Origin of the sequence: Streptomyces sp. NPDC002889, assembly GCF_042888425.1 — a bacterium.
Classification (GTDB): Bacteria; Actinomycetota; Actinomycetes; order Streptomycetales; family Streptomycetaceae; genus Streptomyces.
The window spans coordinates 1-57,671 of the sequence record NZ_JBIAPT010000017.1 but is presented as its reverse complement, the minus strand read 5'-3'; the positions used below and the strand labels follow the sequence as shown (position 1 = coordinate 57,671).

The window sequence follows — 57,671 nt, the reverse complement described above, 5'->3', positions numbered from 1 at the left end:
GTGGGCGGTCGCGATGCGGGCCTCCGGCACGATCTCGCGCAGCCGGGCCGCGGCCCGGTCGATCGATTCCACACGGTTGTGGATGTAGAAGACCTGGCCCTCACGCAGCAGTTCACGTCGGACGGCCGCGCCGAGCTGCTTCTCCTCGTACGGACCGACGAAGGTGAGGACCGGGTGCCGCTCCTCCGGGGGCGTCGTGATCGTGGACATCTCGCGGATGCCGGTGACCGCCATTTCGAGCGTACGCGGAATGGGGGTGGCGGACATGGTGAGGACGTCGACGTTCGCGCGGAGCTTCTTCAGCTGCTCCTTGTGCTCGACGCCGAAGCGCTGCTCCTCGTCGACGACGACCAGTCCCAGGTCCTTGAACTTCGTCTCCGAGGAGAAGAGGCGGTGGGTGCCGATGACGATGTCGACCGAGCCGTCCTTCAGGCCCTCCAGTGTCGCCTTCGCCTCCGCGTCCGACTGGAAGCGGGACAACGCCCGCACGTTCACCGGGAATTGGGAGTACCGCTCGGAGAACGTGCCGAAGTGCTGCTGGACCAGGAGCGTGGTGGGGACGAGGACCGCGACCTGCTTGCCGTCCTGGACCGCCTTGAAGGCGGCGCGTACCGCGATCTCCGTCTTGCCGTAGCCGACGTCGCCGCAGATCAGCCGGTCCATCGGAACCGTCTTCTCCATGTCCTCCTTGACCTCGGCGATCGTGGACAGCTGGTCGGGCGTCTCCACGTACGGGAACGCGTCCTCCAGCTCACGCTGCCAGGGCGTGTCCGCGCCGAAGGCATGGCCGGGCGCCGCCATCCGGGCGCTGTACAGCTTGATCAGGTCCGCGGCGATCTCCTTGACCGCCTTCTTCGCCCGCGCCTTGGTCTTCGTCCAGTCCGCGCCGCCGAGACGGTGCAGCGTCGGCGCCTCGCCACCCACGTACTTGGTGACCTGCTCCAGCTGGTCCGTGGGGATGTAGAGCCGGTCGCCGGGCTGGCCCCGCTTGGCCGGGGCGTACTCGACGAGCAGGTACTCGCGGGTCGCGGCCTGCACGGTGCGCTGCACCATCTCGATGTAGCGTCCCACGCCGTGCTGCTCGTGAACGATGTAGTCGCCGACCTCGAGGGTCAGCGGGTCGATGGTCTTGCGGCGCCGGGTCGGCATCCGCTGGCCGTCCTTGCCGGCGGCCTTCTGGCCGGACAGGTCGGTCTCGGTGAGCACCGCCAGTTTGAGCGCCGGGTCGACGAGGCCGTGGTCGATCGAGCCGGTGGCGACATGGACGACCGAGGGGGAGATGTCGCCGAGGTCGGCGTCGAGGCGGGCCGCGATGCCCTCGCCGCCGAGGACCTCGACCGTACGGGCCGCGGGGCCGTGTGCCTCGGTCACGAACACCGTGCGCCAGCCGTCCGCCAGCCAGCCCTTGGTGTCGGCGAGCGCGCGGGCGGTGTCGCCGCGGTACGTCTCCGGGGCGTGCATCCCGAGCTTCAGCGTGTCGTCGTCGAGATCGACGTCGGCCGCGAACGGGGACACCGACCACCACATCATGCCGAGCTCGCGGGCCCGGTCCCGTACGTCCGCGATGCCCCACAGCGAGGCCGCGTCGAGATCGATCGGGGCCTCGCCTCCGCCCGCGGTCGCCGCCCACGACGCCTGCAGGAACTCCTGTGACGTCGCCACCAGGTCTGCGGCCCGCGTACGCACCCGCTCCGGGTCGCAGACCACGGCCATCGAGCCCTTGGGGAGCACGTCCAGCAGCAGTTCCATGTCGTCGACGAGGACCGGGGCCAGCGACTCCATGCCCTCCACCGCGATGCCCTCGGCGATCTTGCCGAGCAGTTCGCCGAGCTCCGGGTGCGCCTGGGCGAGGGCGGCTGCCCGCTGCCGTACGTCGTCGGTGAGCAGCAGCTCACGGCACGGCGGCGCCCACAGCCCGTGCTCGGCGACTTCCAGGGAGCGCTGGTCGGCAACCTTGAAGTAGCGGACCTCCTCGACGTCGTCGCCCCAGAACTCCACCCGCAGGGGGTGTTCCTCGGTCGGCGGGAAGACATCCAGGATGCCGCCGCGCACCGCGAACTCGCCGCGCTTCTCGACCAGCTCGACCCGGGAGTACGCGGCGGCGGCGAGCCCGTCCACGACCTCGTTCAGATCGGCCTGCTGCCCGGTGCGCAGCGCCACCGGCTCCAGGTCCCCGAGCCCCTTGACCTGCGGCTGCAGCACGGACCGTACGGGCGCGACGACGACGCTCACGGGCCCCGCGGCCGGGTCGTCGTGGGACGGGTGCGCGAGGCGGCGCAGCACGGCGAGCCGGCGGCCGACGGTGTCGGAGCGGGGTGAGAGCCGCTCGTGCGGCAGGGTCTCCCACGCCGGGTACTCGACGATGCCCTCTTCCGGCAGCAGCGAGCGCAGCGCGGCGGCCAGGTCCTCGGCCTCCCGTCCGGTCGCCGTGACGGCGAGCACCGGACGGTCGCTCTCGCGGGCGAGTGCGGCGATCGCGAAGGGCCGGGCGGCGGGCGGGCCCACCAGGTCGACGTGCATGCGGTGGCCGTCGCCGGCCGCCTTCACCGCTTCGGCGAGCGCCGGGTCACGTACGACGGCATCGAGCAGACCGTGCAGGCTCATGAAGGGCTTCCATCCGAGAAACTGGGGGTGTGCAACGCGAACGACCCGACACGTCGAACGGGCCGGGGGTCTCCAGCCTACGACGGTGGTGTGACAGCCGCGTCCGCAATCGGGTGGCGGGCTCCCGGCGGCGGGCGTTCCGCGAGGGACCCGGCCCCGGTGCGCGCTCCGGGCGGACCGGCCCGGGTACGTGTTCCGCGACGGACGCGCGAGGCCTCGATGCCGCGGAAGGACACGCGACGGCCCCGGGTGTTCGCCAGGAACACCCGGGGCCGTCCCCCGTACGCGGCGGGACTCCCGTCACCGCGGCGGACCCCCGTACCGCCGTCGTCGGCCGCCGCGTCCGCCGTCGCCGCTACTCGGAGGCGATGGCGTTCAGCACGTTCATCCGGCCCGCGCGGAACGCCGGCACCAGTGCCGCGAACAGGCCCACGAACGCCGAGCCCACGAACACCGTCGCGATCGTCGGCCACGGGATCTGAAGCACCCCCAGCCCCTCGAGCGCCAGCAGCTTCTGGGCCGCCGTGCCCCAGCCCATGCCCAGGCCCAGGCCGAGCAGCGCGCCGAACAGGGCGATGACCACCGACTCCAGGCGGATCATGCGGCGCAGCTGGCGGCGCGAGAGGCCGATCGCCCGCATCAGACCGATCTCCCGGGTCCGCTCGACCACCGACAGGGCGAGGGTGTTCACCACACCCAGCACGGCGACGATGATCGCGAGCGCGAGCAGGCCGTAGACGATGTTCAGCAGCTGGCCGATCTGGTCCTTCAGGTCCGCCTTGAAGTCGGTCTGGTTCTGCACCTTGTACTGCGGGTACTTGGCGAGCGACTTCTTGAGGGCGGCGTACGCCTCCTTCTCCTTGCCGTCCTCCGCCGCCGCGAACATGATCATGTTCTTGGGCATCTTGTCGGCGGGCAGATACCGCGCGGCGGTCGTGATGTTCATGTACATCGCGGCCTTGTCGACGCTCGTGTCGTCGGACGTGATGGCCGCGACCTTCAGATCCGCCGTCTCGCCGTTCTCGAACGCGACCTCGATGCTGTCGCCGACCTCGACGCCGTGCTTGTCGGCGTACGAATCGCCGACCGACATCGCGTTCTTCCCGTACGCGGCCGAGAGCTCGCCCGCCACGGTCTCGCGGCGCAGGTCCTGCGCGTAGGTCGGGTCGGCGGCGATCAGGCCCTCGTCCTCGGTCTTGCCGTCGGCGGTGGTGAGCTTGGCCTGCACCTGCTTGTACTCGGTGACGTGGGCGATGCCCGGCGTCCGCTCCAGCGCCCGCTGGGCCTGCGGCACGATCGCCTGGCCGTCGTTGCTCGTGGACTGCACGATGAAGTCCGCGCCGACCGACTTGTCGAGCTGCTCCGTCGCCGAGGCGACCATGGACGAGCCGACGACCGACAGGCACGCCACCAGGGCGAGGCCGATCATCAGGGCGGCGCCGGTCGCTCCCGTACGGCGGGGGTTGCGCAGTGCGTTGCGCTCGGCCATGCGGCCGACCGGGCCGAAGATCCGCAGCAGCAGCGTGCTGATGACCTTGACCACGACGCCCGCCAGCAGTGGGCCGATGACCACGAAGCCGATGAGGGTCAGGACCACGCCGAGGCCGAGGAACATCGAGCCCTCGCTCGCCTTGTCGGCCTGCGTGGCGACCAGCAGTGCCGCGGCGCCGCCGCCGGTGAGGACGAGGCCGATGACGGCACGGATCCAGCCCGCCTTGCCGTCGGCCGGGGTCCCCGCATCACGCAGCGCTGCCATCGGGGAGACCTTGCCGCCCCGGCGGGCCGGGATGTACGCGGCGAAGACGGTGACGACGACACCGAGCACCATGCCGACGAGAGGGGTCGTCCACTTCACGGTCAGGTCGGCGGTGGAGAGGTTCATGCCCGTCGCCGACATCAGCTTCATCAGGCCGACGGCGAGGCCGACGCCGGCGGCGACGCCCGCGACGGATCCGACGAAGCCGAGCAGCAGCGCCTCGACGAGCACGGAACGGTTGATCTGGCTGCGGCTGGAGCCGATCGCCCGCATCAGGCCGATCTCCCGGGTGCGCTGGGCGACCAGCATCGAGAAGGTGTTGACGATCAGGAAGATGCCGACGAGGAAGGCGATCCCGGCGAAGCCGAGCATCGCGTACTTCATCACGTCGAGGAACGAGCCGACCTCCTCACGGCCGGCGTCCGCGGCTTCCTTCGCCGTCTGCAGTTTGTACGGGGTCTCCAGCGCCGCGTCCACGTTCCGCTTGAGCACGTCGTCGCTGACGCCTGGCCCGGCAGTGACCGCGACGTGGGTGAACAGGCCCTTCTTGCCGAGCAGTTGACGCTGGGCGGTGGCGGTGTCGAAGTAGACGACGGCCGCGCCCGGATTGGTGACCTTGAAGGAGGCGATACCGGAGATCTTCGCGGTGAAGTCACCGGTGACGGCGATGGTGCGCAGTTCGTCGCCGATCTTCAGGCCGTGCTTGTCCGCGGTGTCGGCGTCGACCATCACCTCGGTGGGGCCGCGCGGGCCGTGGCCGGAGGTGATCTCCATCGCCTTGAGGTCGTTCTGCGTCCAGTTGCCGGCGATCGTCGGGGCGCCGTTGGTGGAACCCATGTTCTTGTTCTCGGAGTTGACGACCGTCACGCTCATGGAGACGACGGCACCCTCGGCGGACTTCACCCCCTCGACGGCCGCGACCTGCTCGACGAGCGAGGCGGGCAACGACTCGGGCTTGCCGGTCGCCGGCCGCCCCTCGTCGTCGCCGGAGCCCTTGGGACTGACGGTGACGTCGGAGGCGGTCGCGGCGAAGAGCTTGTCGAAGGTGGTGTTCATCGTGTCGCTGAACACCAGGGTCCCGGACACGAAGGCCACGGAGAGCAGCACGGCCACCGCGGACAGGGCCATTCGGCCCTTGTGGGCGAAGAAGTTGCGCAGGGAGGTCTTGAGCACGGTCATGACGTCCGCCCGCGCGCGTCGAAGTCCTTCATGCGGTCCAGGACGGCGTCGGCGGTGGGCCGGAGCATCTCGTCGACGATCCGGCCGTCGGCGAGGTACAGGACCCGGTCCGCGTAGGAGGCGGCGACCGGGTCGTGCGTGACCATCACGATGGTCTGCCCGAGTTCGTCGACGGAGCGGCGCAGAAAGCCGAGCACCTCCGCACCCGCACGGGAGTCGAGGTTTCCGGTCGGCTCGTCACCGAAGATGATCTCGGGCCGGGCGGCGAGCGCACGGGCAACGGCGACGCGCTGCTGCTGGCCGCCGGAGAGCTGGGTGGGCCGGTGCTTCAGCCGGTCGGACAGCCCCACCGTTTCCACGACCCGGTTCAGCCAGGCGGTGTCCGGCTTGCGGCCGGCGATGTCCATCGGGAGCGTGATGTTCTCCAGGGCGTTCAGCGTCGGCAGCAGGTTGAACGCCTGGAATATGAAGCCGATCCGGTCCCGGCGCAGCTGGGTGAGCTTCTTGTCCTTGAGGCCGGTGATCTCGGTCTCGTCGAGGTAGATCTGGCCGGAGGTGACGGTGTCGAGGCCGGCCAGACAGTGCATCAGCGTCGACTTGCCGGAGCCGGACGGCCCCATGATCGCGGTGAACTGCCCGCGGGCGATGTCCACGTCGACCTGATCGAGCGCGACGACGCGGGTCTCCCCGGTGCCGTACGCCTTGAGGACCTGCCGCCCCCGTGCGGCGACGGCCGTCCGCCCTCCGGTCTCCCCGGATGCGGGGGTGGTTACAGCCGTAGTCACGGTAGGTCTCCTAGCTTTGGGATCGGACGAATGTCGTCACCGCGTCGTCGTACGGATGTCGTACGGGTCGAGTCTCGCGGCGGAAGCGCTCCGGCGCGCTGGTGCGCAGCGCAGTCTTGCACCGGGGGTTTTCCCCACCCCCGGCTGGTGCGGGCCTCAGCTGCGGCCGTAAGAACAAGCTAAGGAATCAACCCCTGCCTGCTCGTCGTCCCCCGGGACGAACGTCCCCTGGCCAGAAGTAAGGAGTAGCCCCTAGGGGTCGTCCACCTCTGGGTGGACCGGAACAGCTCGAGACTGCACCCTCCCGCTGCGTGAGGGTCAAGTGAGAAGGTGTCCCGGGGAAATAGATGCATGACGAAAGGATCTGACGGTGGGCGTCGGCGGAAGCACGGGCAGCACGGAGGGCACGCCCGGGGCATCCGGCGGTTCCGGGACCACGGCCCTCGGCCGGATGCCGGCCTCCCACAGGCGCGGGCCCGTCGTCGCCGCGCTCATGCTCGGGATGGCGCTCGCATCACTCGACGGGACCGTCGTGTCCACCGCCGTGCCACAGATCGTCGGCGACCTCGGGGGCTTCTCCGTCTTCTCCTGGCTCTTCTCCGGCTATCTGCTCGCCGTCACCGTCACCCTGCCGGTGTACGGAAAGCTCTCCGACACCTTCGGCCGCAAGCCTGTCCTGATCGCCGGCATCGTCCTCTTCCTCCTCGGCTCCCTGCTGTGCGCGGCCGCCTGGAGCATGCCGTCGCTGATCGCCTTCCGCGTGGTGCAGGGACTGGGCGGCGGCGCCCTCCAGGGCACCGTGCAGACCATCGCCGCCGACCTCTACCCCCTCAAGGAACGCCCCAGGATCCAGGCCCGGCTGTCCACGGTGTGGGCGACGTCGGCGGTCGCGGGCCCCGCGATCGGCGGGTTGCTCGCCGCGTACGCCGACTGGCGCTGGATCTTCCTGATCAATCTGCCCATCGGCGCGATCGCCCTGTGGCTGGTGGTCCGCCACTTCGCCGAACCGGCACGCACCGCACCGGCTGCCCGCCCACGCATCGACTGGGCCGGTGCGCTGCTGGTGTTCGCGGCGGGCACCCTGCTGCTGACCGCCCTGGTCCAGGGCGGCGTCGCCTGGCCCTGGCTGTCGGCGCCCTCGCTCACGCTGCTCGGCGGCAGCGCATTCCTGATCGCCGCGACCGTCGTCGTCGAACGGCGCGCCGCGGAGCCGATCATCCCGGGGTGGGTGTGGCGCCGGCGCACCATCGCGGCCGTCAACCTCGCCCTGGGAGCCCTGGGGCTGCTGATGGTGGCGCCGACGGTCTTCCTGCCGACCTACGCCCAGTCCGTCCTCGGTCTCGGCCCGATCGCCGCGGGATTCGTCCTGTCGATCATGACGCTCAGCTGGCCGGTCAGCGCGGCCCTGTCCAACCGCGTCTACACGCGCATCGGCTTCCGGCGGACCGCGATGGTCGGCATCTGCCTGGCCGGCCTGTTCCTCGCGTCCTTCCCGCTGCTCCCCTATCCCGCCGAGCCCTGGCAGCCGGCCCTGATCATGCTGCTGCTCGGCGGCGCGCTCGGCCTGTTCCAGCTCCCGTTGATCGTGGGCGTCCAGTCCACGGTGGGCTGGTCGGAGCGGGGCACCACCACGGCGTCGGTCCTGTTCTGCCGCCAGGTCGGCCAGTCCCTGGGGGCGGCGCTGTTCGGGGCGCTCGCCAACGCGGTCATCGCGGCCCGGCTCGGTGGCTCCGACGATCTGGACTCGGTGGCGCACGCCCTGGCCGGCGGGGGATCGGTGCCTGCCGAGCATCTGCGGCGGGCCGTGGCGACGGCGGTGGACTACGTGTACACGGGGGCCGCGGTCGCGGCGGCGCTCGCCCTGCTGGCGCTCGTCTTCGTGGCCCCGCGCCGCTTCCCGATCATCACGGACAAGACGGACATCTGACGGGGGTCCGCAGAGGGGCGGTGCCCGCCCGCCCCGGATCGTCACCGAAACGACATACCGTCCAGTCGGTGGACCCCTTACGCCATCGGCCTACCCGCAAGTAACGTACCCGCACCACCCGCACCGCCAGCGCCACCCGCCCCACCCCCCGGGCGGCAAGGAGCAAGACGATGTCGTACCACCAGCACTTTCCCGACCCACCCCCCTCCCGCCGGCCCTGGGACGCCGAGCCGCAGCACTGGGGTCCCGAGCCACAGGCGTGGAACGAGCCGCAGCACTGGGGCGGAGCCCCGCAGCCCTGGGACACCGCACCGCCGCCGGTGCAGCCCGGCCACACCGCCCACCTCGGCACCGACCACGGCGGCATGAACCGGCTCCGCGGGGCCTACCGCCGACTGCGCCGCGTCGCGACGCTCACCGCACTCGGCTACTTCGTCCTCTTCCTCCTGCTCTCCGGCTTTGCCCCCGGGCTGATGACCAGCCAGATCACCGGCGGTCTCACCATCGGCGTGCTGCTGGGGCTCCTGACGCTGCCCGTCGCCCTGGCCGCGATCGCGGTGTACGAGCGGATCGCGCGTCGCCGCGTCGACCCGCTCGCGGCGTCGATCCGGGAACAGGCCGAGCACGCGGCACAGACAGCCGCGCCCCGACAGGACCGTCAGGGCCGCCCCGCGCGCCCCGGCCGCCAGTACCCCGCGGGAGGTGCGCACGCATGACCGGCTTCAGCTCCGAAGCGCAGACCATGTCCCTGATCGCGTTCATCACCGTCATCACGGTCACGCTGCTGCTGTGCGTGATGACCGGACCCGACCGCGACGACCTGGGCGAGTTCTACACCGGCTACCGCTCCCTGTCCCCCGTGCAGAGCGGCCTCGCCATCGCCGGCGACTACATCTCCGCGGGCACCGTGCTCGGCACCATCGGCGTCATCTCGCTCGTCGGCTACGACGGACTGACCCTCGCCCTGAGCACCGTGCTCTCACTGGTCCTGATGATGTTCCTGCTCGCCGAACCGCTGCGGAACGCGGGCCGGTTCACCATGGGCGACATCTTCACCCGCCGCACCCCCGGCCCGGCCGTGCGCATCACCGTCAGCGCGGTCACCCTGGCCGCACTGCTGCCGCTGGTGATCTTCCAGCTCGCCGGTGCCGGCGATCTGCTCGCCGTCGTCCTCGGATTCGACGCTGACGGATTCAAGACCGGGGCCATCGTGTTCCTCGGCGTGCTGATGATCGCGTACGCGGCGATCGGCGGAATGAAGGGCACCGCCTTCATCCAGATCGTCAAGACCGTCGTCCTGCTCGGCGCGGCCACCGCCATCTCCATCCTCATCATGAACAAGTTCGACTTCAGCGTCCCCACCCTCCTGGACGCGGCCAAGCGCGGCAGCGGGCTCGGCGACGCCTATCTCACCTCCGGGGTGCAGTTCGGCGGCAACGAGGTCGACATGATCAGCGCACAGTTGACGGTGGTCCTCGGCGCGGCCGTGCTGCCGCACATCACGATGCGCATGTTCACCTCGCGCAGTGCGAGCGCCGTGCGGCGCTCGATGTCCTGGGCCGTGTCGACCGTCGTCGTGACCTGCGTACTGCTCACCGTGATCGGCTTCGGCGCGGCCGCGATCGTCGGACGCCAGGGGCTCATGGCCGGCGACCCGCAGGGCAAGACCGCGTTCCTGATGGTCAGCCGGGCCGTCATGGGTGCGGAGGCGACCACGTTCGAGACGCTGCTGTTCACCGGGGTGACCACGGCGGTCTTCCTCACCCTGCTGGCGTCGGTCGCGGGAATCACCCTCGCCTGCGCCAACACCCTGGCGCACGACCTCGTCGCGCACGGGCTGCGCAAGTCGACAGTGCAGCCCACCACGGAGATGGCCATCGCCCGGGCCGCCGCGGCAGGTGTCGGCCTTGTCGCACTCGTCCTCGCGGCCTCCGCCCGGCACTGGAACCTCCAGGCGCTGGTGACCCTGTCCTTCTGCGTCGGCGCCTCGGCGGTCGCCCCGGCGCTCGTCTACAGCCTGTTCTGGCGCCGCTACACCCGCACGGGTCTGCTCTGCACCCTCATCGTGGGCAGCGTCTCGGCGATCGTCCTGATGACCGGCAGCAAGCTGGTGTCGGGATCACCGCACTCCGTCTTCCCCGACTACGACTTCAACTGGTTCCCGTTCACCACGACGGGCCTCGTCTCGGTCCCGCTGGGCTTCCTCGCGGGCTGGCTCGGCACGATCCGCTCCCCGCGCGAGGCGTCCGCCCAGGACGAACGGTACGAGTCGGTCGAACCGACGATCCTCGCGGGCGTGCCGGGGCCGTAGCCAGGCCCCTGGCAGAACCGCGCGAACGCAAGGGCGCCCGGCCGGTACTCGTACCGGCCGGGCGCCCTTTCCTGTGCCGCGTGCGCTTACAGCAGCCCGTCCCACATCTGCTCCAGCAGCACCGACCACCAGCTCTCCGGCGACCCCAGCGCCGCCGGGTCCAGGGCCGCAAGCTGGGCTTGGAAGTCGACCGTCCAGCGGCCCGCCTGTTCCGGGTTGAGGCCGAAGCGCAGTCGCCACATCCGGCCGAGCAGCGCCAGGCAGCGTACGAACTCCGGCAGGCCCGTGTTCACGAACTGCGGCGCCACCGGGTGGCCGCCGGGGCCGGACTCGACGGGGACAGCGACGATGTGCGCCGTGCCGTACTGGACGCAGAGCGCCCGGCCGAAGTCGCTGCCGATCACCAGGTACGAGCCCGCGTCGGATGCGGGCTGGACCTGTCGCTGGGCCGCGAGCTCCGCGAGCGTCGGGACCACCGGCTGGGCCGGCTGCGCCCAGAAGAACGGGTTGAAGTCGCCCGGCAGACCCGCCCACACCAAGGTGGCCGCCACGATCTCCGGCACACCCTGACGCGACACGGCCCGCTGGTCGAACCGGCACAGACCCTGCGGCCCGAACGCTCCCACCAGCTCCTGGGCGATCCCCTCCGGAGGGATCGGGGGGGCCGGCGGCACCTGCGGCAGCGGGGCCCGTACCGGCGCGGGCCGCGCCGGGCCGTCCGCGACCTGATGCAGCTCGCCCTGATGGGTGAGCAGTTGCTGCATACCGCCCTGCCGGCTCGCATGGTCCTTGCCGTACGGGGCGATGTTCGTGATCCGCGCCTGCGGCCAGGTCTCCCGGATCATCCGGGCGCAGTAGCCGCCGGGCAGGTCGCACGACTCCAGTTCGGTGTGCAGTTCCAGCACCTGGTCGGAGGGAACGTTCATCCCGCGCAGCTCATGGAAGATCTGCCACTCCGGGTGCGGGGTGCCGGGCGCCGAGCGGCGGATGAGCTGCTGCTCGGAACCGTCGGGCGCGCGGTAGCGCAGCACCGCCTGGTAGCCGGGCCCGACCGTCGGCAAGCCGCTCGGCTGCTGCGGATATCCGTACGCCGGCGGTGGGCCACCCATCGGCGCCTGCGGCGACTGCGGTACGCCACCGGGGGCGCCGGGCGGGCCGGGGGGCTGCGGAGCGCCCGGACCCATCGGGTTCGGGCCGGCCAGCATCGTCGCGGCATGGTGCACACCGCCACCGGGAGGGCCGGGGGGCTGCTGAGCCCCGGGCCCACCAGGGGCACCGGGAGGGCCGGGAGGCTGGGGCGCACCCGGAGCACCCGGGCCCATCGGGTTCGGGCCGGCCAGCATCGTCGCCGCGTGGTGCACACCGCCACCGGGAGGCGGCGTCGCGCCAGGCGCAGGCGGCGGCCCCGGCGGACCGGGCGGCTGCGGGACGGGCGCACCGGGCGGGCCCGGCGGCTGGGGCGCACCCGGAGCACCCGGGCCCATCTGGCTCGGGTCGGCCAGCATCGTCGCGGCGTGGTGCACACCGCCACCGGGAGGCGGCGTCGAACCGGGCGCGGGCGGCGGCCCGGGCGGCTGCGGCCCCTCCGGGCCGAGCTGGGAGACGAGTTGCGTCGGCAGATAGCCGGCCGCCGGGGCGCCGGGAGCCCCCGGACCCGACGACGGAGGAGGCGTGGCGCCGGGACGCGCACCCGGGACGCCCGGAGCACCGGGCGGCGGCGGGGGCGTCGCACCGCCGCGCGCACGGCGCGGCGGAAGCATCGCCTTGCTCGTCGCCGCATCGGCGATGTCGGCGGCGCCGGCACTCGGGCGGGGCGGCGTCGCACCAGGAGGCGCCGGCGGCGCGGACGTCCCGGGAGCCGGGGGCGCAGCGCCGGGTGCCGGGGCGGACTGCTGCGGGTTCAGACCCGGCACGATTGCCGTTCTCGGCAGCTGGCTGCCGCCCGACATCAGCGCCGTCGGTGCGTCCGCGCCCACGACCGGAGGCGGCGTGGGCCCCCTGTCCTCGCCCGAGACCGGCGGCGCGAACACCGTTGCGGGCAGCGGCACGGACGCATCGTCCGACCCCGCCGCGCTGACGTCCGACCAGCCGGACGCCCCGGACTGCGCCGCGGCGACTCCCGGCAGCGCCGTCGGCTCGTGGCCGTCGCCGGCGGCGCTGGGCCAGACGGACCCACCCTGCGAGGCGTTGCCGCCCGTGGACGAACCGGCCTCGGGCCACGGCGAGGCGGAGGAGGAGGACGAACTCCCGCCCGCCTGAGAGGCGTTGGGCGCATCAGGGGCGGACGGCACCGCATCGGCGACTCCCGCGACGGCGGGTGACGGCATGTCAGCGCCGCCCCCGGCGGGCGCGGGCGCGGACGAGCCGGTCGCCCCCCACGAAGCCGACGAATCCGAGGGAGCCGGGGCGGCAGCCGCCGCGTCACCCGCCTGCCCACCCGAACGCCGCTCCCCGATACCCAGCTTGTCCGCCGCGTCCTGGAGCCACTCCGGCGGGCTCAGCAGGAACGACGTCTGGTTCAGGTCGATACGCTGCGGGGGCTCCGGCGCGGACGCCGCCGCGGCCTCCTGCACCCCGTACTCCTCCTCGTACCGGCGGATCACCTCGCCCACCGGCAGCCCGGGCCACAGCGTCGCCTCACCGCTGTCCCTGGCGATCACCAGCCGCTGCCGCCCGCCGTCCGAACGCACACCGCCCTCGCGGTCCTCCGCCCACACCACGAAGCCCAGCTCGAACTCCCGCACCCGCACCTCGCGGTGCTGATACGCGGGCACATCGCCGTTGACCCACTCCTCGGCGCGCTCCTGCGCCTGTGCAAAGGTCACCATCGGACCGTCACCCCTCGTCCGGAACCGGAACGGCGCGCGCGAAGCCGCCGTCCACCATCAGGTTCGCCACGGTCTCCAGCTCCGGCGGATTGCCGGCGAGCCGCTGCAGGAACGCGTCGAAGTCCGCGCCACAGGGCAGCAACAGCCGCTCCACACGCTCCTGCACACTCCACCCGTCCTGGTCACGGGCGTCGTCGTACGCGCAGAACCACACCGAACCGACGTCCGAGCCCCTGACCTTCACCGCCAGGATGCCGCCCTGGACGAAGCCGGCACCGAGGTAGTCCTTGGTCAGATGGTCCCGCAGACATTTGTTCATGTACACCAGGTCGTTGACCGCAGCCTCGTCGCGCACCGTGAAGAACGGCTGGTCGACCAGCAGCCCCAGCTCCGCGTCGAGCGCCACCCCCACGGGGGCGCAGCCGCCCGCCGCCTTGAGGAAGGAGCGGTAGGAACCGGGAAGCCGGTAGCCCAGGTCCTCCTCCACGCTCAGCAGTTGCTGCTCGCTCACCGACACCGCGCCCTTCGGCAGACCGAAGTGCACGGGCCGTGTCTCCTGCAGCGGACGCGTACCGCGCTTGTCCTGGTCCACCACGGTCGTCGCCAGACCACCGTGATGGCGCAGCAGCGCCTTCACCTCCACGGGGACCAGCTCCAGCCGGCGGGTGCCCGGTACGTGGTGCCAGGTCCAGCCGTGCGGAGTGGCGACCGCGGGGATCGTGTCCCAGAGCTCATGGCCCTCGGCGGACAGCGCGGCGTTCGCCGACACGTAGTCGGTGAGCCGCAGCTCGTCCACGCCGAAGCCCTCCGGGGGCTCGGCGATCTCCGCGGCCGCGCGCGCGTACGGCGAGAAGACCGGGTAGCCGTTGTCGTCCACGCGCACACCCCTCGGGTGGCGGGAGGCCCGGACCGGGTCCGGGAAGTTCACGACCTGCCCGGCGTAGGCCGCGTTCGGTGGCGCGGCGTGCCCGAGCCGACCTGTCGTCATGGCGGTTGCCCCCTGATGGATCTGGCTGGTTCAGCACAGCCTAAGCGGTGAGGCAACAAGGGGACCCGGCGCTCCGCTTCCGTAACGAACAGTCACTTTCGAGTGACCCGACGGCGACGCGTGGACACGTTTCAGCGCCCCAGCTTCCACACCACCCGTCCCATTTGGCAGGCTGTCCCCGCAACTCGGGGGAGTGCACGGGAGGGACGAACAGACCATGCACACAGCACAACCAAGCACTTCAGGTGATCCACGCCTCAGTTGGAGCACCGAGGAGACCGGACAGCCGCCCGGGCTCCAGCACCGGCGGGACGGCATTCTGCCCGCCGTCGCGGCCGCACTCTCCGTGCGCGGCCAGACCCTCACCTGCACCGCCGGCAAGGGCGACCACCCGCCCGCGCTCCATCCCCTCGTACAGGATTTTCTGGACACCCTCACCAGCGGGCAGCGAGAACGGTTCACCGGACGCTGCCCGGAGGCCATCCTGCTGTCCCGGCATCTGGCCGCCGCCGAGACCCAGCGCTCGAAACGCGCCCAGCGCAAGCCGCTGACGCACGGGGAGGCCCGGCGCGCGTTCAAGCAGGCCAAACTGACCACCCGGCGCATCCGCGAGGACGGCGACCCGCTGCACGGCAGCTACGCCCCGCCCTGCCGGTCCTGCACCGCCATGCTCGACCATTTCGGGGTCCACCCCGTCGACCCGACCGCACCCGAGAACGGCTGAACACCCACAGATGCCCGACCACCTCAGCACCACCCGGTTCCCCGTCGCCGTCGACGCCGCCCTGCGTGACGCCGGCTGGCAGCCCGGCCGCTGGGACATCAAGCAGGCCGAGCACTGGGCCGACACCCTGCGCGCCCACGTCTCCCCGGCCGGCCACCGGCACACCGTCTTCCCCTCGGTCGTCGAGGCCTGGGCCGAGTTCGGCGGGCTGCACATCACCGCCTCGGGACCCGGCCGGCAGCACGCGCCCGCACCGGTGTACGTGGATCCGCTCAGCGGGCTCCACCTGGCCCGTACGCTCGCCGACCTGGGCCGCGCCCTGGACACCGAGATCTCGCCGCTGGGTATGGAGGGCAACCACCAGGCGGTGCTGGCCATGGACGTCGAAGGACGCGTCTACAGCATCGACCACACCGGCGACTGGTACCTCGGCCAGGACATCGACCAGGCGCTCGGCACCCTCGTCACGGGCGTACAGCCCGCCCGCCTCACCATGGCCTGACCGGGGCGCGGCCCCGGCCCGTCACGCAGGGGCCGGGGCCGCTCCGTGACGGCCTGGGCCGTACCCATGGGGCCGGGGCCCCACTCCGGAACGGCCTGGGCCGTCACGCCTGGGCAGGGGTGAGGCCTCACCCCTGGGACGGCCGGAGCCGGAACCCCGCCCGGAACCCGGCTCCGGGCGGCGCCGCGTCACTCCGCGACGGCCTGGTCGGCAACCCGGTCCGGTACCCCGTCCCGGCCGTCCACCCGGTCGGGCAGCACGGCCGACACCCGGAAGCCCCCCGCGTCCGTCGGGCCGGACACGAACACGCCGCCCAGCGCCGTCACCCGCTCGCGCATGCCCACGAGACCGTTGCCCCCGCTCGGCAGGCCCGCGGCCGCGGAGCCGCCCGACGCATCCGGAGCACCGTTCTCCACCTGCATCGCGACCTCGGCCTCACGATGCGCGAGCCGCACCATGACCTTCGCGCCGGCCGCATGCTTGTGGACGTTCGTCAACGCCTCCTGGACGACCCGGTACGCGGTCTGCTCCACGTCCGGCGCGTAAGGCCGCGCCGCCCCCTGCAGCGCGAGCTCCACCACCATGCCCGCCTGCCGCGACTGCTCCACCAGCGCCTCGATGTCCGCAAGAGCGGGACCGTCCTGTGCTGCGGCCTTCGCGGCCGCCGCAGCCGCCGCGCCCACCGCCGCCAGCGGGACCGGGTCGACAGTCGCCCGCTTCTCGCTCTCCCCCGCCCGCAGCACCCCGAGCATCTCCCGCAGCTCGGTCAGCGCCTGCCGGCCCATGTCCCCCACCAACGCCGCGTTCTTCACGGCCTTCTGCGGATCCTTGAGCGCCACCGCCTGCAACGCAGCGGCATGCACCACCATCAGACTCACCCGGTGCGCCACGACGTCGTGCATCTCCCGCGCGATCCGCGTCCGCTCCTCCGTACGCGCCCACTGCGCACGCTGTTCGGCCCGGTCGGCCAGCAGCGACAGCTCCTGCTCCAGGCTGTCCGCCCGCTCCCGCAGGCTCTCCATCAGCCGCCGCCTGGCCCCTATGTACAGCCCCAGCAGCACCGGCGGCGCCGTCAGACCCAGCGACATGAACCCGGCCATCACCGGCACGTACCAGGCACCCGGATCGAAGTCCGCGGAGGACACGTCCTGGCCCACCCGCACAAAGGTCACGATGAACGTCGCGGCCAGTGACATGCCGGCGAGCGTCACCGTGATCCGCCGCGGCACGTCCGACGCGGCGAGCGTGTACAGCCCGACCAGGCCCATCAGATAGCCCATCTCGGCCGGTGTGGTCGCGATCGACACCAGCACCACGGCGATCGGCCACCGCCGCCGCAACACCAGCACCGCGCCGACAACCAGCCCGAACAGCACCCCGAAGGGCACGGGCAACGCGGCAGCCTCCGCGAACCCGACACCCTCCAGCGCGCACTCGATGGCAGAGACGGCCCCCAGCCCCAGATCCAGCGCTGCACTGCGCCGCCGTCCCCACCACAGCGGGCCACGGGCGGTCGAACCCGTGGCGTCCTGCTGCGCCCCCGTTGTGGTCATGTGTGCCAGCCTACGGGCGGGGTCGACTCATTTTTCTACCGTCGCACCGAGGGCACTTGGTACGGCATAGTGAGGGGTGCCGATCCGGCGAGCGGGGCCAAATGTCCTGTTCAGTCGGGTTTTATCCCCCGTGGTGTAATTGGCAGCACTGTGGCTTTTGGTGCCATCTGTTCGGGTTCGAGTCCTGACGGGGGAGCTTCTTCGAGAGTTCCGTCGCGTCGCATCCTGACCCCTCCGGTCAGGACCCACCCTCGTATCGCGCCTGAAACCCCCCGGTATCCTTCGGATGTCCACCACCCGAAGCCGAAGGGCATTCCTGTGAGCGCCAACCGCCCGGCAGCCGTCGTCGTCCTCGCAGCGGGTGAGGGCACCCGTATGAAGTCGAGGACTCCCAAGGTTCTGCACGAGATCTGCGGGCGCTCGCTCGTCGGACATGTCGTATCCGCCGCCCAGGAGCTCGACCCCGAGCAGCTCGTCGTCGTCGTCGGGCATGCGAGCGAGCAGGTCGAGGCCCATCTCGGCGCGCACTACGCCGGAACCCGCACCGCCTTCCAGGCCGAGCAGAACGGCACCGGGCACGCCGTGCGCATGGGACTCGAGGAGCTCGGGGGACGGCTGGACGGCACCGTTGTCGTCGTGTGCGGTGACACCCCCCTGCTGTCCGGCGAGACCCTGGCCGCGCTCGCCGGGACCCACGCCGCCGACGGCAACGCGGTGACCGTGCTCACCGCCGAGGTGCCGGACGCCACCGGGTACGGACGGATCGTGCGCGACGCCGCCACGGGAGCCGTCACGGCGATCGTGGAGCACAAGGACGCCACCGACGAGCAGCGCGCGATCCGGGAGATCAACTCCGGGGTGTTCGCTTTCGACGGGCAGCTGCTCGTCGACGCGCTCGGCAAGGTCCGTACGGACAACAGCCAGGGCGAGGAGTACCTCACGGACGTGCTCGGGATCCTCCGGGAGGCCGGGCACCGCGTCGGCGCGTCGGTGGCCGGCGACCACCGGGAGATCCTCGGCATCAACAACCGCGTGCAGCTGGCCGAAGCGCGCCGGCTGCTGAACGAGCGGCTGCTCGAGCGGGCCATGCTCGCCGGGGTGACCGTGGTGGATCCGGCCTCGGTGCTGCTGGATGTGACGGTGACGTTCGAGCCGGACGCCGTGGTGCACCCCGGGACGCAGCTGCTCGGTGCCACGCATCTGGCCGGGGGCGCCGAAGTGGGCCCCAACACGCGGCTGACGGACACGACGGTGGGCGCGGGCGCGCGGGTCGACAACACGGTGGCGGACTCGGCCGTGGTCGGCGAGGGAGCGTCGGTGGGCCCGTTCGCGTATCTGCGTCCGGGGACGCGGCTCGGCCCGAAGGCCAAGGCGGGCACGTTCGTGGAGATGAAGAACGCGTCGGTGGGCGAGGGCACGAAGGTTCCGCACCTCAGTTACGTCGGTGACGCGACGATCGGCGAGTACACGAACATCGGCGCGGCGAGCGTGTTCGTGAACTACGACGGCGAGGCCAAGCACCACACCACGATCGGGTCCCACTGCAAGACGGGCTCGGACAACATGTTTGTGGCTCCTGTCACCATCGGGGACGGCGCGTACACGGCGGCGGGCTCGGTCATCACCAAGGACGTGCCGGCCGGTTCGCTGGCCGTCGCACGGGGCCAGCAGCGGAATATCGAGGGTTGGGTGGCTCGCAAGCGCCCGGGAAGTGCATCCGCGCAGGCGGCTCAAGCAGCAACGGAACTGGTCGCCGAGGAGAACTGACCGGAAACGGCTGCGTCGAACTCGGCGTACCGTGATACGTGCACATAAATTCGGCTGGCTCGCGCCCAGGACTCTCGCGGCCAGAGAACACGTCTGAGGAGACAGTGCTGTGACCGGGATCAAGACGACCGGCGAGAAGAAGATGATGCTCTTCTCCGGCCGCGCCCACCCCGAGCTGGCCGAGGAGGTTGCACACCAGCTGGGTGTGGGCCTCGTCCCGACAAAGGCTTTCGACTTCGCCAACGGCGAGATCTACGTACGCTTCCAGGAGTCGGCGCGCGGCGCGGACTGCTTCGTGATGCAGAGCCACACGGCTCCCATCAACAAGTGGATCATGGAACAGCTGATCATGATCGACGCTCTCAAGCGGGCCTCGGCCCGGAGCATCACCGTGATCATCCCCTCCTACGGCTACGCCCGTCAGGACAAGAAGCACCGTGGCCGTGAGCCGATCTCGGCCCGCCTGGTCGCCGATCTGCTCAAGTGCTCGGGTGCGGACCGCATCCTCACGGTCGACCTGCACACCGACCAGATCCAGGGCTTCTTCGACGGTCCCGTGGACCATCTGTCCGCGCTGCCGGTACTGGCGGACTACGTGGGCACGAAGGTCGACCGCAACAAGCTCACCGTCGTCTCCCCCGACGCCGGCCGGGTGCGGGTGGCCGACCGCTGGTGCGACCGCCTGGACGCCCCGCTGGCGATCGTGCACAAGCGCCGCGACAAGGACGTCGCGAACCAGGTGACCGTGCACGAGGTCGTCGGTGAGGTCAAGGGCCGCGTCTGCATCCTGGTCGACGACATGATCGACACGGGTGGCACCATCTGCGCCGCCGCGGACGCGCTGTTCGCGCACGGCGCCGAGGACGTCATCGTCACGGCGACGCACGGCATCCTGTCCGGCCCGGCGGCGGACCGCCTGAAGAACTCGAAGGTCAGCGAGTTCGTGCTGACGAACACGCTGCCGACCCCGGGCGAGCTGGAGCTCGACAAGATCACGGTGCTGTCGATCGCGCCGACGATCGCGCGTGCGGTACGTGAGGTGTTCGAGGACGGTTCGGTGACGAGCCTCTTCGAGGAGCAGGGCTGAGCGCAGCCGTCGAAGGGCCGTCCCGCCGCGTGCGGGGCGGCCCTTCCTCATGCGCCGCGCGCGGTCGCTCCTGCGCGCCGGACGGGTCGCTCGTGATCCACTTTGGGGCCGCGGCAGGAGCTGGGTAGACTGTGCGAGTTGCTCGGCGAGGGAGGCCGCACATCTGTGCGGCGGTCCGTTATCGACGCGCTCTTCGTAGCAGGCCTGTCGTGGCCGGGTGACCGCCACCAGAGTTTTTCTGCCATACGAGGAGTGCACATGTCCGAGGTGAAGCTCGCCGCCGAGCTCCGTTCCGAGTTCGGTAAGGGCGCTGCCCGCCGCGTCCGCCGCGCCAACCGTGTTCCCGGTGTTCTGTACGGCCACGGCGCCGACCCGGTCCACCTCACGCTGCCGGGCCACGAGCTGCTGCTCGCCCTGCGTACCCCGAACGTCCTGATCTCCCTGGAGATCGACGGCAAGACCGAGCTGGCCATCCCGAAGGCCGTGCAGCGCGACGCGATCAAGGGCTTCCTGGAGCACGTGGACCTGCTCATCGTGAAGCGCGGCGAGAAGGTCAACGTCGAGATCCCCGTGCACACCGAGGGCGAGCTGGCCCCGGGCGCGTACCTGGTCGAGCACGTGCTGAACGCCCTGCCGGTCGAGGCCGAGGCCACCCACATCCCCGAGTCCGTCACGGTCTCCGTCGCCGGCCTGGCTGCCGGTGACGCCATTCTCGCCAAGGACGTGCCGCTGCCCAAGGGCACGACCCTGGCCGTCGAGGAAGACGCCGTCGTCGTGCAGGTCCTGGCCGCGCAGGCCGAGGAGCCGGCCGCCGAGGCCGAGGGTGAGGGCGAAGAGGCCGCCGAGGCCTGAGCCGTATCCTCTGCTTGAGGCTTGACGGGGTGGTGGGCTGCGGCCCGCCACCCCGTTCCCCTGTTCCGGTACGAGTGTTTGGGCACGAGGAGACGCAGCGCGATGTCCGATGCGAACGACGCGAACGCACCCTGGCTGATCGTGGGTCTCGGTAATCCCGGTCCCGGGTATGCGGCGAACCGCCACAACGTCGGGTTCATGGTGGCCGATCTGCTGGCGGAGCGTATCGGCGGCTCGTTCAAACGTGCCTCGAAGGCGCAGGCGCAGGTGCTGGAGGGCAGGATCGGGGCTCCGGGTCCGGCGAACCGGCGGGTGATCCTGGCCAAACCGATGTCGTACATGAACCTGTCGGGCGGCCCGGTGACAGCGCTGCGGGACTTCTACAAGGTGCCGACGGCGAACATCGTCGCGGTCCATGACGAGCTGGACATCGACTACGGCACGCTGCGGATCAAGCTGGGCGGCGGTGACAACGGGCACAACGGTCTGAAGTCGATGACGAAGGCGATGGGCCCCGACTACCACCGGATGCGGTTCGGGATCGGCCGGCCTCCGGGCCGGATGCAGGTGGCGGACTTCGTCCTGAAGGACTTCTCGTCGACCGAGCGCAAGGAGCTCGACTACTTCCTGGACCGGGCCGCGGACGGGGTGGAGTGTCTGGTGACGGAGGGTCTGGAGCGGGCGCAGAGCGCCTACAACTCCTGAGATCTTCGTCGCCTTGGGCGCTCCCAGGTTGACCGAGCGCGTTCACATGGCCAAGGATCGCGCCCCATGAAGCGGAACTCCTCCGGCCGGATGCTCATCCATGCGCGCAACGCGGCCATGGCGCTCGTCGCCCTGCTGCTCGTGGTCGCCGGGTTCTGGTCGTCGTGGGGCAACGCCCAGCATGTGCTGCTGTCCAAGGGCCGCGAGCACGGCACGCTGACGGTCGCGCGCTGCGACGAGGACACGTGCACGGGTCCGTACGATCCCGACGGCTCCCAGGCGCCGCGCGACGGTATGACGATCGAGAAGTCGGTCGCCGTCCAGAAGGGCGCGAAGCTGCCGGTGGTGGTGAAGCCGGGCAGGGACGAGCTGGTCCGCACGGGCACGGCAGGCGCGTTGCACGCATGGCTGCCGTTCGGCGGCGCGCTGGTTCTCGCGGGTCTGGTCATCGGTGGCGGGCTGCGGCTGACGCGTATCGCGTGGGCGACGGCGCTGGCCGGTTCGGCGCTGCTGATGGCGTCGTTCCTGGCGCTCTGAGTTGCCCCCGGAACCCGAAATCGCTTACCGGAACGTCAGATTCACCTGATCGTTATCACGACTATCGGGATGAACGGACGCTCCCGGTACGAATGCGGCACGAGGTGTCTTGACCGGCCGGGCTCCACACAGGAACCTGAGCCGCCCCCCACGGCACCTTCCCCCTCTCACGATGGACTGCCCATGCGTACCCTCACGTCCACCGGCGCGCTGGTGACTGCCGCCGCGCTCACGCTCATGGCCGCCCCCACCGCGCTCGCCACCCCGCACGGCGACAACGGCACAGTGAAGATCCACGACGCCACCACCGGCGAAGAGCTCCGCAAGAACGAGCCCAAGGTCTGCACCTTCTACCTCGACGCCTTCGGCTTCGACGCCGGCCAGCAGGTCGACTGGCACATCGAGGCCTGGGCCAACAACGACCTCGACAAGGGCGAGACCGTCAGGACCGGTTCGCTCACCCTCGATGCCGACGGCCATGAGCGCACCGAGGACATGACGCTCCCCGACGGCCAGTACAAGCTGTTCTGGAACTTCGAGGGCGAGAACGGCAGCGCCAAGCACAAGGTCTTCAAGACCGACTGCGACGACGCGGCCGAGACCCCCGCGCCCTCCGGGACGCCCTCCGAGACGCCGGGCGGGGAGACCGGCGGCGAGCCGTCCGCCCCGGCCGAGGAGGAGCCCTCCGGCCCGGCCGCCTCCAGCCCGGCGGGCGCGGAGCCGACCTCGGCCCCGAGCGCCGACGGCGTCACCGGCGACCTCGCGGAGACCGGCAACGGCGCTCCGATCGGGGTGCTGGCGACGATCGCGGCCGCGCTCGTCGCGGGCGGTGGATTCCTGCTGGCCCGTCGCCGTACGAGCCGCCAGAGCTGACAGCGACAGCGACAGCGACAGGAGGGTGCCCCCACCGAAGTTCTCGGCGGGGGCACCCTCCTTCCGTGTGCGGCCTCGGTGCTCTGCTCAGCCGGTGTTGCGCAGGCCTGCCGCGACGCCGTTGACGGTCAGCAGCAGGGCGCGGGACAGCAGCGGGTCCGGCTCCTCGCCCCGCTCGGCGGCGGCGCGCTGCCGGGCCAGCAGGGAGACCTGGAGGTAGGAGATCGGGTCCAGATAGGCGTCCCGGATGGCGAAGGTCTGCTGCAGCACCGGGTGGGAGCCGAGCAGTTCCTTGTCGCCGGTCACCTTCAGCACCTCGCTGACGGTCAGCTCGTGCTCCGCCTCGATCGTCGCGAAGACGTGCTTGAGGTGGTCGGGCACCAGCGTGTCGACGTAGTGGCGCGCGATCCTCAGATCGGTCTTGGCCAGCGTCATCTCCACATTGGCGATGAAGTTCCGGAAGAAGTGCCACTGTTCGTGCATCTCGTCCAGGACGGGATCAAGGCCCGCCTCGCGCAGTGCCTTGAGACCCGAGCCGACACCGAACCAGCCGGGCACGATCTGCCGCGACTGCGTCCAGCCGAAGACCCACGGGATGGCCCGCAGCCCGTCGAGGCCCGCGCCGCTGTCGGGGCGGCGCGAGGGCCGCGAGCCCAGGTGCAGCTCGGCCAGCTGGTCGACGGGGGTGGCGGCGAAGAAGTACGCGGGCAGGTCCGGGTCCTCGACCAGCCGCCGGTAGGCGGCGTGAGCGGCGTCGGAGACGGTGTCCATGGCCGCGTCCCAGCGGGCGAGCGCCTCGTCGGACTGTCGGGGTGCGGTGTGCAGGGCCGACGCCTGGAGGGTGGCGGCGACCGTCAGCTCCAGGTTCTCCCTGGCCAGGGAGGGGATGAGGTACTTGTCGGAGATGACCTCGCCCTGCTCGGTCACCTTGATCTCGCCCTCGAGGGTGCCCCACGGCTGGGCGAGGATCGCGTCGTGCGAGGGGCCGCCGCCACGGCCGACGGTGCCGCCACGGCCGTGGAAGAGCCGCAGCCGTACGCCGTGGCGGTGGGCCACGTCGCGCAGCCTGCGCTGCGCCCGGTGGATCTCCCACTGGCTGGTGGTGATACCGCCGAACTTGGAGGAGTCGGAGTAGCCGAGCATGACCTCCTGGACGTCGCCGCGCAGCGAGACGAGCCGCCGGTAGGAGGGATCGGCGAGCATGCCCTCCAGGATGACGTCGGCGGCCTTCAGCTCGTCGGTGGTCTCCAGCAGCGGCACAATGCCGATCTTGGCCCAGCCGGCGTGCAGGTCGATGAGTCCGGCCTCGCGGGCGAGCACGGCCGCCGCGAACACATCATCGGCGCCCTGGCACATCGAGATGATGTACGACTCGATGACCTCGGGTCCGAAGCGCTCGAAGGCCTGCTTGACGGTGTGGAAGACGCCGAGGGTCTTCTGCCCGGCGGCGTCCAGCGGAGCCGGGGTGGGCGCGAGCGGCCTCCGCGAGCGCAGCTCCTTGGCGAGCAGCTTCTGCCGGTAGTCGCGCGGCATGTCGGCGTAGCGCCAGGACTCCTCGCCGAGCCGGTCGAAGAGCTGCCCGAGCGCGTGGTGGTGGGCGTCGGCGTGCTCGCGGACGTCCATGGTGGCGAGCTGCAGGCCGAACGCGGACAGCGTACGGATCACCCGGTCCATGCGGCCGTCGGCGAACAGGCCGCCCCGGTGCTCGCGCAGCGACGTCTGGATCAGGGTCAGGTCGGCGATCAGCCCGGCGGTGCCGAGGTAGTCGCGCCCGGCCTCGTGCACGGTGCCCCTGGCGAGGCGCTCACGGGTGTTGACGAGCTTCTGGCGGATGCAGGTCGCCTTGAGCCGGTAGGGCTCCTCGGCGTTGAGCCGCTTGTAGCGCGGGCTGATCTCCGGCAGCCGCTCGAGGTCGGCCTGCAGGGAGGCGAGAAGCTCCTCGGTGGCGCCTGCGTAGCGGATGGAGTTGGACAGCAGTCCGCGCAGGTAGTCGACGACCTCGATCGCGTCGGTGATGCCGTGCTCGTGCTGGAGGATCAGCACCTCCCAGGTCACCCCGGGGGTGACGTTGGGGTTGCCGTCGCGGTCGCCGCCGATCCAGGTGCCGAAGGTCAGCGGCCGGGTGCCGGGCGGGAGCTCGACGCCGACCCGCTCGAGCTCGGCGGCCAGGTCCTCGAGGACGTCGCCGACGGCACCGGCATGGAGTTCGTCGAGGTAGTAGATCGCGTTGCGGGCCTCGTCGGCGGGCTCGGGCCGCACCACGCGCAGCTCGTCGGTCTGCCAGATGAGGTCGATGTGCTCGGCGAGACGCAGGTCGTGCCGGCGCCGGTCGGCGGCGATCACCGGGCTCTCGAGGAGCTCGGCGATGCGGCGCAGCTTGTTCAGCACGGAGCGCCGGGCGGCCTCGGTCGGGTGGGCGGTGAACACCGGCCGGACGTTCAGGTGCTTGACCGTCTCGCGCAGATGCTCGGGATCGGCGTCCTTGAGCCGGTCCGCGGTGCGGGCCAGCAGCCCGCCCTCGGCCGCGCGCCGCTCTCGCATCTCGTGGCCGCGGTGGACCTGCTCGGTGACGTTGGCGAGGTGGAAGTACGTGGAGAACGCGCGGACGAGCTTGGCCGCGGTCTCCAGGTCGGTGTCGCCCAGCAGCTCGGCTGCCGCCTCACCGTCCGTGCGGGTCAGGGCGCGTACCCGCTCGACGAGGTCGAGCAGGTCCCGGCCCTCCTGGCGGACGAGGGTCTCACCCAGGAGATCGCCCAGTCGGCGGATGTCGGCACGCAGCTCGGGGCTGGCGGCGTGGGTCTGGTCGGCACTGCTCACAGGTGCGGCTCCTTGCAGTGTTTGAGCACGTCTGGAGGGGTACTGGAGGCTTGCGGACCGCGCTGTCCGACGTCACCCAGGATAGGTGTCCATTTCCCTGACGTTGTCCGCAGGTCTCTTGCCCCGCAGCCGGGCGCTGCCATACTTACGTCGCCGTAGGTTACGCACCCGTAGCCACGCACCAGTCGCGTCTCTTCCACCCCACAGGGGACCCTCATGACAACAAGCCCTGATCTGCTCGACGACGTCCCGGGGACGGCGGACGCCGGCCTCCCGTACGCCACCCTGGGCGGGGACAGCAAGCGGTCGATCGAGCAGATCACCCTGCTGCTGTTCATCACGGTGCCCTTCCTCGCCCTGCTCGCGGCGGTGCCGCTGGCCTGGGGCTGGGGGGTGAGCTGGCTCGATGTGGGGCTGCTGGTGGCGATGTACTACATCGGCTGCCACGGCATCACGATCGGCTTCCACCGCTACTTCACGCACGGCTCCTTCAAGGCGAAGCGGCCCCTGCGCATCGCGCTCGCGATCATGGGTTCGCTGGCGGTCGAGGGGCCGCTGGTGCGCTGGGTGGCCGACCACCGCAAGCACCACAAATTCTCCGACGCCGAGGGCGACCCGCACTCGCCGTGGCGGTTCGGCGAGACGGTGCCCGCCCTGATGAAGGGCCTGTGGTGGGCGCACATCGGCTGGATGTTCGACGAGGAGCGGACCCCGCAGCACAAGTACGCCCCGGATCTGATCAAGGACCCGGCGCTGCGTCTGATCTCGCGGCACTTCATCTTCTTCACGATCCTGTCCCTGGCCATCCCGCCGCTGATCGGCGGTCTGGTGACCATGTCGTGGTGGGGCGCGTTCACCGCGTTCTTCTGGGGCTCGCTGGTACGGGTCGCTCTGCTGCACCACGTGACGTGGTCGATCAACTCGATCTGCCACGCGGTCGGCAAGCGCCCGTTCAAGTCCCGTGACCGTTCGGGCAATGTGTGGTGGCTCGCGGTGCTGTCGTGCGGCGAGTCCTGGCACAACCTGCACCACGCCGACCCGACGAGCGCCCGCCACGGTGTGCTGCGCGGCCAGGTCGATTCCAGTGCCCGGCTGATCCGCTGGTTCGAGCAACTGGGCTGGGCGTACGACGTGCGCTGGCCCGAAGCGTCCCGTATCGCGGCCCGACGCAAGAGTGACGCCGCAAAAGCGGCATGATTGAGGACGTGGCGAGCGACGGCAGTTCCAATATCAGCACGAGCGGTCCGGACAAGACCCGATCCTCCGGGAGCAGGCGCTCCCGGAGGGTGCGGATGACCGGCGCGGAGCGCCGCGAGCAGCTGCTGGACATCGGCCGCACGCTCTTCGCCGAGAAGGGCTTCGAGGGCACCTCGGTCGAGGAGATCGCGGCGAAGGCGGGGGTGTCCAAGCCGGTCGTGTACGAGCACTTCGGCGGCAAGGAGGGCCTGTACGCCGTCGTGGTCGACCGTGAGATGCGCCAGTTGCTGGACATAGTGACCGGGGCGCTGACCGCGGGCCATCCGCGTGAACTGCTGGAGCAGGCGGCGTTCGCGCTCCTCGACTACATCGAGGCCTACACGGACGGTTTCCGGATCCTGGTGCGGGATTCGCCGGTCGCCCAGTCGACCGGCACGTTCGCCTCGCTGATCAGCGACATCGCCACCCAGGTCGAGGACATCCTCGGCACGGAGTTCAAGAGCCGCGGATTCGACCCGAAGCTGGCACCGCTGTACGCGCAGGCGCTGGTGGGCATGGTGGCGCTGACCGGCCAGTGGTGGCTGGACGCCCGCCGCCCGAAGAAGGCGGAGGTCGCGGCGCATCTGGTGAACCTGGCGTGGCACGGCCTGGACGGCCTGGAGCCCAAACCGCGGCTGATCGGGCACCGCAAGAGCTGACGGCCCCGCCGCCGGGCCCGGCCTGGACGCTTCCGGCCCTGTGCGGTCCCCTTCGAAATTGATCGTGATTCCCGTACATCCTCCGCACCCCGCCGCGGGTCTGACGCAGTGCTTGCGTCTCGTCACCGAGACGTGAGCTCCGATCCCGCCGGGACGAGTCCGTCACCGCGTGCGTACCTGCAGACGGGGCACGGACGTCGTCACCCGGTTTCGCGACTTTTCCCCAGGGGGGACCTTGACTTCCGTGGAACCCGGCCGTTCTGCCGTCGCGCGTCACAGATCCGCGCGGCGCATCGCGGCCTGCACCACCCTGGCTCTTTCGGCGGGCATGCTGCTCGCCGTGCCGGCGCACGCGGACGGCACCCCGGCTCCGCACGCGCCGGTCGAGCAGACCGCTCCCCGCGTCGAGGACCTGTCGAAGCCGGCGCTTCCGCAGCTCCGCACCGGAAAGAGCCGTTCCTCTGCCGCGGCGGTCTCGCCGGCGCTCATGCGCAGCGACATCGACGGCGACGGATTCAGCGATCTGCTCCACCGCGCCTGGGACGGCGACTACTACGTCACTCCGTCCGGCCCGGGTGACACGTACGTCTACTCGTTCGGTTCGGGCGACGTGATGCACAAGGACGCGTTCTCGATCGCGGGTTACGACGCGGCGGCGCCCAGCCGTCCGACGCTGTTCACGCTGTCTGCCGACGGCAGGCTCACGTCGTACAGCGCCGGCGCCACCAGTGCCACGAAGCTGTGGTCCGGCACCGGCTGGCAGCAGTTCAACAAGGTGTTCTCGCCCGGTGACCTGACCGGCGACGGTGTCGGCGACGTGCTGGCGCGCAACCCCGCCGGTGAGCTCTTCCTGTACCGGGCCACGCCCGGCGCGACCGGGCCGTTCGCGCCCAAGGTCAAGGTCGGCTCCGGGTGGGGGCAGTACGACCAGCTGGTCGGCGTCAACGACGTCAACAGCGACGGCATCGCGGACCTCTTCGCCCGTAACCCGGCCGGTGAGCTGTTCTTCTACTCCGGCAACCCGGACGTCACCCGGCCGTTCAAGGACAGGGTCAAGGTCGGCGGCGGCTGGGGCGTCTACAACCAGCTGTTCAGCGTCGACGACATGAACGAGGACGGCCTCGGCGACATGGTCGGCCGCACCCAGGCCGGCGTCTGGTACACGTACCTCTCCACGGGCACCGGCGCGTTCGGACCGAAGATCCAGGGCGGCAGCGGCTGGAACTACGTCTCGCAGTTCGCCGGGGCGGGCAACAACCCGGCGTGGGGCAAGGACGAGCTGCTCGGGATCAGCACCAGCGGTGTGCTGTACGGGTACGTCGGGCTGAACAACGGTCTGCTCAGCGCCCGCGAGAACCTCGGCAGCGGATGGTCGAGCGCGAAGATCACGCTGGCGTCCTCCTTCGACGGCGACGGACGCGCCGACCTGCTCGAGGTGTACAACGGCACGCTCTACAACCTCAACCGCGACGCAGCGGTCGGCGGCGGCTGGGGTGTCTACAACACCCTCGTCGGCCCCGGTGACCTGTCCGGCGACGGCAAGGGCGACCTGCTGGCCCGTAACTCCGCGGGTGAGCTGTTCCTCTACCGCGGCAACGGCACCGGCTCGGCGTTCGCCGCCAAGCAGCGGATCGGCAGCGGCTGGAAGGCGTTCAACGTCCTCGTCGGCGCCGGTGACGTCGACGGCGACGGACGCGCCGACCTCCTCGCCCGCGCCACCGACGGCAAGCTGTACCTGTACGCGGGTACGGGAGTGGCCACCGCGCCCTTCAAGCCGAAGAAGCTGATCGGCAGCGGCTGGAACGTGTACAACAGGTTCGCCGCGCCCGGTGACCTCAACGGCGACGGACGCGCCGACCTCCTCGCCCGCAACTCCGCGGGGGAGCTGTACCGCTACGAGGCCAACGGCACCGGCGGCTTCAAGGCCAAGGCCAAGATCGGCAGCGGCTGGAACACCTACCGCAGCCTGCACTGACGCCGACGCGCCGCGCACCGGCCCGGTGGCCGGTGCACGGCGCCCCGCCCGGGCGGCGGTGCACACGGCCGGACACAGAAAGCGCCCCGTCGCGGTTCTCACCGCCGGCGGGGCGCTTTCTGTGTCCGGGCTCACCCTGCCCGGCACGGGGCATGACCGTGGCCGGCCGGGCCCGACCCGGCCCGGCCGGTGCTCTCGGCCGACCGGCTCCAGGAACGCCGGTCCGTTCGCGACCCTCGGTCAGGACACTTTCCGGCCGACGGCGAAGATCCGGCGGAACGGGAACACCGTGCCGTGCGGGCCGCTGGGATACGCCTTGCGCAGCAGCTCCCGGTACTGGTCGAGGAACTCGGCCGTGGCGTCGGGGTCGTCGGCGAGTTCGGTCAGCACCGGGCGCAGGGCGGTTCCCTTCACCCAGTCGAGCACCGGGTCCTCACCGCCGAGGAGTTGGAGGTAGGTGGTCTCCCAGGCGTCGGCGTCGCAGCCGAGTGAGGCGAGGCGGGTGAGGTAGTCGGCGGGCTCCAGGATGTGGACGAAGCGCCGCCCGTGGTCGCCGAGCCTGCGCCGCCACCGCGGGGTCTCGCACAGCTCTCCGAGCAGGGCGTGGCTGGGCGCGGTGAAGTTGGCGGGGACCTGGAAGGCGAAGGTGCCGCCGGGGGTGAGCCCGTCGATCCAGACCTTGAACGACTCGGGGTGGTTGGGCACCCACTGCAGTGCCGCGTTGGAGACGATCAGGTCGTACTCGTCGTCGGGGGTCCAGTGCGCCGCGTCGGCGAGCCTGAAATCCAGCCAGCCGCCGCCCGCGGTCGTGCCCGCGTACTCCCTCTGCGCCTCGGCGAGCATCTCGGGCGAGAGGTCGAAGCCGGTGATGTGGGCATCGGGCCAGCGGTCGGCGAGCAGCGTGGTGACGTTGCCGGGGCCGCAGCCGATGTCGGCGATACGGGCGGGTCGACTGCCGGACGGCAGCCCGGGTATTCGGGCGAGCATGTCCAGGAACGGCCGTGTGCGGTGCCCTGCATGGCGCAGGTATTGCTGTGGGTCCCAGGTGGGTACGGAATGCATGTTCGAGTCCCCCTTGCAGGAACGGCGTGCCGAAGTGGAACGGTTTCCGGCCCGACCATGCCCAATAGTCCAGCCGACTATATCTTGATGTCAAGAGACTTCACGTCAAGAGACTTCATGTCGACAGACCCTTTACACTGATCGACATGGAGGACGAGGTCGATCGACTGGTCGCAGCATGGCGCCGTGAGCGCCCCGACCTCGACGTGGAACCACTCGAGGTGCTCAGCCGCGTCTCCCGGCTCGCCCGTCATCTCGACCGCGCGCGCCGGCTCGCCTTCTCCGAGCACCACCTCGAGCCCTGGGAGTTCGACGTGCTGACCTCGCTGCGGCGTGCGGGGGCCCCGTACCAGCTCTCACCGGGGCAACTGCTCACCCAGACGCTGGTCACCTCGGGCACCATGACCAACCGTATCGACCGCCTGGCCAAGAAGAACCTGGTCGAGCGACTGCCCGACCCCAGCGACCGCCGCGGGGTGCTGGTGCGCCTCACCCCCGAGGGGCGCGACCGGGCCGACCAGGCGCTGGCCGGACTGCTCGCCCAGGAGCGGGCGATCCTCTCCGAGCTGTCACGCGCCCAGCGAGCTGAACTCGCGGCGCTGCTACGCCAGTTGACCGCCCCGTTCGACAACGTCCCCGGCTAGGTCGACCGGCCCGACCCCGGCCCGGCGGGCCAGCGCGACCGCGGCCAGCGTGGAGTGCACGCCCAGCTTCCCGAGCACGTTCTGCATATGCGTCCGGACGGTGTGCGGGGACAGGAACAGGCGCTCGGCGACGGCTTTGCGCCCCAGGCCGGCAACCATGCAACGCAGCACCTCCCGCTCGCGCGGGGTGAGCGACTCGACGAGCCGCTCGCTCTCGGTGCGGTGCTTACGGGCGGCCGTCAACTCCCGCAGTACGCCGGTGAGCAGGGCGGGCGCCAGATGCGTCTCATCACGCAGCACGCCGCGGATGACCGCGAGCAGCCGCTGCAACGAACAGTCCTTGGCGATCCAGCCCGACGCGCCCGCCTGGAGCGCGAGTGCGGCCCGGCGCGGATCGTCCTTCTCCGCCAGCACCACCGTGCGCACCGCGGGCCGGGCCGAGCGGATCCCGGCGACCAGGGATATCCCGTCGACGATCGCCTCCTCGCCGCCGTCCGGCACCGCGCGGGCGAGAGGCAGCGCGACGGTCCGCGGAGCACCCCCGGCGGCCGGCTGCGGCGCGGGCGGCGCGGGCGCGGCACTCGCGCCCAGATCGGCGTCGACGAGCAGCACGTCGAACCTGCGGCCATCGGCCGCCGCCCGCTCCAGGCAGCGCAGCGCGGCGGGACCACTGCCGGCCGCGGCCACCTCGACATCCGGCTCGGCAGCCAGCGCCGCGGCGAGCGACTCGGCGAAGATGCGGTGATCGTCCACCACCAGGACCCGGATACGCACCAGACACCCCCACGTGTCGCAGGACAGAACGACGCGGGTACGCCGCCCGGAGATATGGGGTGGTACAGCGGTCGCTCGGCCGCCGCCGTGCCGTGACTGATACCCCGCCCCGGGCCTCGTACCCGACTGTCTCGCCCCCTGATCGACACCGGCCCCCACCGGTGTTGTGCATCAGAGTACGGACGGGGAGCTTGAGCGGAAGACTATTTGCAGAACTGACTGCCCTCGGTGTTCTGGGTGTTTCTGATGTTTCGAATGGAGTCAGAAGTCGCCGGTACTCGTTCAGGAAAGACGTCTTGCGCCCGCCGCCGCAGTGGCCGTGAAGATCCGCGGAGCGATTCGGGACTGCGCCGCGAACGCCTCCAGAACCGCCTTCGACACGCGGTCGGCCGATGATGTCCGGGTCAGTACGACCGCCGAACCGCCGAAGCCGCCGCCCGTCATCCGCGCGCCCAGCGCGCCTGCCGCCAGTGCCGAGTCGACGACGAGGTCCAGCTCCGGGCAGGAGACGCGGAAGTCGTCCCGCAGGGAGACATGACCCTCGCTCAGCACCGGGCCGATCAACTCGGCCTCGTCCGCCTCCAGATGCATGATCGCCCGCTCCACCCGGTGGTTCTCGGTGACGACATGGCGTACGAGACGGCGTAGCTCACCGTCGTCCAGACGGGCCAGGGCCGTGTCCAGGGCGTCGTACGCGATGTCCCGCAGCGCGTTCACGCCGAGCGCCGCCGCCCCCGCCTCGCAGCCCGTGCGCCGCTTGCCGTACTCGCCCTCGCTGTGGGCGTGGGTGACACGGGTGTCCATGACCAGGAGCCGCAGGCCGTGCGCCGCGGGGTCGAAGGGGATCTGGCGCCGGGTGAGATCGCGGGTGTCCAGGTACAGGGCGTGGCCCTCGGTGCAGCACGCGGACGCCGTCTGGTCCATGATCCCGGTGGGCGCGCCGACATAGACGTTCTCGGCGCGCCGGCACAACCGGGCGATGCTGCCCCGGTCCAGGCCCAGTTCGTACAGGTCGCTCAGCGCGAGCGCGGTAACGACCTCCAGGGCCGCCGACGAAGACAGGCCGGCGCCGGTGGGCACGGTCGACTCGTAGTGGATGTCGGCACCGTCGACCGCGTGCCCGGCCTCGCGCAGCGCCCAGACGACTCCCGCCGGGTAGTCGGTCCAGCCGCCGGGGCCGCCGGGCCTCAGATCGCCGACGCGCAGCTCCACGGGGCCGCCTTCGGCGTCGGCCGAGTGAAGCCGCAGCCATCCGTCGTCGCGGCGGGTGACGGTGGCGACCGTGGTGTGGGGCAGCGCGAAGGGCATCACGAAGCCGTCGTTGTAATCGGTGTGCTCACCGATCAGGTTCACCCTCCCGGGTGCTGCCCACACGCCGTCGCTCATGACACGTTCTCCCTCCCTTGGGCGAAAGCCCACGCGTCCGACACGATGCCGGCCAGGTCGGCGCGGCTCGGCTGCCAGCCGAGCCACTGGTGGGCGGTGGCGGCGGACGCGACCAGCACGGCGGGGTCCCCGGGCCGGCGCGGTGCCATGACCTCGGGCACGGGGTGGCCGGTGACCTTGCGTACGGTCTCGATGACCTCACGCACCGAGAAGCCGTTGCCGTTGCCCAGGTTGCAGATCAGGTGCTCGCCGGGGCGGGCGGCATCCAGGGCGAGCAGGTGGGCCTCGGCGAGGTCGGCGACATGGATGTAGTCGCGCACACAGGTGCCGTCGGGCGTCGGGTAGTCGTCCCCGTACACGGAGATCGACTCGCGCCTGCCGAGGGCGACCTGCAGGACGAGCGGGATGAGGTGCGACTCGGGGTCGTGGCGCTCGCCGCAACTGCCGTACGCACCGGCCACGTTGAAGTACCGCAGAGAGACGGCCGCGAGTCCGTGCGCCGCCGCCTCACCGCTGATCATGTGGTCGACGGCCAGCTTGGAGGCGCCGTACGGGCTGGTCGGGGCGGTCGGGTCGGACTCGGTGAGGGGGGTGGAGGCGGGCTCGCCGTACGTGGCCGCGGTGGAGGAGAACACGAGCTTGCGCACCCCGGCCGAGCGCATGGCGGCCAGCAGGTCCATCGTCCCGCCGACGTTGTTCGCCCAGTACTTCTCCGGCTTGGCGACCGACTCGCCGACCTGCGAGAACGCGGCGAAATGCAGCACCGCGTCGTACGAGGGGTCGAGGTACCGCGCGGCGTCCTGGATGCGGCCCTCGATGAACTCCGCGCCCGACGGAACGCCTTCCCGGAACCCGGTGGAGAGGTCGTCGAGCACGCCCACGCGGTGGCCGGCCTCCAGCAGATGCTGCGCCACCACGCTGCCGACATATCCAGCACCGCCTGTGACCAGGTACTTCTTGCTCACTCGCTCGCTACCTCTCGCAGTCGCTCTGCCGCGGCTTCCGGCGGCACATCGTTGATGAACACGCTCATACCGGACTCGGAACCCGCGAGGAACTTCAGCTTGCCGGAAGTGCGGCGGATGGTGAAAAGCTCGAGATGGAGAGCGAATTCGTCCCGGTTGACATCGTTCGTCCCGGCGAACGGCGCCTGGTGCCAGGCGGCGATGTACGGCGTGGGCGGTTCGCTCCGGCCGAAGATCCGGTCGAAGCGCCTCAACAGTTCCAGATAGATCTGTGGGAACTCTGTGCGCGCGTCCTCCTCCAGCGCCCGCAGATCCGGCACCCGCCGCTTCGGGTACAGATGCACCTCGTACGGCCAGTGCGCCGCGTACGGCACGAAGGCGATCCAGTGTCCGCCCTCCAGCACCACCCGTACACCCTCTTCACGCTCGCGCCCGAGCAGGTCGTCGAAGAGGTTGCGGCCGGTACCGGCGCGATGGGCGGCGACCGAGCGCAGCATCAGTTCGGTGCGCGGGGTGACGAAGGGATACGCGTAGATCTGGCCGTGCGGATGCTGGAGCGTCACACCGATCTCGGCTCCGCGGTTCTCGAAACAGAACACCTGCCGCACCTGGGGAAGCTCGGCGAGCTCGGCGGTGCGGTCGGTCCAGACCTCCAGCACCAGGCCCGCCCGTTCCTCGTCGAGATCGGCGAAGGAGGCATGGTGGTCGGAGGTGAAACAGACGACCTCGCTGCGTCCCGCGTCACCGGCGAGGGAGGGGAAGCGGTTCTCGAAGACGGCGACGTCGTAGTCGGCGGCCGGGATCTCGCTCAGCCGCCCGTCGCGCGAAGGGCACAGCGGGCACGCGTCGGCGGACGGGCGATAGGTGCGGCCCTGGCGGTGGGAGGCGATGGCGACGGCGTCACCGAGGAGCACGTCGTGTCGGATCTCGGCGGTGGTGGAGAGGGCGTCGAGCGGGCGCCGGTCGACGGCGTCGCGTACGGCGTCGTCACGGGTGTCGTAGTAGAGCAGCTCACGACCGTCGGCGAGCCGGGTCGAGGTCTTCTTCACCCGGAGCCCCCTCACCACCGTCATCCAACAGAACCGCGCACAACAAACCACAAGCCAACAACCCAGTCAACCAGGGTCGCCCCGCCTTCCTGGAACAGGACAGGAGGCACCGCATACCGGGCAAATCCGGACCCGGGGTGGGACGAGGAGGTGCGTCGGCGAGGCGTCAGTCGGCCGCCGGGCCGGCCGGTGAGACGGTCGCCGCCCGGTCCAGCAGGCCGGTACGCGCGGCCAGCGCCGCCGCCTCCAGCCGTGAGCCCACCCCGAGCTTCATCAGCACGCGCTGCACATGCGTACGGGCCGTGCTCGGTGCTATCCCCATGCCGGCCGCGATCAGCCGGGTGTCCTCACCCTCGGCGACCCGCACCAGCACCTCGACCTCGCGCGCCGTGAGCAACTGCAACAGCCGCTGCCCCTCGTCGTCCGGCTGCGCCACCGGGTTGAGCAGCTCCGCGAACGCGCCCTGCAGCAGCTGCGGCGCGACCACCGCCTCACCCGACCTGGCCTTGACGAGAGCGCGCTCCACTCCTTCGATGCGTTCGTCGTGACGTACATAGCCGGACGCGCCGGCCGCGAACGCGGCAGCTATCCCACGGGGGTTGGGCACAGGTCCGAGGACCACCACGGCCACCTGCGGACGTTCCCGCTTGATCCGTACGATCGGGTCGAAGGCGCCGGGCTCGGCAGGTGCCATCGTGCCCAACAGGCACACCTCGGGGGCCCTCGCGACCACCAGCTCGGCCGCCCCGGCAGCGGGCGCGGCCGCGGCGAGCACGCGGTGCCCGCGCAGCTTCAAGGCCGAGGCGAGAGCCTCGGCGAGCAGTCTGTGGTCGTCGACCACGATCAGCCGCACGCCCATCGAGCAACCCCCATCCCAGCTGGAGCTGGCCCCCCGGCCCTCCTGACCCGGCAAGCTACACGCTTGTTCGACGCTGCGCGCCCCTAACTCGGCAGAAGCCCCCCAGAATGCCGAATTCTTCGCCAAACAGGGCTCTTACGACCGTGGCCCGGCCCGTCGGAGAACCGATGGACCGGGCCACGAGGCACGGGGATGTGTCAGTCGGCCGTGCTGAACGCGATGGCCAGGTACCTCTTGCCGAACGCCCCGTCGGTGCCGGTGGGCTTGCCGAAGAGCCGTTCCGAGATGAACAGCCGGCCGGCCGCGTAGCGGTACTCGGACCCGCTCTCCACAAAGCCGGCCTCCGCGTCGCGGACCGTCTTGTCGGCCGGGTTCTCAAGGAGCACCGTCTGCTTGAAGGTGGCGCCGTCGATGCTCACGACCTGGCCGCCCTTGTTGTAGGGAGGCCTCTTGTAGACCAGGACGTTGCCGCCGTCCATGCGCAGCGGGAGCGCCTTGTACCCCTCACCGGCGTCACCGCGGTCACTGGTCGCCTTGCCGGTCGCGAGGTCGAAGGAGACGATCTCGTTGGTCCGCTCGTCGAACCGCTCGGAGGTCGGCAGATAGATCCGGCCGTTTCCGACGACCACGAACTGGCAGCCTTCGACACCGTTGGAGGCCGAGCATTGCGCCTCGTACTTGTCACCCGGGGCCGAGATCTTGGCGCGCTGCTTTCCGGTCTTGGCGTCGACCGAGAAGAAGTCCGAGATGCCGAACGTTCCGGTGTCACCGACGTCGGCGGCGACGACAAGGGGGTCGGTGGAGACGATCCGGGCGTCCTCGACACCGTTCGGCAATCTGAACGTCGACAGCGGGGTGCCGTTGTCAGGGTTGACCGGCTGGACGGAGGTCGTCTGGCTGCCGTATTCGCCGCAGGTACGGACCGCGACCAGGGCCTTTCCGCCGCCGTAGCCGATGTCCCGGCAGTTCTCGGCGTCGGCGGTGGGCTTCCAGCGCACGGCACCGGTGTTCAGGTCGAACGCCGCGCCACCGCTCAGCCCCCCGGCCGCGACCGTGCCGCCGCTCAGCGTCACCTCGCTGAACTCCGCCTTCTGGTCACCGCTGGCGTCGCTCTTGAGCGACTTGCTCCACAGCAGCTTGCCGGTGGTGAGGTCGAGGACGCCCACTTCGGTGCACTTCTCGAAGAACTGGGGCGCGGTCCGCTTCTTGGCCTCGAAGAGGATCGCGGTCTTGTTGTCCTCGCTGACGTGGCGCGACCCGGCACAGACCTGGCCCGACAGCTTGGTGGTCCACAGCGGCGTGCCCTTGGCGACGTCGTAGCCGACGACCGAGTCGGTCCCCGGCTTCACGTACGCCTTGTCGGTCACCCAGGAGCCGGGCACCGCCAGCAGGTCCTTGTGTGCGGGCTCCGGCAGCTGGAAGGCGACCTTGGACTGGATGTTCGCCGGGGCCTTCTCCTTGCCGGGGCCGTCGGGGGCCGACGTGCCGCCACCGGTCGCACCGCCGTCGCTGCCGGCGGACGTGCCGCCCGCGCTGTTCTTGCTCTCGTCCTTCGGGCCGTCGTCGCCCTTGGCGGACGAGTACCAGATACCGCCGCCGACGATCAGCGCGATGGCGACCGTAGCCGCGATGATGATCAGCATCTGCGCGTTGAGCTTCTTGCCGCTGCCACTGCCGCCGGGCTGGGGCGTGTACTGCGGGTGCACGGGCTGGGTCGGATATCCGTAGCCCGGCGCCTGACCCGCAGGCGGGGTCTGCGGATATCCGTAGCCCGGCGCCTGACCCGCAGGCGGGGTCTGGGGGTAGCCGTAGCCCGGCGCCTGGTTCGGCGGGGGCGCCTGCGGGGCCGGCGGCGGCGCGCCGAACCCCCCGACGGGGGGCTGCTGCGGAGTCCCGAAGCCCGGCTGGGGCGGCTGGCTGGGCGGCTGGTTGGGCGGCGGTGGTGGCTGCGTCATGGCGTGCTTACCTCTGGGGACGGAAAGAGTGGGATCCGGGAACGGCCGACGGACGCGATCACGGCCCGAAGGCCATCATCGTCTTCGTCTCCTTCTCCTCGGCGTCGTTGGTGGCGCTCACCCGCCCACTGGCGATGAAGAACCGGCTGTCCGCGTACACCATCTTCGGAGAGTAGAACGTGTTCTCGATCTCTGCGGTCGAGACCGGGTGCTGCAGCACCACCTTCGGCGCACCTCCGCTCGGCGCGATCGTGGCGATCGCACCGCCCCTGTCGTACGAGGCGTTCATGTAGACGAGCACGTTGCCGTTCTCCATGCGCAGCGGAGTCATCTGGCGCTCTCCGCCCGCGGGCGAGCGCCACTTGGCCTTGCCGGTGTCGAGGTTGAAGGCGATCACCTCGTTGGCGGTGCCGTACTCGGCATCGGTCGACATGTAGAAGGTGGACGCGTCGGCGGCGACACCGGTGCAGCCCTCCAGCCTCGTGGCGAAGACCACAAACGCACCGCCGCAGCGCACCGCGACCTTGTCCTTGCCGGGGTCGATCTGCGAGCGCAGCTTGCCGCTGTCGTTCAGCGCGATGATCGACTTCTTCTTCTCCTCACGCTGCTCGATGGTGACGACCAGCGGGCTGACGGACAACACCTTGTCGACCTCCCAGCCGGCCGGAGTCCTGTACGTCCACTTGGTCTTTCCGGTGACCGGATCGACCTGCTGCAGAGCTTGCCTGGGCTTGGTGTACTCCCAGTCGGGGCAGTTCCCGGCGGCGATCAGCTTGGGGCCGCCCGCAAAGGCCTGCTGCTTGCAGCCGTCGGCCGGCCCCTTGAAGAGCTGCTTGCCGTCGGCCAGCGAGAACCCGAAGGAGTTGGCGCTACCGCCCACCGCCAGGGTGTTGCCGCTGATCGCCAGGGTGTACTCGGAGATCGAGTTGAAGGCGCCCGACGCCTTGGGAATCGACTTCTTCCAGCCTGCCTTGCCGGTCTTGAGGTCGATCATCTGCATATCGAGACACTTGGCCTTCTCGGTGAGACCGTCCTTGACGCCCACGACGATCTTGCCGTCGGCCGATGCCTGCACGGGGGAGGTGCACACATCGGTGCCGAGCTTCACGGTCCACTTCTTCGAACCGTCGGTCGCCGAGTAGCCGACCACTTCTCGGTACATCGCCTTGGCAACGGTGTCGCCGACCACCCAGGGGCCGTATACTTCGGCGCCGCTGCGCGGCAGGTCGACGTCGTTCGTCGTCAGGAAGAGAACCTTGGCCTCGCCTTCCTTTCGGCCCGCGTTGAGGTCGTCGTTGCCCTCGCGGCCAGTGCCTTCCCCGTCGCCCTGGTCGACGGAGTCCGAGCCCGACGGCTTGGGATCGTCGCTGCTCTTGCTGACGTTGGGCTTGTCGTCCTTGTCACCGGCGCTCAGCGCGAACCAGGTCCCGCCGCCGATCACGAGCAGCGCGGCCGCGGCCGCGGCGACGATGACACCGGGCTTGCCCTTGAAGAAGTTGCCCCCGCTGCCGCCGGACGGCGGGGTGGGCGCTCCGGGGTACTGCGGCTGGGGCGGGTAGCCGCCGTACGGGCCGGGCTGCTGGTAGGGCCCGGGCTGGCCGTAGGGGCCCGGCTGGCCGGGGGCCTGCTGCGGATAGCCGTATCCGGGCTGGGCGGGGGGCTGCTGCGGATAGCCGTACCCGGGCTGCGCCGGGGGCTGCTGCGAATGTCCGTAACCGGGAGCCGGAGCCGAAGGCGGCATCGCGGGCGGCGGTCCCTGCGGAGCGGGCGCCTGCGGCGGCTGGGCGGGCGGCTGCGGGGCTCCGAAGCCTCCCTGCGGCGGCTGACTGGGGGGCTGGCTCGGCGGCTGGTTCGGCGGCTGTGTCATGACGGGCTACCTCTGGAAATCGGGAAACGGGCGAAGGTGGAATGTGCGAATGACTCGGAACACGGTCAATTGCCAAAAGCCAGCATGGTTTTGGTCTCCCGCTCCTCCGCGTCGTCGAGGGCTCTGACGGCAGTGGCCACGACGAAGAACCGGCCGTTCGCGAAGGCCGTCCGTGGTTCGTGGAAGCCGGCCTCGACCTCGGCGGTCGACCGCGGGTGTTGCAGCACGACCTTGGGCTCACCGCCTCCGGGCGCGATCGTCGCGACCCCGCCACCCAGTTCCCCGTACGGGGCGAGATGGACCACAACACTGCCGTCCCGCACGGTCACCGGCATCATCGTGCGATCCGGTCCCGCCGGTGAACGCCACTTGGGCTTCCCGGTGTCCAGACTGAACGCCACGACCTCATTGGTGCCGGATTCCTTTGTGGCCAGGTAGAGGGTGGACGAGTCGGCGGCGACACCGGTGCACCACCCCTGGATGTCCCCACGGAAGTGAATGGACTCACTGCTGCAGCGCGGCACGAACAGGTCCTCGCCGACCGGGAACCGGGAGCGCAGCTTTCCACTGTCCGTCAGGGCTACGACCTTCCTGGCCTTGGCATCGCCGGAGTTCTCGTCGACCTGCTTGACGGATACGACGGGCGGGCTGACCGAGTAGACCTTGTCGACCTCCCATTCGGCCTCGAGCGCGTACTTCCAGTCGGCCTTGCCGGTGGCCGGGTCGATGCCCTGGATCTCCTGCTTGACGTTCTCGGCATCCGTGGTGGGGCAGCCGGCCGCGGCAATGAGCCGGGAGCCTCCCGCGAACCCGTAGGGCATACAGCCGGCCGACGGCTTGCCGAAGAGCTGCTTGCCGTCGCTGACGCTGAACCCGAAGGAGCTCTCCAGGCCCACCGCGGTCACGGTGTTCTTGCCGATGGCAAGGATGAAATCGGAGAAACCGGTGAGCCCCTTGGGCTTGGGAAGGGGTTTCTTCCAGCCCGCCGTACCGGTCTTCGCGTCGATCATCTGGAGATCGCTGCAGTCGGATTTCTCCGTGACACCGTTCTTGACGCCGATGACGATCTTTCCGTCCGCCGATGTCTGCGGGGCGGCAAGGCACAGGTCCGTACCGAGTTTGACGCTCCACTTCTTGGTGCCGTCGGTGACCGAATACCCGGCGACCTCGCGGTACATGGCCTTGACGAGGGTGTCGTCGACCATCCACGGCCCGTAGACATCGGCGCCGTCGCCCGGCACGTCGACGTCGTTGTCCGTCAGGAACAGGACCTTCGCCTCACCCGGCTTGCGCCCGGCGTTGAGATCGGCCTCGGCGTCGGTGCTCTCCTTGCTCTGACCGGCGGAGGGCGATCCGGTCGCCTTGGGCGCGCCACCCGTCTTGCCGGCCTGGGACGTGCCGTCCTTGCCCCCACCGCTGACCACGAACCAGGTGCCGCCGCCGACGACAAGCAGCGCGGCCGCGACAGCGGCGACGACGGCGCCGCGCCTGCCCTTGAAGAAGTTTCCGCCCCCGTCGCCGGCCGGCGACGGGACGGGCGCTCCCATGTGCTGGGGCTGGGGCGGGTGGCCGGTATAGGGACCAGGCTGCTGATACGGCCCCGGCTGCTGCTGATACGGCCCCGGCTGCTGCTGATACGGGCCCGGCTGCTGCTGGTACGGGCCCGGAACGCCAGGGGCCTGCTGCGGATAGCCGTAACCGGGCGGCGGTCCCTGCGGAACCGGCGGTATCTGCGGCGGATGCGCGGGCGGCGGGGGCTGAACCCCTGGTTGACCCTGAGCAGCGCCGAAGCCCCCCTCCGGCCATTGCTGGCTGGGCGGCTGACTCATCAGCGCTTCCCCCTTCGTACGGTCTGCTGCCCGGCGCCTCCCCCGCTGTTCCGGCAAGCGCATTGACCCGGAAAGGAGTGAATCGGACATGGATTCAGTCGTGTTACATCAGTCGAGCGGGCCTTCTTTTTATCACTCGCCAGGAAGCACGAACGGGCCTGGTCCTCCCTGTTCCCAAGGGAGGACCGGCCCGTGATGCGGTTGTTACGCTCTGTCCGCGCCGTGTATGCGCCCCGCTCGCGAACGCGCGCCGCTAGGCGTCTTCGGCGAGTTCGAGCCAGCGCAGCTCCAACTCTTCGCGCTCCCCCACCAGTTCGCGAAGCTGCGCATCCAGTTTGGCCACTTTCTCGAAATCCGTCGCATTGTCGGCGATTTGGGTGTGCAGCTTGCTCTCCCTCTCGGAGACCTTGTCGAGCTGCCGCTCGATGCGCTGCAGTTCCTTCTTCGCCGCGCGGGCGTCCGCGGCCGACTTCTCCTTCCCGCCGGCGGGCGCGGTCGGCGGGGTCGGGGCCGACGCCTCGACGATCCGGGCGCGGCGCTCCAGGTATTCGTCGATGCCGCGCGGCAGCATCCGCAGGGCGCCGTCGCCGAGCAGCGCGAACGTCCGGTCCGTGGTCCGCTCGATGAAGAACCGGTCGTGGGAGATGACGACCATCGTGCCCGGCCAGCCGTCGAGCAGGTCCTCCAGCTGGGTCAGGGTCTCGATGTCGAGGTCGTTGGTGGGCTCGTCGAGGAAGAGGACGTTCGGCTCGTCCATCAGCAGCCGCAACAGCTGCAGCCGGCGTCGCTCACCGCCGGACAGGTCGCCGACCGGCGTCCACTGCTTCTCCTTGCCGAAGCCGAACTGCTCGCACAGCTGGCCCGCGGTCATCTCCCGGCCCTTGCCGAGGTCGACGCGGTCGCGGATCTGCTGGACGGCCTCCAGCACGCGCAGCGTGGGCGGCAGTTCGGTGACGTCCTGCGAGAGATACGCCAGCTTGACGGTCCTGCCGACGACGACCTTGCCGGCTTCGGGCTGTGCCTCGCCCCCGGTGCGGGCAGCGTTCGCCAGGGTGCGCAGCAGTGAGGTCTTGCCGGCACCGTTGACGCCGACCAGCCCGATACGGTCACCGGGGCCGAGCTGCCAGGTCAGATGCTTCAGCAGCACCTTCGGGCCGGCCTGGACGGTCACGTTCTCCAGGTCGAAGACGGTCTTGCCCAGCCGGGCACCGGCGAACTTCATCAGCTCGCTGGTGTCGCGCGGCGGCGGCACGTCGGCGATCAGTTCGTTGGCGGCCTCGATGCGGTAGCGCGGCTTGGAGGTACGGGCGGGAGCGCCGCGCCGCAGCCAGGCCAGCTCCTTGCGCACCAGGTTCTGCCGCTTGGTCTCTTCCGTGGCCGCGATGCGCTCCCGTTCGGCGCGGGCGAAGACGTAGTCGCTGTAACCGCCCTCGTACTCGAACACATTGCCGCGCTGCACGTCCCACATGCGGGTGCAGACCTGGTCCAGGAACCAGCGGTCGTGGGTGACGCAGACCAGTGCCGAGCGGCGGACCTGCAGATGCCGGGCGAGCCAGGCGATGCCCTCGACGTCGAGGTGGTTGGTGGGCTCGTCGAGGACGATCAGGTCCTGCTCGGCGATGAGCAGCTTGGCGAGCGCGATACGGCGCCGCTCGCCACCAGAGAGCGGGCCGATCACGGTGTCGAGACCCTGCGGGAAGCCGGACAGGTCGAGCCCGTCGAACAGCCCCGTCAGTACGTCACGGATCTTGGCGTTGCCCGCCCACTCGTGGTCGGCGAGATCGCCGATGACCTCGTGCCGGATGGTGGCCTCGGAGTCGAGAGAGTCGTGCTGGGTGAGCACACCGAGCCGCAGTCCGCCGCTCTGGGTGACCCGGCCGGTGTCGGGGTCCTCCAGTTTGGCAAGCATCCGGATGAGGGTGGTCTTGCCGTCGCCGTTGCGGCCCACGACTCCGATGCGGTCCCCCTCGGAGACGCCGAGGGAGACGCCGTCGAGCAGGGCACGTGTGCCGTACACCTTGCTGACTGCCTCGACATTGACCAGATTGACGGCCATTTCTCTCCTGACAGGGGGAACGATCGACCCCCCAGCCTACTTGTCAGGCGCGGGCGGCCCGCCCCGCCCGTTCCACCAGGAGCCAGCCGCCGAGCGCCATGGCAACGGCGGCGGGCGCGGTGACGCGTACGGCGACCAGCACCGCGGACCTCCCCTCCAGCATCCCGCCGAAGCCGACCATGGACAGGCCGAGGACGCCGAGCAGGCACAACGTGATGCCGAGGGCGGCGACCGGACCGCCGGAACCCGAGCCGGGAGCGGTCGGCGCGGGGCGTTCGAAGGTGCGGAAGACGGCGACGAGCAGCGCGGTCACGGCGACGGCCGCGACGATACGCGGCGGCACCTGCGCCCACCAGGCGCCGGTGGCCGGCTCGGGCAGCGTGACGCCGAGCGCGAGCATCGCGCCGTACACGCCGAGCATGGCGGTCAGGTGCCACAGGAACGCGGTCATGGCCATCCCGTTCGCCGCGACGACGGTCCGCCAGACCCGGGCACGCCCTACGAACCGGGTGCCGGGACCCTTGAGCAGCTCCACAGCGCCGACCAGCCACAGCCCGTGGCAGAGCAGGGCGAGCGTGGGCGGGGCCATGTTCGACACCTTCTCGCCGGGCATCCCCACCATGGACAGCGGATACGGCCCGAGGGCGACGAGCGCGGCGGCCCCCGCGAGTCCCACGGCGGCGAGCGCCGCGGGGACGCGGATGCGGCCGTCGGCGCGCAGGAAGCCCAGCTGGTGGACGGCGAGCCAGACGAAGGCGAAGTTGAGGAACTCGACGAAGGGCACGCCGAGCGCGAACCGCAGGGTGTCCACGAGCGCGGCGGCCGCGACGAGCGCGCCGAAGGCCCCCCACCCGTAGCGCTCGTGCAGCGCCAGCAGCGGCGGGGTGAAGGCGACCATGGCGAGATAGATCCCTATGAACCACAGCGGCTGTGCGACGAGCCGCAGCGCGACGCCCGTCAACCCGCCGTCGCCGCCGAGAAGTTGCACGACGAGAGCGGCGGCGCCCCATACGAGGATGAAGACCATGGTCGGCCGCAGCAGCCGCTGCAGCCGGGCCCGCAGAAAGGCGGCGTACACGGACCCGCCGGCCTGCTTGCGGCGCAGGGAGCGGTAGGAGAGGGCGTGCGAGAAGCCGCCGACGAAGAAGAAGACGGGCATGATCTGCAGCGCCCAGGTGACCACCTGCAACTCGGGCACGACGGCCAGCAGATTGCCGATCCCGTCCCCCGTGACGGCGGCCATCAGCCAATGCCCGAACACGACGGTCCCGAGCGAGGCGACCCGCAACAGGTCGATGTACCGGTCCCGCGTACCGGGCGTGGCAGCGGCGAGCTCACGAACGCTTGATCCCATGGCGGTACGGTCCCGCGGTCTGTCGGCCCGCCGTGAGGGCGCTCGTACTCAGTTGCGCCCTGAGTACGCGTGCGGGGGCTGCTGCGCGGAGCTTGCCCCCACCCCTCCCCCTACGCCCTGGCGGGCGTGGCGGACCCCCACTTCCCGAAACCGGGGCGGGCCCCGGGCCCCGTACCGCTTCGGCGGTGTCCTCAATGTCCTCAATCGCCGGACGGGCCGAGAACCGGCCTCGTGGGGTCCCCCGGACGAAGTCCGGGGGAGTTCGAGGCTCGGGGGTCCGAAGGCCGAGCCACCGGTTTCAGGTCAGCCGCGCAGAACGGTCGCGCCCGCGGCCGGCGCCCCTGCCACCCGTGCCGTGCGGCACGTCCCCGACGCCAGCAGCGCCGAGGCGACCGACCGCGCCGAGTCCTCGTCCTTCGTCAGGAACGCCGTCGTCGGGCCCGAGCCCGAGACCAGGGCCGCCAGGGCTCCCGCGGACGTGCCCACTGCGAGTGTGTCCGCGAGGGACGGGCGCAGGGACAGGGCTGCCGGCTGGAGGTCGTTCGACAGCGCGGCCGCCAGGGAGGGCGCGTCGCCGGTGCGCAGGGCGTCCAGGAGCGTGGACGAGGCCACCGGGTCCGGGACCTGCACGCCCTCGTTCAGGCGGTCGAACTCGCCGTACACCGCCGGGGTCGACAGACCGCCGTCCGCCACCGCGAACACCCAGTGGAACGTACCGCCGACCGCCAGCTCCGTCAGCAACTCGCCGCGGCCCGTGCCCAGCGCCGCACCCCCCACCAGGCTGAACGGCACATCGCTGCCCAACTGACCGCAGATGGAGAGGAGTTCGGCCCGTGAGGAGCCGAGGCCCCACAGCGCGTCGCACGCGAGCAGCGCACCCGCGCCGTCCGCGCTGCCGCCCGCCATGCCCCCGGCCACGGGGATGTCCTTGTCGATGTGGATGTGCACGTCGGGCGAGATGCCGTGGCGGGCGGCCAGCAGCTCCGCCGCCCGGGCGGCCAGGTTCGTACGGTCCAGGGGCACCTGGTCCGCGTCCGGACCCGAGCAGGTGATCGTCAGTGACGGCGCCGGCCGCACCGTCACCGTGTCGTACAGCCCGACGGCGAGAAACACATTGGCGAGGTCGTGGAAGCCGTCGGGGCGCGCCCCGCCGACCGCCAGCTGCACATTGACCTTCGCCGGCACTCGTACGGTCACGCTCACTTGCCGGCCTCCGCCTTCTTGGCCTCCGCGATCCGGGCGAACTCCTCGACCGTCAGCGACTCCCCGCGCGCCTGCGGCGAGATCCCGGCGGCGACCAGCGCCGCCTCCGCCTGGGCCGGTGATCCGGCCCAGCCGGCGAGGGCCGCCCGCAGGGTCTTGCGGCGCTGGGCGAACGCAGCGTCGACGACCGCGAAGACCTCCGCCTTCGTGGCCGTGGTGGGCACCGGCTCGGCGCGGCGCACCAGGGAGACCAGGCCGGAGTCGACGTTCGGGGCGGGCCAGAAGACGGTGCGGCCGATGGCTCCGGCCCGCTTCACGTCGGTGTACCAGTTGGCCTTCACCGAGGGGACGCCGTACACCTTGTTCCCGGGCCGCGCCGCCAGCCGGTCGGCGACCTCCGCCTGGACCATGACCAGCGTGCGCTCGATCGTCGGAAAGCGGTCGAGCATGTGGAGCAGCACCGGCACCGCGACGTTGTACGGAAGGTTCGCGACGAGCGCGGTCGGCGCAGGCCCCGGCAGCTCCTGCACATGCATCGCGTCCGTGTGGACGAGCGAGAAGTGGGAGGCCTTCTGCGGCATGCGCGCCGCGATGGTCGCCGGCAGGGCTCCCGCGAGCACGTCGTCGATCTCGACCGCGACGACCCGGTCGGCCGCCTCCAGCAGCGCCAGGGTCAGCGAGCCGAGACCGGGGCCGACCTCGACCACGATGTCGTCGGGCTCGACCTCGGCGGTGCGCACAATCCGGCGGACCGTGTTGGCGTCGATGACGAAGTTCTGGCCGCGCTGCTTGGTGGGGCGTACGCCCAGCGAGGCGGCCAGTTCGCGGATGTCGGCGGGGCCGAGGAGTGCGTCGGGATCAGTGGTACTCACCGATACAGCCTACGGCCGCAGTGCGGCCATGGACTCGCCCCCCGTTGCACATAGAGCTTCTTCGCCCGGTACGTCTGTTCCGAGGCGGGTGCGTCCTGCGGCCGCCCGGTGCCGCCGAGGGAGCGCCAGGTCTCGGTGTCGAACTGGTACAGCCCGCCGTAGGTCCCCGACGGGTCGACCGCGTCGGGCCGTCCACCGGACTCGCACTGCGCGAGCGCTTCCCAGTCCAGTGCCTCCGCGCCCTCCACGGACAGCGGCAGCGGCTTGATACCGACCTTCACCTGCTGGGTGACGGGCTCGCGCACCACCTCCTCGGCGATCTTCTTCGGCTTCTGCCGTACGCCGTTGACGCTCCGCAGGGCGTAGGTGATCCGGCGCGCACCGGGCGCACCCTGCCGTACGACGACCTCGGTGCCCGCGAACACGGTGGCGTCGAGGGTCCGCTCCACGGAGAACGCGACGGGTTCCTCGCGCACCTGCCGGGTGTCGGTGATGCGCATGACGGTGATGGTCTGGCCGTCGCGCGGGAAGGAGGAGGGCGGCACGGACGTGGTGTCCTGGCCGCGCAGTTCGATGCCCGACTCGGCCAGCGCCTCGTACACCGTGGCGGCGTTGGTGCGGATGGTGCGCGCGTGCCCGTCGGCGAGGAAGGTCACGGCCCGCTCGGTGCGCACGTCCAGCGCGAGGCCGGTGCGCTTGATCGCCGTGGACCGGGAGACGGACAGCCGGGCACCCTCGGCGCGCACCCCGAGCTGGTGCAGTGCGCCGTCGACCGTGCGGGCGGTGGTCCACACCTGGCGGCGCTGCCCGTCGAGTGTGAGCATCAGCGGTCTGCCGTAGCGGACGACGACCTCGTCGCCGCTGGTGAGGGCCTCGCCGGGGGCCGGGGCGACGATGTCGTGCGCGCCGACGGCAACGCCTTCGTCGCCGAGGAGCTCGCGTACATCGTCGGCGAAGGTGTGCAAGGTGCGCGGAGCGCCGTCGACGGTGAGCCGCACGGCCTTGTCGGTGGCGACGAAGGCGGAGGTGCCGCCTGCCAGGAAGGCGACGACGAGGGCCTGCGGGACGAGCCGGCGCAGGGCATCGGGCCGCTCGCCCGTCCGGCGGCGGCGGGCGGCCCTGCGGGCCTCGGCCCGTCCGCCCGGCGCTTGCACGGCGGCCGGGGTGCTCTGGCGCGGCAGCGACGACTGGTCCCTCACGTCGAGGTAGGGCACGGTGGGCGCGTAGGCAGCGGCCGACCGGGAGTCGACGGCTGTCGGCGCGTAGGCACTGTCGTACACGGTCGGTGAAGAGGACACGGCCGGTGAAGGGGCCGGGGGCTGCGGCTCCGCCCTCCCGGTGGTGCGGCGCCCGCCGCGTGCGGCACGGTGACTGCCCTGCGCATTGCTCACGATGCTCCGTAAGGTCCGGTCAGCCATTGGCACCGGGACAGTAGCGGAGCGACCGTCACTCTCCAAAGCCACTCGAACACACAGCGTTGCGAGTCGCGCGCGCGGACGAGTCGGACGAGTCGGCGGTCGAGTGAGTGGTCGAATCAGTAGTCGAAGGCGCGCGCCGAGTTCGCGGCGATCGCCGCGGCCAGCGTGTCCTCGTCCAGCCCCTTCACCGCCGCCATCGCCCGCAGCGTGACCGGAATGAGGTAGGGCGCGTTCGGCCGGCCGCGGTACGGCGCCGGGGTGAGGAACGGCGCGTCCGTCTCGACGAGGACGAGTTCGGCGGGCGCGACGGCCAGCGCGTCACGCAGCGGCTGGGCGTTCTTGAAGGTCACATTGCCGGCGAAGGACATGAAGTAGCCGGCGGCGGCGCACACCTCGGCCATGTCCGCGTCGCCCGAATAGCAGTGGAAGACGGTGCGCTCGGGCGCACCCTCCTCGGCGAGGATCCGCAGCACATCCGCGTGCGCCTCACGGTCGTGGATGACGAGCGCCTTGTCGTGCCGCTTGGCGATCTCGATATGAGCCCGGAACGACCGTTCCTGGGCGGCCATGCCGTCAGGTCCCGTACGGAAGTAGTCCAGGCCGGTCTCGCCGACGGCCTTGACCTCGTCGAGCGCGGCCAGCCGGTCGATCTCGGCGAGCGCGTCGTCGAGGGCGCTGTCCCCGCCGGCACCGCGGGCACCCTGGCGCGACCGTCCTCTCCCAGCCCCAGGGGGCTGGGAGGTGCCCCCCTGGTCCCCCAGAACGATGCGCGGCGCCTCGTTGGGGTGCAGCGCGACCGCGGCGTGCACGCTCGTGTACTGGGCGGCTGTCTCTGCCGCCCAGCGCGATCCCTTGATGTCGCAGCCCACCTGCACCACCGTGGTCACACCGACCGCGGCGGCCCGGGCCAGCGCCTCCTCGACGGTGCCCTCCTGCATGTCCAGATGGGTGTGCGAATCGGCGACCGACACACCGAGAGGTTCGGGCAGCGGCGGCGGGGCGGACTTGGAGCTCATGGGCGCGATCCTACGAGGCCCGCGCCCAGGCCCTCACGGGCGAGCCCTTACTTGCGGTGGTGGAAGGGGTGCAGGAGATCGGAGAGGTGCCAATGGCGGCCTTCCGCCTGCTGCTGCGCTCCTACCGGCACGGGCTCCCCCGTACTCCCGCCCTCGACCGGTTCCACCGGGGAGGCGGGCTTCTTCTCGTGGCTCGACATCAGGTCCAGCACCGAGGAGACCTGACCGGACCGCATGATCCGTACGACGTGCCCGCCGCAGTTGAGGCAGGTCGGGCTCGACAGCGGTGACGGCACACGCTCACCGCCCGCCTTGTAGATGATGAATTCCTGGCCTGTGCCGTCGACGTGATGCTCGATCTCGTAGGACTGTTCCCAACCGTGGCCGCAACGCATACAGGCAAAGGCATACGCCTCATGGACCTTGGCGCTGCCTGCGATCTCAGTCATGCCAGCTCCTTTCCACCGGTCCAGTGGACGCCTGTTTCGGCGGGAGCGCATCAGCGCCTGTCGATTGATGGAGCGGACTTTGGTGTTCCCATGCTGAAAAGGCCAGGACACGGTCTGCGCTTTGCCTTTTACGATAGTCCTTTACCGTCCGCGGAGGCCGATCGAGCCGCATTCTTTGCCGCGACGACCGCATCGAACACCTCGCGTTTGGGCAGTCCCACCTCGGCGGCGACCGCCGCGATGGCCTCCTTGCGCCGCTCCCCCGCCTCCTCGCGCACCTGCACCCTGCGCACCAGCTCGTCCGCGTCGAATTCCGCGGGAGACGCGGCGGGTGCCCCCTCCACGACGACGGTGATCTCACCGCGCACGCCTTCGGCCGCCCACGCCGCGAGTTCACCGAGGCCACCCCGCTTGACCTCCTCGTATGTCTTGGTGAGTTCACGGCACACGGCGGCGCGGCGGTCGGAACCGAATACTTCGGCCATTGCGGTGAGCGTGTCGTCCAAACGGTGGGGGGCCTCGAAGTAGACGAGCGTGCGCCGCTCGCCGGAGACCTCGCGCAGCCGGCCGAGCCGCTCGCCGGCCTTGCGGGGCAGGAAGCCCTCGAAGCAGAAACGGTCGACCGGGAGCCCGGACAGGGCGAGCGCGGTCAGCACGGCGGACGGACCCGGCACCGCCGTGACCTTGATGTCCTTCTCGACGGCGGCGGCCACCAGCCGGTAGCCGGGGTCGGACACGGACGGCATGCCCGCGTCGGTGACCAGCAGCACCCGGGCGCCGCCGGCCAGCGCCTCGACGAGCTCGGGCGTACGGGCGGCCTCGTTGCCCTCGAAGTACGACACCACCCGCCCGTGGGTGTGCACCCCGAGCGCCTGGGTGAGGCGGCGCAGCCGCCTGGTGTCCTCGGCGGCGACGATGTCGGCGCCCTCCAGCTCGGCGGCGAGCCGGGGCGGCGCGTCCGCAACATCGCCGATGGGGGTCCCTGCGAGTACCAGCGTTCCTGTCACAAAGGCCATCCTCCCAGGACCGTACGCACGACTCGCACAGCCGTGTTCCCTACGATGGCGCGGTGACCAGTACCGCGCCTCAGACCCTTCAGGGCAAGGACGCCGCCCCACAGCCGCCCGGCTGGGAGCAGCGGCTGCGCAGATTCGGCTATGCGCCCCGGCGGGTGACCGGGCTGCGCGAGCGCCTGGTGCCGCCGTACACGCGGCCCTCCGAACGGCTGTGGCCGGTGTTCGGCATCCGCCCGGGAGACGTGAACCCGCTGCTGAAGATCTTCGCCTGGCTCGGCCCGCTCCTGGTGGCCGCCTTCGCGGGTGTGCTGCGGTTCTGGAACCTCGGCAAGCCCCACGCGGTGATATTCGACGAGACGTACTACGCCAAGGACGCCTGGGCGCTGATCAACCAGGGGTACGAGGGCAGCTGGCCCAAGGACATCGACAAGACGATCCTGAAGCCGGGAGGGGCGGACGTCGCGATCCCCACCGACCCCGGCTATGTGGTGCATCCGCCGGTCGGGAAGTGGGTCATCGGCCTCGGCGAGAAGATGTTCGACTTCACGCCGTACGGCTGGCGCTTCATGGTCGCCCTGCTCGGCACACTGTCGGTACTGATGCTCTGCCGGATCGGACGGCGGCTGTTCCGCTCCACGTTCCTCGGCTGCGTCGCGGGTCTGCTGATGGCGGTGGACGGCCTGCACTTCGTGATGAGCCGTACGGCACTGCTCGACCTGGTGCTGATGTTCTTCGTGCTGGCGGCGTTCGGGGCGCTGGTCGTGGACCGGGACCGGTCGCGGCGCAGGCTGGCCGCGGCGCTGCCGGTGGACGCGGACGGGGTGCTGCGGCCCGATGCGACGGTCGCGGAGACGCTGCGGCTGGGCTGGCGCCCGTGGCGGCTGGCGGCCGGCGTGCTGCTGGGCCTTGCCGCGGGCACCAAGTGGAACGGCCTGTACGTGATGGCCGCGTTCTGTGTGATGAGCGTGCTGTGGGACGTCGGCGCACGGCGGACGGCGGGCGCGGTGCGCCCCGTTCTGGCGGTCCTGAAGAAGGACCTGGTGCCGGCGTTCGTCTCGACGGTGCCGGTCGCGATCGCCACGTACATCGCGTCGTGGACCGGCTGGATCGTCACGGACAAGGGCTACTACCGGGACTGGGCGACCAAGGGCGCCGGCAAGGACAGCAGCTGGAGCTGGCTGTTCCCGGACTGGTGGCGCAGCCTGTGGCACTACGAGAACCAGGTCTTCGACTTCCACGTCAATCTGACCTCCGGGCACACCTACCAGTCGAACCCGTGGAGCTGGCTGGTGCTGGGCCGCCCGGTCTCGTACTACTACGAGGACGCGAAGCCGGGCACAAAGGGCTGCCCGGCGGACGCGGTCGACAAGTGCGCCAGTGAGGTACTGGCGCTGGGCACCCCGCTGCTGTGGTGGGCGGCCTGCTTCGCGCTCTGCTACGTCCTGTGGCGCTGGCTGTTCCGCCGGGACTGGCGCGCGGGCGCGATCCTCTGCGGCTTCCTGGCGGGCTGGGTGCCGTGGCTGCACTACCAGGAGCGCACGATCTTCCTGTTCTACGCGGTCGTGTTCGTGCCGTTCCTGTGCCTGGCGGTAGCGATGATGATCGGCGCGATCCTCGGCCCGCCGGGATCGGACGAACGCCGCCGGGCGATCGGGGCGATCGGCGCGGGCGTGCTGGTGCTGCTGATCATCTGGAACTTCATCTACTTCTGGCCCATCTACACCGGCCAGACGATCCCGCTCGACGAGTGGCGCAACAGGATGTGGCTGGACACCTGGGTCTAGCAGCGCAAACGGCGGGCCCGGCACCTCGTGGTGCCGGGCCCGCCGTCGTCGTTGGTGGTCGTCACCGGCTGTCCCGGACCGTCCCCCTTGACGGCCCGCACACGGCCCGGGCTCTACGGGAACGGCTCGGCTCCAGGCCGGCGCAGCTGAGGCGCACCAACGCGCAACGGATCTTTGCGCCAACGGAACCGGACCCGAGGTCGGGGACGTCTCCGCAATCCTGGATACGCTCTGGCAAGGTCGGCCCGGGACGCGAAGTCACGTGGCGGCCTTGCCGGTCGGTGCACTTGTGGGGGACTGAACGTGAGTACTGGGCAGCTCGAATTCCGTGGATCCTGCGGACACGCCATGACGGTCCCGACCCCTCAGGCGGGCACCGATGTGCGCTGCCCGCACTGCGAACAGGTCGTACGTGTCCCGCCTCCGAACGTCCCCTACGCCGCCCCTGTCGTCATCCAGGGCGCAGAGCCCGGTGCGCTCCGCGTGGTGTACGTGGCGGCGCTCCTCCTCGGTCTGGCCGCGGCGGCGGTCATTTACCTGGTCGTGTTCGACGAGCTGTCGGAAGAACAGCTGGTCGGCATCACGCCGTTCTGGTTCTTCCCCATCGTTTTCGGCCTGTACGGCTTCGTCTCCCAGCGGCTCATCCGGCTCCTCGCTGAAGGCAGAGCCCGAACGCTCGCGGAGGCCGCCCGCGTGTTCATCGACATCGCCGGCCACTGGGCTGCGGTGGTGATGTTCCCCTTCCTGGTGCTGAAGTGGCGCAGTTCGCTTCTGGTCTCGATGGCCGCGGCGCTGTTCTGGGCCGTCCTCCTGTGGCTCTTCTTCGAGGTGGTCTTCCCCGCGCTGTGACGGGTGGACGGTCCACGGACAGCCGGCCGCTCGGGCGCCGGGAGCAGTTGCCGGGGCGAAGACGCCGGGAGGTAGCCTCACCGGCCCGTCACGGTGCCCGGCGAGCTGGGAGCTGATCGAGGCGATGCTCAGCCCTGCACCGCGAAGCGGCCCACCATTTTCGACGTGCGTAAAGCCTTGAGCTGAGCGCCACGGCTCCCCGGATCATCCGGTGCCGATGATGGCGGCCCGCTCTCCTGCCCCGCGTAGGACGGCATGTGACCCGCGTCGCGGTCCGATAACGGGCAACTCCTGCGTCACATCGGTCCCGTAGAGTCGCACGGACTCTGGGGAGGGGGCTGCACTTATGCGCAGTGGAGTGAAAGTCGCCATCGTCGGCGGCGTATTTGCCGTCGTCGCGGGGGGCGTCGGGTACGGGGGCTACAACCTGTACAACGGGCTGACCGGCAACAGCAGCGGGACCGGGGGTGCGTCCCAGGCCACCACGAAGAAGTCCGGGCCGCCCAGTGCGGAAGAGACAGAGACGGCCGCGAAGGAGTTCCTCGCGGCGTGGGCCTCGGGGCAGGGGGCCCAGGCCGCGCAGTTGACCAACAACGCGGCCGACGCCGAGCCGCTGCTGACCGGCTATAGCGAGCAGGCCCATGTGTCGGATGCCGTCATGACGCCGGGCCCGGCGGTCGGTGCGAAGGTGCCGTTCACGGTCAAGGCGACGGTGACGTTCGAGGGCAGGAGCAAGCCCTGGACCTACGACTCCGAGCTGACCGTCGTGCGCGGGGTGAACACCGGCAAGGCGCTGGTCGACTGGCAGCCGGCCGTCGTCCACCCGAAGCTGACCAAAGGCACGTCCCTGAGCACCGGCGAGGCATCGGCCCCGCCGATCAAAGCCGTCGACGACAACGGTGTCGAGCTGACGAAGGAGAAGTACCCCTCGCTCGGCCCGGTCCTGGACGCGCTGCGCGAGAAGTACGGGGAGGCCGCGGGCGGAACGCCCGGCGTCGAGCTGGCGATCACGTCCGCGGACGGGAACGTGCCCGCCCAGACGCTGCTGACGCTGGCCAAGGGGAAGGAGGGCACACTGCCCACGACCCTGGACGCGGGTGTGCAGGCGGCCGCCGAGCAGGCGGTGAAGAAGTACGGCAAGGCGTCGGTGGTGGCGATTCAGCCGAGCACCGGTGAGATCAGGGCGATCGCCAACAGCCCGGCGGACGGCTTCAACACCGCGCTGCAGGGTGCGCAGGCGCCCGGTTCCACGATGAAGATCGTGACGGCGGCGATGATGATGGACAACGGGCTGGTGAACGGGCCGGGTTCGCCGGTCGAGTGCAAACCGACGGTCTCCTGGATGGGCGTGCCCTTCCAGAACCTCAAGCGCTTCTCCATACCCGGTGCCACACTCGGCCAGGCCTTCGCGCGCTCCTGCAACACCGCATTCATCAAGCCCGTCAAGCCTCTGGACGACAAGGGGATCGCGGACTCCGCCCTCGGCGAGACCGCGCGGAAGTACTTCGGCATCGGCCTCGACTGGCAGGCGGGCATCACCACCGTCGACGGCAGCGTGCCCGACTCGACGGGCGCCGAGACGGCCGCCTCGTACATCGGACAGGGCAGGATCACGATGAACGCGCTCAACGTCGCGTCCCTGTCCGCGACCGTGAAGAACGGGGCGTTCAAGCAGCCGGTCCTCGTCCCGAGATCCCTCGACGACCGTGAACTGGCCACCGCTCAGCCGCTGCCCGGCTCCATGGCCCAGTCCCTGCGGCAGATGATGAGCACGACCGCGACCGCGGGGTACGGCACGGCCACGTCGGCCATGTCCTCGGTAGGGGGGAACAAGGGCGCCAAGACCGGTTCTGCCGAGGTCGACGGACAGGCAGCCTCCAACAGCTGGTTCACCGGGTACGCCGACGATCTGGCCGCGGCCGCGGTCGTGGAGTCCGGCGGGCACGGCAGCGACGCGGCCGGCCCGGTGGTCGCGCAGGTGCTGCGCGCCGGCTGACTCTCCGGCGCGGAACGAGGTCGCGTGGCCCGTACAGCTACCGCTAGCGTGCGGGCCATGAGCACTCACGACAGCGACGCCCACCCCCGTTTCTCCGAGGCTCTGCGTGAGCTCGGGCTCGGCGTACCGGTACGCCGCTTCCCCGACGCCACGCGCACGGCCGCGCAGGCCGCCGCGGCCATCGGCTGCGACGTCAGCGAGATCGTCAAGTCGCTGATCTTCGAGGCGGACGGAGCGCCGGTCCTGGTGCTGATGGACGGCTCGTCACGGGTGGACGTGGAGCGGGTGCGGCAGGAGCTCGGTGCCGAGTCGGTCAAGCGCGCCGGAGCGGATCTGGTGCGGGAGACGACCGGCTACGCGATCGGGGGCGTACCGCCCTTCGGCCACCGTACGAGGACCCGTGTGCTGGCCGACCGCGGCCTGCTCGACCATGCCGTGGTGTGGGCGGCGGCCGGGACCCCGCACACGGTGTTCCCGCTCGATCCCAAGACGCTGATCGCACATGCTGACGGCACGCTGGTGGACGTCCGCGAGCGCACGGCGTGACGGTCTGGGTCGCCGCGGCGGTCCTGGCGGCCGCGGTGACGCACGCCGGATGGAACGCCATGGCCCACACCATCAGGGATCAGGTGCTCGCCTTCACGCTGATAGCCGGCGGCGCGGCGGTCATCGGGGCGCTGCTCGCCCCCTTCGTGCCGTTCCCGAAAGCGGAGGCCTGGCCGTATCTGATCTTCTCGGCAGTGCTGCACGTCGGTTACCAGGCGTTGCTGATGCGGTCGTTCAGCCTCGGCGACTTCGGCCAGATGTATCCGATCGCCCGCGGTACGGCTCCGCTGGTGGTGACTCTGCTGGCGGCGCTGTTCGTCGACGAGCGGATCGGAGGCTGGCAGCTGGCGGGCGTGGTCCTCGCCTCGGCGGGTCTGGTCGGTGTCGCCCTGTGGGGCATACGCGGCGGGGCCGCGCGCCCGCACTGGCCGGCGCTCCTTGCCGCCCTCGCGACCGGGCTGGCGATCGCGGCGTACACGGTGGTCGACGGTGTGGGTGTGCGCGCGTCGGGTACGCCGGCCGGCTACATCGCCTGGCTGATGATCCTGGAGGGCACCCTGGTACCCGCGTACGCCGTGTATCTCCACCGGGGCGCGTTGTGGGCCAAGCTGCGCCCGTACGCCGCGCGCGGCCTGCTCGGTGCGGCGATGTCGATAGTGGCGTACGGCATGGTGCTGTGGGCGCAGACCCGCGCCCCGCTCGCCCCGATCGCGGCGCTGCGTGAGTCGTCAATCATACCTGGCTCGTACCGTATTTGTCATGAGCCGATCTAAGAGCAAGGTGAGCATCACTCCCGGCGACGACGCGGCGATCTACTGCCGAATCTCGCACGTTAAGGACGACGATCAAACCGGCGTGGACCGACAGGAGCGCATCTGTCGGGAGATCGCCGAGCGGCTGCAATTACGCATTCTAAAACTGACGTTCATCGTTGACACCTGGGTCTCCGATCACTACGGAGATCCACATGTCGAAGTCCACCCCTCCGCTCGACCGCGAGGCCAAGCGGCGCCTGGCGGTCATACGTCACGTCGAAGAGGTCACCGGGAACGTCGCA

The 57,671-nt window shown here is 70.6% G+C and carries 43 protein-coding genes, 1 tRNA gene and 1 pseudogene (1 of these 45 running past the window's edge); 21 read left to right on the top strand and 24 right to left on the bottom strand.

Annotation, left to right across the window (positions count from 1 at the left end; all coding sequences use genetic code 11):
• The 3 genes from mfd to ACFYWI_RS24825 all read right to left on the bottom strand — a co-directional run.
• Window positions 1-2,604, bottom strand: the 5' portion of a protein-coding gene (gene mfd, locus ACFYWI_RS24835) for a transcription-repair coupling factor (RefSeq protein WP_389236498.1). Its footprint begins 927 nt before the window's first position; only the first 2,604 of its 3,531 coding nucleotides appear in the window; it begins with the start codon at window positions 2,602-2,604; its stop codon lies off the left edge, out of view.
• Between the two features lie 355 nt (window positions 2,605-2,959).
• Window positions 2,960-5,539, bottom strand: coding sequence for an ABC transporter permease (locus ACFYWI_RS24830; RefSeq protein ID WP_389236496.1), 2,580 nt, complete (start codon window positions 5,537-5,539; stop codon window positions 2,960-2,962).
• The gene (locus ACFYWI_RS24825; RefSeq protein ID WP_389236494.1) at window positions 5,536-6,324 is read right to left on the bottom strand and encodes an ABC transporter ATP-binding protein; all 789 of its coding nucleotides are present in this window, start codon (window positions 6,322-6,324) and stop codon (window positions 5,536-5,538) included. Before ACFYWI_RS24825 ends, ACFYWI_RS24830 begins: the two co-directional genes overlap by 4 nt.
• A gap of 370 nt (window positions 6,325-6,694) precedes the next feature.
• Between ACFYWI_RS24825 and ACFYWI_RS24820 the strand changes: the two genes are divergently transcribed.
• The 3 genes from ACFYWI_RS24820 (at window position 6,695) to ACFYWI_RS24810 (ending at window position 10,562) form a co-directional block, all read left to right on the top strand.
• Window positions 6,695-8,251, top strand: coding sequence for an MFS transporter (locus ACFYWI_RS24820; RefSeq protein ID WP_389236492.1), 1,557 nt, complete (start codon window positions 6,695-6,697; stop codon window positions 8,249-8,251).
• A 170-nt stretch (window positions 8,252-8,421) separates the two neighbouring features.
• A complete protein-coding gene (locus ACFYWI_RS24815) occupies window positions 8,422-8,967 on the top strand; it encodes a DUF485 domain-containing protein (RefSeq protein WP_389236490.1) in 546 nt (181 codons plus the stop codon).
• Complete coding sequence (locus ACFYWI_RS24810; protein WP_389236488.1) at window positions 8,964-10,562, top strand: cation acetate symporter; 1,599 nt, start codon at window positions 8,964-8,966, stop codon at window positions 10,560-10,562. Before ACFYWI_RS24815 ends, ACFYWI_RS24810 begins: the two co-directional genes overlap by 4 nt.
• Window positions 10,563-10,648: 86 nt before the next feature.
• Here the strand turns inward: ACFYWI_RS24810 and ACFYWI_RS24805 are convergent, their stop codons facing one another.
• Both ACFYWI_RS24805 and ACFYWI_RS24800 read right to left on the bottom strand, forming a co-directional pair.
• Window positions 10,649-13,390 (bottom strand): SUKH-4 family immunity protein, encoded by a 2,742-nt coding sequence (locus ACFYWI_RS24805; RefSeq protein WP_389236486.1) that lies wholly within the window; start codon window positions 13,388-13,390, stop codon window positions 10,649-10,651.
• Between the two features lie 7 nt (window positions 13,391-13,397).
• Complete coding sequence (locus ACFYWI_RS24800) at window positions 13,398-14,378, bottom strand: SMI1/KNR4 family protein (RefSeq protein WP_389236484.1); 981 nt, start codon at window positions 14,376-14,378, stop codon at window positions 13,398-13,400.
• Between the two features lie 217 nt (window positions 14,379-14,595).
• Here ACFYWI_RS24800 and ACFYWI_RS24795 point away from each other — a divergent pair, with 217 nt between their 5' ends.
• Window positions 14,596-15,102: a YwqJ-related putative deaminase gene (locus ACFYWI_RS24795; protein ID WP_389236482.1), complete on the top strand. Its 507-nt coding sequence runs from the start codon at window positions 14,596-14,598 to the stop codon at window positions 15,100-15,102.
• Window positions 15,103-15,112: 10 nt separating this feature from the next.
• The gene (locus ACFYWI_RS24790; protein WP_389236480.1) at window positions 15,113-15,604 is read left to right on the top strand and encodes an SUKH-3 domain-containing protein; all 492 of its coding nucleotides are present in this window, start codon (window positions 15,113-15,115) and stop codon (window positions 15,602-15,604) included.
• Window positions 15,605-15,792: 188 nt separating this feature from the next.
• On the opposite strand, the gene ACFYWI_RS24785 is transcribed toward ACFYWI_RS24790, so the two are convergent.
• Window positions 15,793-17,157 carry a sensor histidine kinase gene (locus tag ACFYWI_RS24785; protein ID WP_389236478.1) on the bottom strand — a complete coding sequence of 455 codons (1,365 nt, stop codon included), beginning with the start codon at window positions 17,155-17,157 and terminating at the stop codon, window positions 15,793-15,795.
• A gap of 124 nt (window positions 17,158-17,281) precedes the next feature.
• On the opposite strand from ACFYWI_RS24785, the gene ACFYWI_RS24780 reads away from it, so the two are divergent.
• The 7 genes from ACFYWI_RS24780 to ACFYWI_RS24750 all read left to right on the top strand — a co-directional run bounded on the left by ACFYWI_RS24780 (window position 17,282) and on the right by ACFYWI_RS24750 (window position 22,978).
• A tRNA-Gln gene (locus tag ACFYWI_RS24780) sits at window positions 17,282-17,353 on the top strand.
• A 122-nt stretch (window positions 17,354-17,475) separates the two neighbouring features.
• A complete protein-coding gene (glmU, locus tag ACFYWI_RS24775) occupies window positions 17,476-18,924 on the top strand; it encodes a bifunctional UDP-N-acetylglucosamine diphosphorylase/glucosamine-1-phosphate N-acetyltransferase GlmU (protein ID WP_389236476.1) in 1,449 nt (482 codons plus the stop codon).
• Between the two features lie 109 nt (window positions 18,925-19,033).
• A complete protein-coding gene (locus ACFYWI_RS24770; RefSeq protein ID WP_389236474.1) occupies window positions 19,034-20,011 on the top strand; it encodes a ribose-phosphate diphosphokinase in 978 nt (325 codons plus the stop codon).
• Window positions 20,012-20,269: 258 nt separating this feature from the next.
• A complete protein-coding gene (locus ACFYWI_RS24765) occupies window positions 20,270-20,863 on the top strand; it encodes a 50S ribosomal protein L25/general stress protein Ctc (protein ID WP_389236471.1) in 594 nt (197 codons plus the stop codon).
• A 102-nt stretch (window positions 20,864-20,965) separates the two neighbouring features.
• Window positions 20,966-21,568 (top strand): aminoacyl-tRNA hydrolase, encoded by a 603-nt coding sequence (gene pth / locus ACFYWI_RS24760; RefSeq protein ID WP_389236469.1) that lies wholly within the window; start codon window positions 20,966-20,968, stop codon window positions 21,566-21,568.
• A gap of 66 nt (window positions 21,569-21,634) precedes the next feature.
• Window positions 21,635-22,105, top strand: a complete 471-nt coding sequence (locus tag ACFYWI_RS24755; RefSeq protein ID WP_389236467.1) for a hypothetical protein — start codon at window positions 21,635-21,637, stop codon at window positions 22,103-22,105.
• 183 nt (window positions 22,106-22,288) lie between these two features.
• Window positions 22,289-22,978, top strand: coding sequence for an LPXTG cell wall anchor domain-containing protein (locus ACFYWI_RS24750; RefSeq protein WP_389236465.1), 690 nt, complete (start codon window positions 22,289-22,291; stop codon window positions 22,976-22,978).
• An 87-nt stretch (window positions 22,979-23,065) separates the two neighbouring features.
• Here ACFYWI_RS24750 and ppc read toward each other — a convergent pair whose 3' ends face one another.
• Window positions 23,066-25,795 carry a phosphoenolpyruvate carboxylase gene (gene ppc / locus ACFYWI_RS24745; RefSeq protein WP_389236463.1) on the bottom strand — a complete coding sequence of 910 codons (2,730 nt, stop codon included), beginning with the start codon at window positions 25,793-25,795 and terminating at the stop codon, window positions 23,066-23,068.
• A 216-nt stretch (window positions 25,796-26,011) separates the two neighbouring features.
• Here ppc and ACFYWI_RS24740 point away from each other — a divergent pair, with 216 nt between their 5' ends.
• From ACFYWI_RS24740 to ACFYWI_RS24730, 3 genes are all read left to right on the top strand, one after another.
• Window positions 26,012-26,992, top strand: a complete 981-nt coding sequence (locus ACFYWI_RS24740; RefSeq protein WP_389236461.1) for an acyl-CoA desaturase — start codon at window positions 26,012-26,014, stop codon at window positions 26,990-26,992.
• Window positions 26,989-27,690 carry a TetR/AcrR family transcriptional regulator gene (locus tag ACFYWI_RS24735; RefSeq protein ID WP_389236459.1) on the top strand — a complete coding sequence of 234 codons (702 nt, stop codon included), beginning with the start codon at window positions 26,989-26,991 and terminating at the stop codon, window positions 27,688-27,690. The genes ACFYWI_RS24740 and ACFYWI_RS24735 overlap by 4 nt, the downstream gene beginning before the upstream one ends.
• 244 nt (window positions 27,691-27,934) lie before the next feature.
• Window positions 27,935-29,665, top strand: a complete 1,731-nt coding sequence (locus ACFYWI_RS24730) for an FG-GAP repeat domain-containing protein (RefSeq protein WP_389236694.1) — start codon at window positions 27,935-27,937, stop codon at window positions 29,663-29,665.
• Window positions 29,666-29,905: 240 nt separating this feature from the next.
• On the opposite strand, the gene ACFYWI_RS24725 is transcribed toward ACFYWI_RS24730, so the two are convergent.
• A complete protein-coding gene (locus ACFYWI_RS24725; RefSeq protein ID WP_389236457.1) occupies window positions 29,906-30,727 on the bottom strand; it encodes a trans-aconitate 2-methyltransferase in 822 nt (273 codons plus the stop codon).
• Between the two features lie 146 nt (window positions 30,728-30,873).
• Between ACFYWI_RS24725 and tamR the strand changes: the two genes are divergently transcribed.
• Window positions 30,874-31,371, top strand: a complete 498-nt coding sequence (tamR, locus tag ACFYWI_RS24720; RefSeq protein WP_389236455.1) for a MarR family transcriptional regulator TamR — start codon at window positions 30,874-30,876, stop codon at window positions 31,369-31,371.
• Here tamR and ACFYWI_RS24715 read toward each other — a convergent pair.
• The 16 genes from ACFYWI_RS24715 to rsmI form a co-directional block, all read right to left on the bottom strand.
• Window positions 31,330-32,148 (bottom strand): LuxR C-terminal-related transcriptional regulator, encoded by an 819-nt coding sequence (locus ACFYWI_RS24715; RefSeq protein WP_389236692.1) that lies wholly within the window; start codon window positions 32,146-32,148, stop codon window positions 31,330-31,332. The two genes, tamR and ACFYWI_RS24715, sit on opposite strands and share 42 nt — an antisense overlap.
• 279 nt (window positions 32,149-32,427) lie before the next feature.
• Window positions 32,428-33,531, bottom strand: coding sequence for a galactokinase (galK, locus tag ACFYWI_RS24710; protein WP_389236453.1), 1,104 nt, complete (start codon window positions 33,529-33,531; stop codon window positions 32,428-32,430).
• Window positions 33,528-34,496, bottom strand: coding sequence for a UDP-glucose 4-epimerase GalE (gene galE / locus ACFYWI_RS24705; protein WP_389236451.1), 969 nt, complete (start codon window positions 34,494-34,496; stop codon window positions 33,528-33,530). Before galE ends, galK begins: the two co-directional genes overlap by 4 nt.
• The gene (galT, locus tag ACFYWI_RS24700) at window positions 34,493-35,545 is read right to left on the bottom strand and encodes a galactose-1-phosphate uridylyltransferase (RefSeq protein ID WP_389236449.1); all 1,053 of its coding nucleotides are present in this window, start codon (window positions 35,543-35,545) and stop codon (window positions 34,493-34,495) included. Before galT ends, galE begins: the two co-directional genes overlap by 4 nt.
• A 166-nt stretch (window positions 35,546-35,711) precedes the next feature.
• A complete protein-coding gene (locus tag ACFYWI_RS24695) occupies window positions 35,712-36,404 on the bottom strand; it encodes a LuxR C-terminal-related transcriptional regulator (RefSeq protein WP_389236447.1) in 693 nt (230 codons plus the stop codon).
• 197 nt (window positions 36,405-36,601) lie between these two features.
• Complete coding sequence (locus ACFYWI_RS24690) at window positions 36,602-38,359, bottom strand: PQQ-binding-like beta-propeller repeat protein (protein WP_389236445.1); 1,758 nt, start codon at window positions 38,357-38,359, stop codon at window positions 36,602-36,604.
• 58 nt (window positions 38,360-38,417) lie between these two features.
• Window positions 38,418-40,226, bottom strand: coding sequence for a PQQ-binding-like beta-propeller repeat protein (locus ACFYWI_RS24685; protein ID WP_389236443.1), 1,809 nt, complete (start codon window positions 40,224-40,226; stop codon window positions 38,418-38,420).
• Between the two features lie 65 nt (window positions 40,227-40,291).
• Window positions 40,292-42,055, bottom strand: coding sequence for a PQQ-binding-like beta-propeller repeat protein (locus ACFYWI_RS24680; RefSeq protein ID WP_389236441.1), 1,764 nt, complete (start codon window positions 42,053-42,055; stop codon window positions 40,292-40,294).
• Window positions 42,056-42,308: 253 nt separating this feature from the next.
• Entirely contained in the window at window positions 42,309-44,111 is a 1,803-nt protein-coding gene (locus ACFYWI_RS24675; RefSeq protein WP_389236439.1) for an ABC-F family ATP-binding cassette domain-containing protein, read from the bottom strand.
• Window positions 44,112-44,154: 43 nt separating this feature from the next.
• The gene (locus tag ACFYWI_RS24670; protein WP_389236437.1) at window positions 44,155-45,465 is read right to left on the bottom strand and encodes an acyltransferase; all 1,311 of its coding nucleotides are present in this window, start codon (window positions 45,463-45,465) and stop codon (window positions 44,155-44,157) included.
• Window positions 45,466-45,768: 303 nt separating this feature from the next.
• Entirely contained in the window at window positions 45,769-46,668 is a 900-nt protein-coding gene (locus ACFYWI_RS24665) for a 4-(cytidine 5'-diphospho)-2-C-methyl-D-erythritol kinase (protein WP_389236435.1), read from the bottom strand.
• Window positions 46,665-47,540: a 16S rRNA (adenine(1518)-N(6)/adenine(1519)-N(6))-dimethyltransferase RsmA gene (gene rsmA, locus ACFYWI_RS24660; RefSeq protein ID WP_389236433.1), complete on the bottom strand. Its 876-nt coding sequence runs from the start codon at window positions 47,538-47,540 to the stop codon at window positions 46,665-46,667. Before rsmA ends, ACFYWI_RS24665 begins: the two co-directional genes overlap by 4 nt.
• Complete coding sequence (locus ACFYWI_RS24655) at window positions 47,537-48,958, bottom strand: ubiquitin-like domain-containing protein (protein WP_389236431.1); 1,422 nt, start codon at window positions 48,956-48,958, stop codon at window positions 47,537-47,539. The genes rsmA and ACFYWI_RS24655 overlap by 4 nt, the downstream gene beginning before the upstream one ends.
• 116 nt (window positions 48,959-49,074) lie before the next feature.
• A complete protein-coding gene (locus tag ACFYWI_RS24650) occupies window positions 49,075-49,974 on the bottom strand; it encodes a TatD family hydrolase (protein WP_389236429.1) in 900 nt (299 codons plus the stop codon).
• Window positions 49,975-50,021: 47 nt separating this feature from the next.
• Complete coding sequence (locus ACFYWI_RS24645) at window positions 50,022-50,423, bottom strand: hypothetical protein (protein ID WP_389236427.1); 402 nt, start codon at window positions 50,421-50,423, stop codon at window positions 50,022-50,024.
• A 128-nt stretch (window positions 50,424-50,551) separates the two neighbouring features.
• Window positions 50,552-51,439 (bottom strand): 16S rRNA (cytidine(1402)-2'-O)-methyltransferase, encoded by an 888-nt coding sequence (gene rsmI / locus ACFYWI_RS24640; protein ID WP_389236424.1) that lies wholly within the window; start codon window positions 51,437-51,439, stop codon window positions 50,552-50,554.
• A 53-nt stretch (window positions 51,440-51,492) separates the two neighbouring features.
• Here rsmI and ACFYWI_RS24635 point away from each other — a divergent pair, with 53 nt between their 5' ends.
• The 5 genes and pseudogenes from ACFYWI_RS24635 to ACFYWI_RS24615 form a co-directional block, all read left to right on the top strand.
• Window positions 51,493-53,223, top strand: a complete 1,731-nt coding sequence (locus ACFYWI_RS24635; RefSeq protein WP_389236422.1) for a dolichyl-phosphate-mannose--protein mannosyltransferase — start codon at window positions 51,493-51,495, stop codon at window positions 53,221-53,223.
• A gap of 348 nt (window positions 53,224-53,571) precedes the next feature.
• The gene (locus ACFYWI_RS24630; RefSeq protein WP_389236420.1) at window positions 53,572-54,072 is read left to right on the top strand and encodes a hypothetical protein; all 501 of its coding nucleotides are present in this window, start codon (window positions 53,572-53,574) and stop codon (window positions 54,070-54,072) included.
• 346 nt (window positions 54,073-54,418) lie between these two features.
• A complete protein-coding gene (locus ACFYWI_RS24625) occupies window positions 54,419-56,068 on the top strand; it encodes a penicillin-binding transpeptidase domain-containing protein (protein WP_389236418.1) in 1,650 nt (549 codons plus the stop codon).
• Between the two features lie 57 nt (window positions 56,069-56,125).
• Window positions 56,126-56,614 (top strand): YbaK/EbsC family protein, encoded by a 489-nt coding sequence (locus ACFYWI_RS24620; protein ID WP_389236416.1) that lies wholly within the window; start codon window positions 56,126-56,128, stop codon window positions 56,612-56,614.
• Window positions 56,611-57,360: pseudogene (locus tag ACFYWI_RS24615) on the top strand (EamA family transporter); the annotation flags it as partial. The gene ACFYWI_RS24620 and the pseudogene ACFYWI_RS24615, both read left to right, overlap by 4 nt.
• Window positions 57,361-57,671: the final 311 nt, after the last annotated feature.

Coding starts and splice junctions, on each gene's coding strand:
- ACFYWI_RS24830 (WP_389236496.1), bottom strand. CDS start 5,539: ATGACCGTGCTCAAGACCTCCCTGCGCAACTTCTTCGCCCACAAGGGC.
- ACFYWI_RS24815 (WP_389236490.1), top strand. CDS start 8,422: ATGTCGTACCACCAGCACTTTCCCGACCCACCCCCCTCCCGCCGGCCC.
- ACFYWI_RS24810 (WP_389236488.1), top strand. CDS start 8,964: ATGACCGGCTTCAGCTCCGAAGCGCAGACCATGTCCCTGATCGCGTTC.
- ACFYWI_RS24805 (WP_389236486.1), bottom strand. CDS start 13,390: ATGGTGACCTTTGCACAGGCGCAGGAGCGCGCCGAGGAGTGGGTCAAC.
- ACFYWI_RS24800 (WP_389236484.1), bottom strand. CDS start 14,378: ATGACGACAGGTCGGCTCGGGCACGCCGCGCCACCGAACGCGGCCTAC.
- ACFYWI_RS24795 (WP_389236482.1), top strand. CDS start 14,596: ATGCACACAGCACAACCAAGCACTTCAGGTGATCCACGCCTCAGTTGG.
- ACFYWI_RS24790 (WP_389236480.1), top strand. CDS start 15,113: ATGCCCGACCACCTCAGCACCACCCGGTTCCCCGTCGCCGTCGACGCC.
- ACFYWI_RS24785 (WP_389236478.1), bottom strand. CDS start 17,157: ATGACCACAACGGGGGCGCAGCAGGACGCCACGGGTTCGACCGCCCGT.
- ACFYWI_RS24765 (WP_389236471.1), top strand. CDS start 20,270: ATGTCCGAGGTGAAGCTCGCCGCCGAGCTCCGTTCCGAGTTCGGTAAG.
- pth (WP_389236469.1), top strand. CDS start 20,966: ATGTCCGATGCGAACGACGCGAACGCACCCTGGCTGATCGTGGGTCTC.
- ACFYWI_RS24755 (WP_389236467.1), top strand. CDS start 21,635: ATGAAGCGGAACTCCTCCGGCCGGATGCTCATCCATGCGCGCAACGCG.
- ACFYWI_RS24750 (WP_389236465.1), top strand. CDS start 22,289: ATGCGTACCCTCACGTCCACCGGCGCGCTGGTGACTGCCGCCGCGCTC.
- ACFYWI_RS24740 (WP_389236461.1), top strand. CDS start 26,012: ATGACAACAAGCCCTGATCTGCTCGACGACGTCCCGGGGACGGCGGAC.
- ACFYWI_RS24735 (WP_389236459.1), top strand. CDS start 26,989: ATGATTGAGGACGTGGCGAGCGACGGCAGTTCCAATATCAGCACGAGC.
- ACFYWI_RS24725 (WP_389236457.1), bottom strand. CDS start 30,727: ATGCATTCCGTACCCACCTGGGACCCACAGCAATACCTGCGCCATGCA.
- tamR (WP_389236455.1), top strand. CDS start 30,874: ATGGAGGACGAGGTCGATCGACTGGTCGCAGCATGGCGCCGTGAGCGC.
- galK (WP_389236453.1), bottom strand. CDS start 33,531: ATGAGCGACGGCGTGTGGGCAGCACCCGGGAGGGTGAACCTGATCGGT.
- ACFYWI_RS24695 (WP_389236447.1), bottom strand. CDS start 36,404: ATGGGCGTGCGGCTGATCGTGGTCGACGACCACAGACTGCTCGCCGAG.
- ACFYWI_RS24690 (WP_389236445.1), bottom strand. CDS start 38,359: ATGACGCAGCCACCACCGCCGCCCAACCAGCCGCCCAGCCAGCCGCCC.
- ACFYWI_RS24685 (WP_389236443.1), bottom strand. CDS start 40,226: ATGACACAGCCGCCGAACCAGCCGCCGAGCCAGCCCCCCAGTCAGCCG.
- ACFYWI_RS24680 (WP_389236441.1), bottom strand. CDS start 42,055: ATGAGTCAGCCGCCCAGCCAGCAATGGCCGGAGGGGGGCTTCGGCGCT.
- ACFYWI_RS24675 (WP_389236439.1), bottom strand. CDS start 44,111: ATGGCCGTCAATCTGGTCAATGTCGAGGCAGTCAGCAAGGTGTACGGC.
- ACFYWI_RS24670 (WP_389236437.1), bottom strand. CDS start 45,465: ATGGGATCAAGCGTTCGTGAGCTCGCCGCTGCCACGCCCGGTACGCGG.
- ACFYWI_RS24655 (WP_389236431.1), bottom strand. CDS start 48,958: ATGGCTGACCGGACCTTACGGAGCATCGTGAGCAATGCGCAGGGCAGT.
- ACFYWI_RS24650 (WP_389236429.1), bottom strand. CDS start 49,974: ATGAGCTCCAAGTCCGCCCCGCCGCCGCTGCCCGAACCTCTCGGTGTG.
- ACFYWI_RS24645 (WP_389236427.1), bottom strand. CDS start 50,423: ATGACTGAGATCGCAGGCAGCGCCAAGGTCCATGAGGCGTATGCCTTT.
- rsmI (WP_389236424.1), bottom strand. CDS start 51,439: ATGGCCTTTGTGACAGGAACGCTGGTACTCGCAGGGACCCCCATCGGC.
- ACFYWI_RS24630 (WP_389236420.1), top strand. CDS start 53,572: ATGACGGTCCCGACCCCTCAGGCGGGCACCGATGTGCGCTGCCCGCAC.
- ACFYWI_RS24625 (WP_389236418.1), top strand. CDS start 54,419: ATGCGCAGTGGAGTGAAAGTCGCCATCGTCGGCGGCGTATTTGCCGTC.
- ACFYWI_RS24620 (WP_389236416.1), top strand. CDS start 56,126: ATGAGCACTCACGACAGCGACGCCCACCCCCGTTTCTCCGAGGCTCTG.